Annotated in this window: 51 protein-coding genes; 25 read left to right on the forward strand and 26 right to left on the reverse strand. The window is 72.5% G+C overall.

Features of this window, described 5'->3' with window-relative positions; translation table 11 throughout:
* The 3 genes from ACZ3IJ_RS35145 to ACZ3IJ_RS35155 all read left to right on the forward strand — a co-directional run.
* A partial coding sequence (locus ACZ3IJ_RS35145) for an acyl-CoA dehydrogenase family protein (protein ID WP_132919430.1) occupies positions 1-95 on the forward strand: 95 nt, incomplete at its 5' end.
* A 44-nt stretch (positions 96-139) separates the two neighbouring features.
* Positions 140-925, forward strand: coding sequence for an electron transfer flavoprotein subunit beta/FixA family protein (locus ACZ3IJ_RS35150; protein WP_467475119.1), 786 nt, complete (start codon positions 140-142; stop codon positions 923-925).
* A gap of 33 nt (positions 926-958) precedes the next feature.
* Positions 959-1,915: an electron transfer flavoprotein subunit alpha/FixB family protein gene (locus tag ACZ3IJ_RS35155; RefSeq protein WP_467475121.1), complete on the forward strand. Its 957-nt coding sequence runs from the start codon at positions 959-961 to the stop codon at positions 1,913-1,915.
* Positions 1,916-1,987: 72 nt separating this feature from the next.
* Here ACZ3IJ_RS35155 and ACZ3IJ_RS35160 read toward each other — a convergent pair whose 3' ends face one another.
* From ACZ3IJ_RS35160 to ACZ3IJ_RS35175, 4 genes are all read right to left on the reverse strand, one after another.
* On the reverse strand, positions 1,988-2,380 hold the full coding sequence (locus ACZ3IJ_RS35160) for a PhlB family protein (protein WP_391802233.1): 393 nt from the start codon (positions 2,378-2,380) through the stop codon (positions 1,988-1,990).
* Positions 2,381-2,501: 121 nt separating this feature from the next.
* Positions 2,502-3,218: a TetR family transcriptional regulator gene (locus ACZ3IJ_RS35165; protein ID WP_467475123.1), complete on the reverse strand. Its 717-nt coding sequence runs from the start codon at positions 3,216-3,218 to the stop codon at positions 2,502-2,504.
* A gap of 95 nt (positions 3,219-3,313) precedes the next feature.
* Positions 3,314-4,075 carry an SDR family NAD(P)-dependent oxidoreductase gene (locus ACZ3IJ_RS35170; protein WP_383292710.1) on the reverse strand — a complete coding sequence of 254 codons (762 nt, stop codon included), beginning with the start codon at positions 4,073-4,075 and terminating at the stop codon, positions 3,314-3,316.
* Between the two features lie 42 nt (positions 4,076-4,117).
* Complete coding sequence (locus tag ACZ3IJ_RS35175; protein WP_391802231.1) at positions 4,118-5,272, reverse strand: acyl-CoA dehydrogenase family protein; 1,155 nt, start codon at positions 5,270-5,272, stop codon at positions 4,118-4,120.
* 130 nt (positions 5,273-5,402) lie between these two features.
* Between ACZ3IJ_RS35175 and ACZ3IJ_RS35180 the strand changes: the two genes are divergently transcribed.
* Positions 5,403-6,008: a TetR/AcrR family transcriptional regulator gene (locus tag ACZ3IJ_RS35180; protein WP_467475126.1), complete on the forward strand. Its 606-nt coding sequence runs from the start codon at positions 5,403-5,405 to the stop codon at positions 6,006-6,008.
* 249 nt (positions 6,009-6,257) lie between these two features.
* Here ACZ3IJ_RS35180 and ACZ3IJ_RS35185 read toward each other — a convergent pair whose 3' ends face one another.
* Together ACZ3IJ_RS35185 and ACZ3IJ_RS35190 are read right to left on the reverse strand one after the other, a co-directional pair.
* Entirely contained in the window at positions 6,258-7,472 is a 1,215-nt protein-coding gene (locus ACZ3IJ_RS35185; RefSeq protein WP_467475128.1) for a GNAT family N-acetyltransferase, read from the reverse strand.
* A 9-nt stretch (positions 7,473-7,481) separates the two neighbouring features.
* Positions 7,482-8,726, reverse strand: a complete 1,245-nt coding sequence (locus ACZ3IJ_RS35190) for an MFS transporter (RefSeq protein WP_467475130.1) — start codon at positions 8,724-8,726, stop codon at positions 7,482-7,484.
* A gap of 55 nt (positions 8,727-8,781) precedes the next feature.
* On the opposite strand from ACZ3IJ_RS35190, the gene ACZ3IJ_RS35195 reads away from it, so the two are divergent.
* Positions 8,782-9,756, forward strand: coding sequence for an ArsR/SmtB family transcription factor (locus tag ACZ3IJ_RS35195; RefSeq protein ID WP_467475132.1), 975 nt, complete (start codon positions 8,782-8,784; stop codon positions 9,754-9,756).
* 92 nt (positions 9,757-9,848) lie between these two features.
* Here the strand turns inward: ACZ3IJ_RS35195 and ACZ3IJ_RS35200 are convergent, their stop codons facing one another.
* From ACZ3IJ_RS35200 to ACZ3IJ_RS35220, 5 genes are all read right to left on the reverse strand, one after another.
* On the reverse strand, positions 9,849-10,985 hold the full coding sequence (locus ACZ3IJ_RS35200; protein ID WP_467475134.1) for an XdhC family protein: 1,137 nt from the start codon (positions 10,983-10,985) through the stop codon (positions 9,849-9,851).
* 43 nt (positions 10,986-11,028) lie between these two features.
* Complete coding sequence (locus ACZ3IJ_RS35205; protein ID WP_467475136.1) at positions 11,029-12,495, reverse strand: NCS2 family permease; 1,467 nt, start codon at positions 12,493-12,495, stop codon at positions 11,029-11,031.
* 328 nt (positions 12,496-12,823) lie between these two features.
* Positions 12,824-15,223, reverse strand: coding sequence for a xanthine dehydrogenase subunit D (gene pucD / locus ACZ3IJ_RS35210; protein ID WP_467475138.1), 2,400 nt, complete (start codon positions 15,221-15,223; stop codon positions 12,824-12,826).
* 2 nt (positions 15,224-15,225) lie between these two features.
* A complete protein-coding gene (locus ACZ3IJ_RS35215) occupies positions 15,226-15,831 on the reverse strand; it encodes a (2Fe-2S)-binding protein (RefSeq protein WP_391802223.1) in 606 nt (201 codons plus the stop codon).
* 2 nt (positions 15,832-15,833) lie between these two features.
* Positions 15,834-16,724: an FAD binding domain-containing protein gene (locus tag ACZ3IJ_RS35220; RefSeq protein WP_391802222.1), complete on the reverse strand. Its 891-nt coding sequence runs from the start codon at positions 16,722-16,724 to the stop codon at positions 15,834-15,836.
* A gap of 385 nt (positions 16,725-17,109) precedes the next feature.
* On the opposite strand from ACZ3IJ_RS35220, the gene ACZ3IJ_RS35225 reads away from it, so the two are divergent.
* Together ACZ3IJ_RS35225 and ACZ3IJ_RS35230 are read left to right on the forward strand one after the other, a co-directional pair.
* Positions 17,110-18,801, forward strand: coding sequence for a PucR family transcriptional regulator (locus tag ACZ3IJ_RS35225; protein ID WP_467475141.1), 1,692 nt, complete (start codon positions 17,110-17,112; stop codon positions 18,799-18,801).
* A gap of 373 nt (positions 18,802-19,174) precedes the next feature.
* On the forward strand, positions 19,175-19,963 hold the full coding sequence (locus ACZ3IJ_RS35230) for a hypothetical protein (protein ID WP_391802220.1): 789 nt from the start codon (positions 19,175-19,177) through the stop codon (positions 19,961-19,963).
* 119 nt (positions 19,964-20,082) lie between these two features.
* Here the strand turns inward: ACZ3IJ_RS35230 and ACZ3IJ_RS35235 are convergent, their stop codons facing one another.
* Together ACZ3IJ_RS35235 and ACZ3IJ_RS35240 are read right to left on the reverse strand one after the other, a co-directional pair.
* Positions 20,083-21,705, reverse strand: a complete 1,623-nt coding sequence (locus tag ACZ3IJ_RS35235; RefSeq protein ID WP_467475143.1) for a WD40 repeat domain-containing protein — start codon at positions 21,703-21,705, stop codon at positions 20,083-20,085.
* A 135-nt stretch (positions 21,706-21,840) separates the two neighbouring features.
* Positions 21,841-22,716, reverse strand: coding sequence for a GntR family transcriptional regulator (locus tag ACZ3IJ_RS35240; RefSeq protein WP_467475145.1), 876 nt, complete (start codon positions 22,714-22,716; stop codon positions 21,841-21,843).
* 148 nt (positions 22,717-22,864) lie between these two features.
* On the opposite strand from ACZ3IJ_RS35240, the gene ACZ3IJ_RS35245 reads away from it, so the two are divergent.
* Complete coding sequence (locus ACZ3IJ_RS35245) at positions 22,865-23,722, forward strand: (2Fe-2S)-binding protein (RefSeq protein WP_467475147.1); 858 nt, start codon at positions 22,865-22,867, stop codon at positions 23,720-23,722.
* 204 nt (positions 23,723-23,926) lie between these two features.
* Complete coding sequence (locus ACZ3IJ_RS35250) at positions 23,927-24,988, forward strand: DUF2637 domain-containing protein (RefSeq protein WP_391802216.1); 1,062 nt, start codon at positions 23,927-23,929, stop codon at positions 24,986-24,988.
* A gap of 36 nt (positions 24,989-25,024) precedes the next feature.
* Here the strand turns inward: ACZ3IJ_RS35250 and ACZ3IJ_RS35255 are convergent, their stop codons facing one another.
* The 4 genes from ACZ3IJ_RS35255 to ACZ3IJ_RS35270 form a co-directional block, all read right to left on the reverse strand.
* The gene (locus ACZ3IJ_RS35255; protein ID WP_467475203.1) at positions 25,025-25,429 is read right to left on the reverse strand and encodes an ATP-binding protein; all 405 of its coding nucleotides are present in this window, start codon (positions 25,427-25,429) and stop codon (positions 25,025-25,027) included.
* Positions 25,430-25,561: 132 nt separating this feature from the next.
* Positions 25,562-26,296, reverse strand: coding sequence for a translation initiation factor IF-2 (locus ACZ3IJ_RS35260; protein WP_467475150.1), 735 nt, complete (start codon positions 26,294-26,296; stop codon positions 25,562-25,564).
* 93 nt (positions 26,297-26,389) lie between these two features.
* Positions 26,390-26,617, reverse strand: coding sequence for a hypothetical protein (locus tag ACZ3IJ_RS35265; protein WP_467475152.1), 228 nt, complete (start codon positions 26,615-26,617; stop codon positions 26,390-26,392).
* Complete coding sequence (locus ACZ3IJ_RS35270; RefSeq protein ID WP_467475154.1) at positions 26,614-27,060, reverse strand: anthrone oxygenase family protein; 447 nt, start codon at positions 27,058-27,060, stop codon at positions 26,614-26,616. The genes ACZ3IJ_RS35265 and ACZ3IJ_RS35270 overlap by 4 nt, the downstream gene beginning before the upstream one ends.
* Before the next feature lie 92 nt (positions 27,061-27,152).
* On the opposite strand from ACZ3IJ_RS35270, the gene ACZ3IJ_RS35275 reads away from it, so the two are divergent.
* Positions 27,153-27,731 (forward strand): TetR/AcrR family transcriptional regulator, encoded by a 579-nt coding sequence (locus tag ACZ3IJ_RS35275; RefSeq protein WP_467475156.1) that lies wholly within the window; start codon positions 27,153-27,155, stop codon positions 27,729-27,731.
* Between the two features lie 28 nt (positions 27,732-27,759).
* Here ACZ3IJ_RS35275 and ACZ3IJ_RS35280 read toward each other — a convergent pair whose 3' ends face one another.
* From ACZ3IJ_RS35280 to ACZ3IJ_RS35290, 3 genes are all read right to left on the reverse strand, one after another.
* A complete protein-coding gene (locus tag ACZ3IJ_RS35280) occupies positions 27,760-29,502 on the reverse strand; it encodes a pyruvate dehydrogenase (protein WP_467475158.1) in 1,743 nt (580 codons plus the stop codon).
* Between the two features lie 27 nt (positions 29,503-29,529).
* A complete protein-coding gene (locus ACZ3IJ_RS35285; protein WP_467475160.1) occupies positions 29,530-31,008 on the reverse strand; it encodes a protein phosphatase 2C domain-containing protein in 1,479 nt (492 codons plus the stop codon).
* A gap of 108 nt (positions 31,009-31,116) precedes the next feature.
* Entirely contained in the window at positions 31,117-34,878 is a 3,762-nt protein-coding gene (locus ACZ3IJ_RS35290) for a S8 family peptidase (protein WP_467475162.1), read from the reverse strand.
* A gap of 233 nt (positions 34,879-35,111) precedes the next feature.
* Here ACZ3IJ_RS35290 and ACZ3IJ_RS35295 point away from each other — a divergent pair, with 233 nt between their 5' ends.
* The 3 genes from ACZ3IJ_RS35295 to ACZ3IJ_RS35305 all read left to right on the forward strand — a co-directional run bounded on the left by ACZ3IJ_RS35295 (position 35,112) and on the right by ACZ3IJ_RS35305 (position 37,217).
* The gene (locus ACZ3IJ_RS35295) at positions 35,112-36,095 is read left to right on the forward strand and encodes a helix-turn-helix domain-containing protein (protein WP_467475164.1); all 984 of its coding nucleotides are present in this window, start codon (positions 35,112-35,114) and stop codon (positions 36,093-36,095) included.
* Between the two features lie 113 nt (positions 36,096-36,208).
* Positions 36,209-36,691, forward strand: a complete 483-nt coding sequence (locus tag ACZ3IJ_RS35300) for a DUF456 domain-containing protein (protein ID WP_383228913.1) — start codon at positions 36,209-36,211, stop codon at positions 36,689-36,691.
* A 97-nt stretch (positions 36,692-36,788) separates the two neighbouring features.
* Positions 36,789-37,217, forward strand: a complete 429-nt coding sequence (locus ACZ3IJ_RS35305; RefSeq protein WP_467475167.1) for a PPOX class F420-dependent oxidoreductase — start codon at positions 36,789-36,791, stop codon at positions 37,215-37,217.
* On the opposite strand, the gene ACZ3IJ_RS35310 is transcribed toward ACZ3IJ_RS35305, so the two are convergent.
* The 4 genes from ACZ3IJ_RS35310 to ACZ3IJ_RS35325 form a co-directional block, all read right to left on the reverse strand.
* Positions 37,183-37,629 (reverse strand): GNAT family N-acetyltransferase, encoded by a 447-nt coding sequence (locus ACZ3IJ_RS35310; protein WP_467475169.1) that lies wholly within the window; start codon positions 37,627-37,629, stop codon positions 37,183-37,185. The genes ACZ3IJ_RS35305 and ACZ3IJ_RS35310 overlap by 35 nt on opposite strands.
* A 4-nt stretch (positions 37,630-37,633) precedes the next feature.
* Complete coding sequence (locus ACZ3IJ_RS35315; protein WP_467475171.1) at positions 37,634-39,073, reverse strand: DNA-3-methyladenine glycosylase 2 family protein; 1,440 nt, start codon at positions 39,071-39,073, stop codon at positions 37,634-37,636.
* Between the two features lie 189 nt (positions 39,074-39,262).
* Positions 39,263-40,408: a ribosome small subunit-dependent GTPase A gene (gene rsgA, locus ACZ3IJ_RS35320; protein ID WP_467475173.1), complete on the reverse strand. Its 1,146-nt coding sequence runs from the start codon at positions 40,406-40,408 to the stop codon at positions 39,263-39,265.
* Positions 40,409-40,916: 508 nt separating this feature from the next.
* Entirely contained in the window at positions 40,917-42,032 is a 1,116-nt protein-coding gene (locus ACZ3IJ_RS35325) for a sulfite oxidase (RefSeq protein WP_467475175.1), read from the reverse strand.
* Between the two features lie 157 nt (positions 42,033-42,189).
* Here ACZ3IJ_RS35325 and ACZ3IJ_RS35330 point away from each other — a divergent pair, with 157 nt between their 5' ends.
* On the forward strand, positions 42,190-42,588 hold the full coding sequence (locus ACZ3IJ_RS35330; protein ID WP_467475178.1) for a VOC family protein: 399 nt from the start codon (positions 42,190-42,192) through the stop codon (positions 42,586-42,588).
* On the opposite strand, the gene ACZ3IJ_RS35335 is transcribed toward ACZ3IJ_RS35330, so the two are convergent.
* Together ACZ3IJ_RS35335 and ACZ3IJ_RS35340 are read right to left on the reverse strand one after the other, a co-directional pair.
* The gene (locus ACZ3IJ_RS35335; RefSeq protein WP_467475180.1) at positions 42,525-43,262 is read right to left on the reverse strand and encodes a helix-turn-helix domain-containing protein; all 738 of its coding nucleotides are present in this window, start codon (positions 43,260-43,262) and stop codon (positions 42,525-42,527) included. The genes ACZ3IJ_RS35330 and ACZ3IJ_RS35335 overlap by 64 nt on opposite strands.
* A 36-nt stretch (positions 43,263-43,298) precedes the next feature.
* A complete protein-coding gene (locus ACZ3IJ_RS35340) occupies positions 43,299-44,414 on the reverse strand; it encodes a YihY/virulence factor BrkB family protein (protein WP_352190908.1) in 1,116 nt (371 codons plus the stop codon).
* 17 nt (positions 44,415-44,431) lie between these two features.
* On the opposite strand from ACZ3IJ_RS35340, the gene ACZ3IJ_RS35345 reads away from it, so the two are divergent.
* From ACZ3IJ_RS35345 to ACZ3IJ_RS35395, 11 genes are all read left to right on the forward strand, one after another.
* Positions 44,432-46,090, forward strand: coding sequence for an acyl-CoA dehydrogenase family protein (locus ACZ3IJ_RS35345; protein ID WP_467475182.1), 1,659 nt, complete (start codon positions 44,432-44,434; stop codon positions 46,088-46,090).
* A 272-nt stretch (positions 46,091-46,362) separates the two neighbouring features.
* Entirely contained in the window at positions 46,363-47,679 is a 1,317-nt protein-coding gene (locus tag ACZ3IJ_RS35350; protein WP_467475184.1) for a GAF domain-containing protein, read from the forward strand.
* Positions 47,680-47,899: 220 nt separating this feature from the next.
* The gene (locus tag ACZ3IJ_RS35355) at positions 47,900-48,469 is read left to right on the forward strand and encodes a GNAT family N-acetyltransferase (RefSeq protein WP_467475186.1); all 570 of its coding nucleotides are present in this window, start codon (positions 47,900-47,902) and stop codon (positions 48,467-48,469) included.
* Positions 48,470-48,684: 215 nt separating this feature from the next.
* A complete protein-coding gene (locus tag ACZ3IJ_RS35360; protein ID WP_352077884.1) occupies positions 48,685-48,768 on the forward strand; it encodes a putative leader peptide in 84 nt (27 codons plus the stop codon).
* A gap of 126 nt (positions 48,769-48,894) precedes the next feature.
* Positions 48,895-50,592 (forward strand): nitrite/sulfite reductase, encoded by a 1,698-nt coding sequence (locus ACZ3IJ_RS35365; RefSeq protein WP_467475188.1) that lies wholly within the window; start codon positions 48,895-48,897, stop codon positions 50,590-50,592.
* Complete coding sequence (locus tag ACZ3IJ_RS35370; protein WP_467475190.1) at positions 50,589-50,768, forward strand: hypothetical protein; 180 nt, start codon at positions 50,589-50,591, stop codon at positions 50,766-50,768. The genes ACZ3IJ_RS35365 and ACZ3IJ_RS35370 overlap by 4 nt, the downstream gene beginning before the upstream one ends.
* Positions 50,765-51,475 carry a phosphoadenylyl-sulfate reductase gene (locus tag ACZ3IJ_RS35375; protein ID WP_467475192.1) on the forward strand — a complete coding sequence of 237 codons (711 nt, stop codon included), beginning with the start codon at positions 50,765-50,767 and terminating at the stop codon, positions 51,473-51,475. Before ACZ3IJ_RS35370 ends, ACZ3IJ_RS35375 begins: the two co-directional genes overlap by 4 nt.
* Positions 51,475-52,041 (forward strand): adenylyl-sulfate kinase, encoded by a 567-nt coding sequence (gene cysC, locus ACZ3IJ_RS35380; protein ID WP_467475194.1) that lies wholly within the window; start codon positions 51,475-51,477, stop codon positions 52,039-52,041. The genes ACZ3IJ_RS35375 and cysC overlap by 1 nt, the downstream gene beginning before the upstream one ends.
* Complete coding sequence (gene cysD / locus ACZ3IJ_RS35385; protein WP_467475196.1) at positions 52,038-52,976, forward strand: sulfate adenylyltransferase subunit CysD; 939 nt, start codon at positions 52,038-52,040, stop codon at positions 52,974-52,976. The genes cysC and cysD overlap by 4 nt, the downstream gene beginning before the upstream one ends.
* A 2-nt stretch (positions 52,977-52,978) precedes the next feature.
* On the forward strand, positions 52,979-54,319 hold the full coding sequence (locus ACZ3IJ_RS35390) for a sulfate adenylyltransferase subunit 1 (protein WP_467475198.1): 1,341 nt from the start codon (positions 52,979-52,981) through the stop codon (positions 54,317-54,319).
* A 208-nt stretch (positions 54,320-54,527) separates the two neighbouring features.
* On the forward strand, positions 54,528-55,613 hold a 1,086-nt coding region (locus tag ACZ3IJ_RS35395; RefSeq protein WP_467475200.1), incomplete at its 3' end, for an ABC transporter substrate-binding protein.

Genomic DNA, 55,613 nt, shown 5'->3' on the forward strand with positions numbered 1-55,613 from the left:
CCGTCGAACGCATGATGCGCGACGCCAAGATCACCCAGATCTACGAAGGCACCAACCAGGTCCAGCGCATCGTCATGGCCCGCAACCTCCCGTAGTCGTCCGTCACCCGACCGTTTGACCGCTTGAAAGGAGCCAGGCCGTGACCCTGAGGATCGCTGTCTGTGTGAAGTACGTACCCGACGCGACCGGCGACCGCGGTTTCGCCGACGACCTGACGGTCGACCGCGACGAGGTCGACGGCCTGCTGTCGGAGCTCGACGAGTACGCCGTCGAGCAGGCCCTGCGCATCTCGGAGGAGTCCGACGACGCCGAGGTCACCGTCGTCACCGTCGGTCCGGACGACGCCAAGGACGCGCTGCGCAAGGCGCTGTCGATGGGCGCCGACAAGGCCGTCCACGTCAACGACGACGACATCCACGGCACCGACGTCATCGGCACCTCCGCGATCCTCGCCAAGGCCCTGGAGAAGACCGGTTTCGACCTCGTCATCTGCGGCATGGCGTCGACCGACGGCACCATGGGCGTGCTCCCCGCGCTGCTCGCCGAGCGGCTGAGCCTTCCGCAGGTCACCCTGCTGTCCGAGGTCTCGGTCGAGGACGGCCTGGTGAAGGGCCGCCGGGACGGCGACGCCGCCACCGAGCAGATCGAGGCTCCGCTGCCGGCCGTCGTGTCGGTCACCGACCAGTCCGGCGAGGCCCGTTACCCCTCCTTCAAGGGGATCATGGCCGCGAAGAAGAAGCCGGTCGAGGAGCTGGACCTGGACGACCTCGGCGTCGACGCCGACGAGGTCGGCCTCGCCGGGTCCTGGACCCTGGTCGAGTCGGCCACCGCGCGCCCGGCCCGTACCGCGGGCACGATCGTCACCGACGAGGGCGACGGCGGCAAGCAGCTCGCCGCGTTCCTCGCCACCCAGAAGTTCATCTGACCCACCGTCACTATCGTTCAGGAGCAAGGAATCATGGCTGAGATCCTGGTTCTCGTGGACCACGCCGACGGTGCGGTCCGCAAGCCGGCGCTCGAACTGCTCACGCTGGCCCGCCGGATCGGCGAGCCGACCGCCGTCGTGCTCGGCGCCGGTGAGGCCGCGGCGTCGATCGCCGCCACCGCCGGCGAGTACGGCGCGGCGACCGTGTACGTCGCGGACGGCGCCGAGTTCACCGACCAGCTCGTCGTGCCGAAGGTCGACGCGCTCACCCAGATCGCCAAGGACAAGGACGTCGCCGCCGTCCTGGTGACTTCCTCGGGCGAGGGCAAGGAGGTCGCGGCGCGCGTCGCGCTGCGCCTCGGCTCGGGTCTGATCACCGACGCCGTGGAGCTGGAGGCCGGTGACGAGGGTCCGGTCGCCACTCAGTCCGTCTTCGCCGCCTCGTACCAGGTGAAGTCGCGGGTCTCGCACGGCGTGCCGGTCATCACCGTCAAGCCGAACTCCGCCGCCCCGGAGGCCGCCCCGGCCGCCGGTACGGTCGAGAACGTCACCGTCGCCTTCACCGGCAACGCCGCCACCGTCGTCTCGCGCACCCCGCGCGTCTCGACGGGCCGCCCCGAGCTGACCGAGTCCGCGATCGTGGTCTCCGGCGGCCGTGGTGTCGGCGCGGCCGAGGGCTTCGAGGTCGTCGAGAAGCTCGCGGACTCCCTGGGCGCGGCGGTCGGCGCCTCGCGTGCCGCCGTCGACGCCGGCTGGTACCCGCACTCCAACCAGGTCGGCCAGACGGGCAAGCAGGTCTCGCCGCAGCTGTACATCGCGGCGGGCATCTCCGGCGCGATCCAGCACCGCGCGGGCATGCAGACCTCGAAGACCATCGTGGCCGTGAACAAGGACGCGGAGGCCCCGATCTTCGACCTGGTGGACTACGGCGTGGTCGGTGACCTCTTCGAGGTCCTGCCGCAGCTCACGGACGAGATCGGCGCCCGGTAGGGGTCGCTCTCCCGCCCTACGAAAACGGCCCGGTGGCACAGAGTGCCACCGGGCCGTTTCGTCGTGTCGCGGTCAGATCCAGCCGTCGAGGGGGACTTCCTCGCAGAGCCGGACGACGGGCTGCCCCACCGAGGCGGGGCGCGCGGAGAGCCTGACGCGGACGCCGGGGCGTACCGCGTGCGGGGGCCCGTCGACCCGGCACCGTACGACGAAGCCCTCGGTCATGTGCACCGGCCACAGGTCGTTGTCGGCCGCGGCGACCCCACGGCGTACGGAGATCACGCCCTCGCCCTCGCTGCGTTCGGGGGCGAGGTCGGTCGACCCGCAGGTCGGACAGAGCAGGCGCTGGAAGGTCGTGGTGTGGCACCAGCGACAGAGCTGGTAGTAGAGCTCGGCGTCGTCCGATTCCTCGGCGTGGACGACGGCGCTCCCGTTCCTCACTGCTACGGACCCGGTGTGGAACACGATGCGTTCTCCTTGCACTCGGCGGCTCGACCGTGCGTGGAGCAAAGATATGGCACTGAGTGCCATCAAATAAAGACCTGAGTTCCCTCAATTGAAGATACTGAGATCCCTCAGCTCTCCCTCAGCTCTCGCCGAGGCTCGACTCCACCTCGCGCACCACCCGCCACATCGGCGTGGAGCGCTTCGTGATCACCACCACGACGTCTTCGGCCTGCTCGCCCTGACCGGCGCCGCCACTCTCGCCGCGCTCCTCGCTCCAGGTGTCCCGGACGAACTCCAGAGCCCGGTCCACCTCGACCAGCGGATCGCCCTCGCCGCCCGAGCGCAGCCAGTGGCGGAGCGTGTGGTTGTGCGCGGCGACCACGGCTGCGGCCACCACGTTGGCCCGCAGGGTGCCGTCGCGCCGGTCGGCGTAGCGGGTCCGCAGATAGTCGCCGAGGGTCTTCTCGTACCGCCAGACGACCGACAGTTCGTACGTGCGCAGGCCCGTCACCTCGCGGGTGAGGCGGTAGCGCTGGACGGAGAAGGTGGGGTTCTCGGCGTACATCCGCATGACGAGGCGGGTGGCGTCGCAGACCCTGACCAGCGGGTCGTCGGTGTCCGCGCTCGCGGCGAGGAACGCGGTCATGTCGGCGAGGCTCTGTTCGTGGTCGGGGAAGACCACGTCCTCCTTGGACGGGAAGTACCGGAAGAAGGACCGCCGGCCGACCCCGGCGAGGGTGACGATGTCGTCGACGGTGGTCTGCTCGTACCCCCGCTCCAGGAAGAGCTGGAAGGCCGCGGCGATGAGGGAGTCCCGCATCGCGGGCTTCGCGGAGTTCGTCGAGGCTGTTCCCATGGCCAGAACCTAACATCCGTCCGGGGACAGCGCGGCACTTGGTGCCAGCTTTCACCGGCACCAAGTGCTCTCCGAGAGGCCGACGTACGGGTCGGTCAGCGGGCCGCCATCCGCAGCGCGCCGTCCATCCGGATCGTCTCGCCGTTCAGGTAGTCGTGCTCGGCGACCATCGTGACGAGCCTCGCGTACTCGTCCGGGCGAGCCAGGCGCTGCGGGAAGGTGACGCTCGCGCCGAGCCCGGCGCGGATCTCCTCGCTGAACCCGGCCATCATCGGGGTGTCGACGATCCCGGGCGCGATCGTGACGACCCGGATGCCGAACTGCGCGAGGTCACGGGCGGCGGTGACGGTCATCCCGGCGACACCCGCCTTGGAGGCGGCGTAGGCGATCTGCCCGACCTGGCCCTCGAAGGCCGCGATCGAGGCGGTGTTGACGACGAGTCCGCGCTGGCCGTGCTCGTCCGGCTCCTGACGGGCGATGACCTCGGCGGCCAGCCGCATCACGTTGAACGTCCCCAGCAGGTTGACGTTCAGGACCGCACGGAACAGGTCGAGGTCGTGCGGGCCCTTGCGGCCCAGGACACGGGCGGAGGGGGCGATGCCCGCGCAGTTGACGGCGAGCCGCAGCTCCGCGCCGTCGGCCTCGATCCGGGCGAGAGCCTCGCGGACCGGCGCCTCCTCCGTGACGTCGGCGGCGAGCAGGGTCACGCCCTCGGGCAGAGGGCCGGCCGCGGCGACGGCCTTGTCCAGGTCCAGGCCGTAGACGGTCGCGCCACGGGCGGCGAGTGCGGCGGCGGTGGCGGCACCGAGACCGGATGCGGCGCCGGTGACGAGCGCGGCGGAGCCGGCGATGTCCATGGAACTCCTCGAAACGTCGGGAAATCGGCGGTGGGGCGGGCGTCAGGCGGCGAGCCGGCGGCTGATGACCAGCCGCTGGATCTGGTTGGTGCCCTCGAAGATCTGCATGATCTTGGCCTCGCGCATGTAGCGCTCGACCGGGAAGTCACGGGTGTAGCCGTACCCGCCGAGGACCTGGACGGCGTCCGTGGTCACCTTCATGGCCGCGTCGGTGGCGATCAGCTTGGCCACGCTGGCCTGGCGGCCGAACGGGCGGCCGAGGTCGCGCCGGCGCGCGGCGTCGAGGTACGTGGCGCGGGCGGAGTCGACGGCGGCGGCCATGTCGGCGAGGAGGAAGCCGAGCCCCTGGTGGTCGACGATCTTCCGCCCGAAAGTGGTGCGCTCGTTGGCGTACGCGACGGCGGCGTCGAGCGCGGCCTGGGCGAGGCCCGTGGCGCACGCGGCGATGCCGAGGCGTCCGCCGTCGAGCGCGCTGAACGCGATCTGCAGGCCCTGGCCCTCGTCGCCGACGAGCCGGTCGGCGTCGAGCAGTGCGCCGTCCCAGTGGGCGGACGTCGTGGGGACCGCCTGCAGGCCCATCTTCCGCTCGGGCTTGCCGAAGGAGAGGCCCTCGGTCTCACCGGGGGCCAGGAAGCAGGAGATGCCGTGGCTGCCGGGGGCGGTGCGGGCGAAGAGGGAGTAGAAGCCGGCCTTGCCGCCGTGGGTGATCCAGGCCTTGGTGCCGGTGACGCGGTACGCGGCGCCGTTCGGGCCGTCGGTCACGCGCTCGGCCTTGCAGGCCAGGGCCGCGGCGTCGGAGCCCGCCTGGGGCTCGGAGAGGCTGTATCCGCCGATGGTCTCGCCGGCGAGCATCGCCGGGAGCCAGCGCTCCTTCTGCTCCGTGGTGCCGAAGTGGTGCAGCGGGTGGCAGGCCAGGGTGTGGACGCTGGTCGCGACGGCGACGGCCGCCCAGCGCGCCGCCAGCTCCTCCAGGACCTGCAGGTAGACCTCGTAGGGCTGGCCTCCGCCGCCGTACTCCTCGGGGTAGGCGAGGCCGAGGAGCCCGGCCTGCCCGAGCGTGGCGAACAGACCCTCGGGATACGTCTCGGCGGACTCGTGCTCGTCCACGCGGGAGGAGAGCTCCTTGTCGGCGATCTCCCGGGTGAGGGCGATGAGGTCCGCTGCCTCGGGGGTGGGAAGCAGGCGGTCGACAGCCATGGTGACTCCATTGACACTCAGCCACTCAGCACCGGGTAACGGTACTGCTGGCGGTACGGCAGTACCGCTTAGCGTAGCGCAGAAGGGTTCTGCCGTAACCCCCTGAAGGGGTGGACGGCATACTGTTCGGGTGATCGACACTCCAGCCGCCGGCGCCCCCAAGCTGACGGGCCGTGGCGCGGCCCGGCGGTCCGCGCTCTTCGAGGAACTGGTGGAGCTCCTCGTCGGCGAAGGCTTCGCCCAGCTGACCCTGGACGATCTCGCGGCCCGGCTGCGCTGTTCCAAGCGCACGCTGTACGGCCTCGCGGACAGCAAGGAACAGCTCGTCCGGGCGGCCGTCGTCCACTTCTTCCGGCGCGCGACCACCCGGGTCGAGGCGGTCCTCGCGGCGGAGCAGGATCCCGCCGAGCGGCTGGCCGCCTACCTCCGCGCGGTCGCGGCGGAGCTGGCTCCGGTATCGCCGCAGTTCTTCGACGACGTGGCGGCCTTCGAACCGGCCGCCGAGGTCTACGAGCGCAACACGCGCGCGGCGGCGGGGCGGGTCCAGCAGCTGATCGAGGAAGGCGTACGCGCCGGGGTCTTCCGCGAGGTCCATGTGACGTTCGCGGCCGATGTCATCGCCTCGGTGATGGTCCGTATCCAGCGGCGCCAGGTCGCGGCGGCGACCGGCCTGGCGGACGCGGAGGCCTACGGACAGCTGGCCGAGCTCCTGCTGAACGGCCTCCGCAAGAACTGACGACCTCCCGGCCGGGGGCGGACTGGCGCGGACGGCGCGGACGGCGCGGACGCGGACGGACGGGGCGGACGGACGGGGCGGACTGCGCGGACGGCGCGGACGGACGGCACCGGACTGGCGCGGACGGCGCGGACGCGGACGGACGGCGCGGACGGACGGCACCGGACGGCGCGGACTGGCGCGGACGGACGGCACGGACGGCGCGGACGGACGGCACGGACGACACGGACGGCGCGGGCGGACGGGCGGCTAGAAGCCGTCGTCGGTGTGCGGGAGCCTCCGCGTGCGCAGTGCCGCGTCGAACACGGCCGCCGCGCCGGGGGTGTGCTCCTCGACCAGCCCGGCGGCGACCAGGTCCACGACCTTCGTGCCGCCGAGGTAGCACGCGGCCAGGTCCCGTACGCCGAAGGAGAGGTCGACCGGGTCGCCGGTCGCCTCGTGGCGCGCGCCGTCCGGGCCCGTGGTCAGCCGGAAGCGGCCCGAGTTGGCCGGCATGCGGCTGTCGTGGACCTCCAGGACGAGGTCGGCCGCGGCGGCCCAGCTCCGGGCCGTGAGCGCCGCGCGCACGTCGACGAGCCGCACCCACAGCGCGGGGTACTGGCCCGTGACCCGCACCTGGTCGCGGTCGCCGGCGAAGAACAGCAGCGGGTCGTCGAGCGGCCTGCCCCAGGCGCGGACGGTGGAGGTCAGGTCGATCGAGACCAGATAGCGCCAGAGCGCGGCGGCGGCGGCCGGGGTGTCGGCCTCCAGTTCGTCGACCCGCACCAGGCCGGGGGTGTGGCTCTCCTCGTCCTCGCCCTTGGTGCGGTAGACGGCGTACCCGGCGACGGGATCGCCGAGCACGACGACCCGGGGCGGGGACAGTTCGTCGTCGTCCTCGTCCGGGTCGCGCAGCCACTCACCGGTCCAGCGCGCCTCGTCGCGCGGGTTCCGGCCCGCCCGGAGCGGGCGGGTGGACTCGAAGTACGGGCCGACGACGTCGGGCGCGTCGGCCGGGTCGACCAGCCGCACCGGGCGTTCGTCGGGGTCGATGCGCAGGGCGAGGGGGCGCCGGGAGTCGATCTCGACGGTGACGCCGTGGGTGGCGGCGCCGAAGCCGAAGCGGCCGTAGATGGCGTCCTCCGACGCCCAGAGCGCGGCGAGCGGCGCCCCTCGCTCCTCGTACCGCCGGAACGCCTCGGCCATGAGGGCGGAGAGCACACCGCGCCGCCGGTGGGTCGGCGCGACGGAGACGTACGTCAGTCCGGGACAGGGCAGATCGGCGCCGGGGACGGAGAGGGTGAAGGGGAAGGCCGCGAGAAGACCGACCAGCTGCTCGCCGTCGTAGGCGCCGATCCGCTCGCAGGGCAGCAGCAGCTCGCGCCGGTGCTTGCGCTCCTCCTCCTCGGGCCGCTCATGGAAGACGAGGTACGCGAGGTCGAGGGCACGGTCGAGATGCGCTTCGGGTACGTCACGAATGTCCATGTCGAGACCCTAGTCCCGGATCGCGCCGCTCTTCGGGGCGATCCGCCCGGGTCGGGCGGCGGGGACGTTCGCCGCCCCGATGCCGAGGAAGGCCGTGCCGAGGAGGAGCCAGCCGGCCACTCCCCCGTCGGTGACCAGCAGCGCGACGAGCAGCGGTCCACCGGCGCGGGCCAGGTCGGAGCCGAGGCTCCAGGCACCCAGGTACTCGCCCTGACGGGCGGGGTCGGCGAGTCCGTACGAGAGACCCCAGCCGCTTGCGGAGGAGAGCAGTTCGCCGGCGGTCAGCAGGGTCACGCCCACCGCGAGGACCACGACGGCGGCGACCGGCGGCAGGGCGGCCGTGCAGGCGAACGCGGCGCAGGCGCCGAGAAGCGCCCAGCCCGACCGGCGGCCGGCCTGTGCGGCCCCTTCGACGGTCTCGGAACCCCGGGCGGCCCGGACCTGGAGCAGGATCGCGAGCGCGGTGTTGAGGAGCATCAGGGCGGCGATGGACCAGCGCGGCGCCTGTGTGTGTTCCGAGACCCAGAGCGGGAGGCCGAGGTTGATGACGTCGGCCTGGATGTGGAGCAGACCGGAGAGGACGGCCAGGAGGAGGTACCGGCGGTCCCTGAGGGCCCCGGTCCGCGTACGGACGGCCGCCGGACCGGCCGCCGTCGGCGGCGTGCCGTCGGGCATCCGCAGCAGGAGTACGGCGACGACCGCGTACGAGAGGGAGTTGCCGAGCACGAGGGCGGCGTAGGCGGCCCGGGAGTCGGCGACGAGTGCGGCGCCGGCCCCCAGACTCCCCAGCGAGAAGCCGATGTTGAGCATGACGCGGCTGTAGGCGCTGGCCTTGATCAGGGCGTCGGGGTCGGCGATCCGGGCCAGGTAGGCGCTGCGGACGGGGCGGGAGGCGCTCTGCGCGAGGCCGATGGCGCAGACGACGGCGAGGAACGCGACGAACGAGTCCACGAGGAGGTAGCAGGCGAAGGCGGCCGCCTGGGCGATCGCGGTGAGGAGCCAGATCAGCCGGTGCCCGTAGCGGTCGCCGAGCCGCCCGGCGGGGACCGAGACCCAGGGCCCGAGGAGCGCGGAGACCGTGAGGCCGATGCCGGTCTCGGCCGGGCTCAGTCCGACGACACGGGTGAAGAAGAGGGCGGCGCCGGTGTGGAAGAGGCCGTTGCCGATCCAGTCGGCGAGGGTCGTGACGGCGTACGGGCGCAGGGGACCGCGGGGCGGCAGCACGGCTGCCGCCCCGGAGAGGATCGAGGGCATGCCCCCAGCCAACCCGCCCGCGCCGCCGGCGGACAGACATTTAGGCTGGACCTCAATGCTGAGCTACCGCCTCGGGGTCGACGACCTCGCCGACATGCGCTTCGCCTGTTCACCGCTGCTGGAGACGGCCACCAGCCTCTGGGCCCTGCGGCAACCGGAGAAGTACGTCCTGCACCTGCCGTGGGTGCGCCGGACCCGCGCCGTCGTCGACGCGTCGTCCGCCCTCGACCGCGCGCTGCTCGGGGAGTTGGTGGTGAACGGGAGCGGCTGGCTGCCGGACTTCATCACGCCCCGGCCCGACTCACCCCTGCCCGATGCGGGCGAGGAGCTGTCCCGGGTCCGCGCGACGACGCCGGAGAAGGCGCTCGCGGACGTCCGGGCGGCCTACGCACACCGCCCGTTGCCTCCTCGCCTCGCGGAACTGGCCGACGATCCGGTCAGGTTGCGGGACGCGATCGCGGAAACGGTCGAGAACTACTGGGAGTTGGCCGTCGCACCGCACTGGCCGCGCATGAGGGCCGTGCTGGAGGCCGACATGCTGCACCGCGCGCGGGCCCTCGCCCGCGACGGGGCGGCGGCGCTGCTCACCTCGCTGGATCCGACCGCGGTGTGGCGGGAGGGCGAGCTGAGCATGAACGTGCACCGGGATCTGCACCTCAGCACCGCCGTGGCGGGGCGAGGTCTGTGGCTGGTGCCGACGCTCTTCGCCCGGCACGCGATCAGCCCGGTCGGGCCGGACGAGCCGCCGACGATCTCGTATCCGGCGCGCGGGGTGGCGACCCTGTGGGAGACCGGCGCGCCGCGCCCGGAGGCGGCGCTGGCCTCGCTGGTCGGCCGGCGGAAGGCGGAGCTGCTGGCGCTCCTGGACGGCCCCGCCTCCACGACCGAACTGGCCCGCCGCACGGGTGTCACGGCGAGCGCGGTCTCCCACCATCTGGCGGTGCTGTTCACGACGGGTCTGGTGAGCCGGGCCAGGGTGGCACGTGCGGTGCTGTACGCGCGTACGGAGCTGGGCGACCGGCTCATGTGAGCTCCGCCGTCCGACTGCCGCGATGCGACCGCCGCCGCGTGTCCTGCGCCGTGGGCCCTGCTCCGTCCGACCTCCGCCGTCCGACCGCGCCGTCAGGCGACGGAGCCGATCCGGCCGGCCGGTGCGCGCGGGGCTTCGTGGTGGATCGGGGTGTGCGCGCCGGTGAGGGAGACGCCGGTGCCGCCGCGGCGGTTGGCCACGATCTCGGCGGCGATGGAGAGGGCCGTCTCCTCCGGGGTACGGGCGCCGAGGTCGAGGCCTATCGGGGAGCGCAGGCGGGCGAGTTCGAGCTCGGTGACGCCGACCTCGCGCAGGCGCTTGTTGCGGTCCTCGTGGGTGCGGCGGGAGCCCATCGCGCCGACATAGGCGACGGGCAGTTTCAGGGCCGCTTCGAGCAGCGGGACGTCGAACTTGGCGTCGTGGGTGAGCACGCAGAGGACGGTCCGCCCGTCGACCTCGGTCGACTCCAGGTAGCGGTGCGGCCATTCGACGACGATCTCGTCGGCCTCGGGGAAGCGCGCCGGCGTCGCGAAGACGGGCCGGGCGTCGCAGACGGTGACGTGGTAGCCGAGGAACTTGCCGACCCTGACGAGGGCGGAGGCGAAGTCGATGGCGCCGAAGACGATCATGCGCGGGGCCGGGACGGAGGACTCGACGAGGAGGGTGAGCGGCTGTCCGCAGCGGCTGCCGTCCTCGCCGATCTCGACGGTGCCGGTGCGGCCCGCGTCCAGCATGGCCAGGGCCTCGCCGGCCGCGGTGCGGTCCAGCTCGGGGTGGCCGCCGAGGCTGCCCTCGTACTCCCCGTCGGGACGGACCAGGAGTGCCCGGCCCATGAGGTCGGCGGGTCCGGAGACGATCCTGGCGAGGGCCGCCGCCTCCCCGGAGACGGCGGCGGCCAGGGCGGCGGGGTAGACCCCGCCGCGCACCGGGGTGACGAGGATGTCGATGATTCCGCCGCAGGTCAGACCCACCGCGAAGGCGTCCTCGTCGCTGTATCCGAAGCGCTCGACGACGGTTCTGCCGTCCTCGATCGCCTGCTGGCACAGTTCGTAGACCGCGCCCTCCACACATCCTCCGGAGACCGAGCCGATCGCCGTGCCGTCGCTGTCGACGGCGAGCGCGGCGCCCGGCTGCCGGGGCGCGCTCCCGCCGACCGCCACGACGGTGGCGACGGCGAAATCGCGTCCCTGCTCGACCCACCGGTGCAGCTCTTCGGCGATGTCCAGCATCTCGAACTCCTCGAAACGTGTGTGGAGGGCGACGTCACGGGCGTCAGCTGACGCCCAGCCAGCTCTCGATCGGATGGATGGCGAAGAACACGATGAAGATCGCGGTCAGGCCCCACATGAAGGCACCCACTTCGCGCGCCTTGCCCTGTGCCGTCTTGATCACGGCGTAGGAGATGACACCGGCCGCGACACCCGTGGTGATGGTGTACGTGAACGGCATCAGGACCACGGTGAGGAACACCGGGATGGCGACGGAGCGGTCGCTCCAGTCGACGTGCTTGGCGTTCTGCATCATCATCGCGCCGATGACGACCAGGGCCGCGGAGGCGACCTCGGCCGGCACGATCGCGGTGATCGGGGTGAAGAAGAGGCAGGCCGCGAAGAACGCGCCGGTGACCACGGAGGACAGACCCGTACGGGCACCCTCGCCGACACCGGTCGCCGACTCGACGAAGACGGTCTGGCCGGAGCCGCCGACGCCGCCGCCGATGACACCGCCGGCACCGTCGATGAAGAGGGCCTTGGACAGGCCGGGCATCCGGCCCTGGCTGTCGGCGAGCTTGGCCTCGGAGCCGACACCGATGATCGTGGCCATGGCGTCGAAGAAGCCGGCGAGCACCAAGGTGAAGATGATCATGGTGATCGTGATGTAGCCGACGTCGCCCCAGCCGCTGAACGACACCTCGCCGATGAGCGAGAAGTCCGGCGTGGAGACGGCGCTGCCGCTCAGCTCCGGCGGTCCGGCGAACCAGGACTTGGCCGGCAGGTCGCCGACGGCGTTGACGATCGCGGCGATGACCGTGCCCGCCACGATGCCGATCAGGATGGCGCCGGGCACGTTGCGGGCCTGGAGCGCGAAGATCAGCAGCAAGGTGAAGGCGAAGATCAGGACGGGCCATCCGGCCAGCTCACCGGCCGGGCCGAGGACGACCGGGCCGCCGCCGGGAGAAGGGTTCTCGTGGACGAAGCCGGCCTTGACGAAGCCGATCAGCGCGATGAAGAGACCGATGCCGATGGTGATCGCGTGCTTGATCGCCAGCGGGATCGCGTTCATGATCATCTCGCGGAGGCCGGTGACCACCAGGAGACAGATCACGAAGCCGTACGCCACACACATCGCCATCGCCTGCGGCCAGGTCATGACGGAGATGACCTGCGAGGAGAGGACGCCGGAGACGCTGAGCCCCGCTGCGAGGGCGAGCGGGACCTTGCCCCAGAAGCCCATCAGCAGGGTCGTCACCGCGGCGGCCAGGGCGGTCGCCGTGATGAGGGCGGGCTGGCTGAGGACGTTGCCGTCCACATCCTTGCCGCCGAGGATCAAGGGGTTGAGCAGGAGAATGTACGCCATCGCCATGAAGGTGGTGACGCCGCCGCGGATCTCCGTCGCGACGGTTGATCCTCTCTCCGAGATGTGAAAGTACCGGTCGAGCCAAGAGCGGCCGGCGGGGACGTTCGAGCCGGAGCCCGCGTCCTCCGAGGCGGTCTTGGGCTCCACTGACGACTGGGTCATGGGGCCTACTCCCAAGGTTCAAAGGGGCACCCGCTTAAGACTTTCCGAAGGTCAGACATGCTGCGGGATTTGGGATGCTGCGTGGGCTGCACGACCCGGGGGACGGCCCGAGACGAACTGGGGTGGATCGGGTCAATCTGGTGGTTCTCGATACTTCTAGTGCTGCTGGGTACCTCTGGTGGTGCTGGTGTTACTTGGTACCTCTGGTGATGCTGGTGTTACTGGGTGTTGCTGGTGGTATCGGTGAGCGGTGATACCGGGTTCTGCTCCGGGCGGTGCGGGCGGGGAAGTGTGACGTTCCTGGGAGGCACGCACCGCCCGGAGAGTCCTAGAGGGTGCCGGTGAGCGCCTCGGGGCGGACCGGCGTCTTGTTGAGCTCCAGGCCCGTCGCCGCCCGGATCGCCGCGAGGACGGCCGGGGTGGACGACAGGGTCGGGGCCTCGCCGATGCCCCGCACGCCGTACGGCGCGTTGGGGTCGGCCAGCTCGAGGTAGTCGACCGGGATGGTCGGCGTGTCGAGGATGGTCGGGATCAGGTAGTCCGTGAAGGAGGGGTTGCGCACCTTCGCGGTCTTCGGGTCGACGATGATCTCCTCCATCACCGCGACGCCCAGGCCCTGGGTGGTACCACCCTGGATCTGGCCGACCACGGAGAGCGGGTTGACCGCCTTGCCGACGTCCTGCGCACAGGCCAGCTCGATCACCTTCACGAGGCCGAGCTCGGTGTCCACCTCCACCACCGCGCGGTGCGCGGCGAAGGCGTACTGGACGTGGCCGTCGCCCTGACCGGTGACGAGGTCGAAGGCCTGGGTGGGGCGGTGCCGCCACTCCTCCTCCACCTCGACGGCCTGGTCCTCGAGGACGTCCGCGATGGACGCGAGGGCCTCGCCGCCGTCGGTGACGACCTTGCCGCCCTCCAGAAGGAGTTCGGCGTTGGCCCACGCCGGGTGGTACGAGCCGAACTTGCGCCGGCCGATCTCCAGGACCTTCTCGCGGACGATCTCGCAGGAGTTCTTGATGGCGCCGCCGGTCATGTACGTCTGGCGGCCCGCGGAGGTCGAACCGGCCGAGCCCACCTGCGTGTCGGCGGGGTGGATGGTGACCTGCTGGACACCGAGCTCGGTACGGGCGATCTGCGCGTGGATGGTGACGCCGCCCTGGCCGACCTCCGCCATGGCGGTGTGGACCGTGGCCACGGCCTCGCCGTTGATGACCTCGATGCGGATCTTGGCGGTCGAGTAGTCGTCGAAGCCCTCGGAGAAGCCGACGTTCTTGATGCCGACGGCGTAGCCGACGCCCCGCACGACACCCTCGCCGTGCGAGGTGTTGGACAGGCCGCCCGGCAGCGCGCGGACGTCCGCGCCCTCGCCGGCGGACTCCCACTGGCGCTCCGGCGGCATCGGGCGGGCCTTGACCCGGCGCAGCAGCTCGGCGACCGGGGCCGGCGAGTCCACGACCTGGCCGGTCGGCATGATCGTGCCCTGCTCCATGGCGTTGAGCTGGCGCAGCTCCACCGGGTCCATGCCCAGCTTGGCCGCGAGCTTGTCCATCTGCGCCTCGTAGGCGAAGCAGGCCTGAACCGCGCCGAAGCCGCGCATGGCGCCGCAGGGCGGGTTGTTGGTGTAGAGGCCGATCGCCTCGATCTCGACGTCCTCGATGACGTACGGGCCGACCGAGAGGGAGGAGGCGTTGCCGACGACCGAGGCCGTCGACGACGCGTACGCGCCGCCGTCGAGCACGATCTTGCACTTCATGTGCGTGAGCTTGCCGTCCTTGGTGGCGCCGTGCTCGTAGTAGAGCTTCGCCGGGTGCCGGTGGACGTGCCCGAAGAAGGACTCGTACCGGTTGTAGACCATCTTGACCGGCTTGCCGGTGCGCAGCGCCAGGATGGAGGCGAGGATCTGCATGGAGATGTCCTCGCGGCCGCCGAAGGCGCCGCCGACACCGGCCATGGTCATGCGGACCTTCTCCTCGGGCAGGCCGAGGCAGGGGGCGATCTGCTTGAGGTCCGAGTGCAGCCACTGGGTGGCGACGTACAGGTCGACGCCGCCGTCCTCGGCCGGTACGGCGAGGCCGGACTCGGGGCCGAGGAAGGCCTGGTCCTGCATGCCGAAGGTGTACTCGCCCTTGACGATGACGTCGGCGCGCTTGGCGGCCTCGTCGGCGTTGCCGCGGATGATCGGCTGGCGGTGCACGATGTTCGGGTGCGGGACGTGGCCGGAGTGGTGATCGTCGCGGTTCTCGTGGACCAGGATCGCGTCCGGGGCGAGCGCCGAGGCCTCGTCCGTGATGACCGGGAGCTCGCGGTACTCGATCTTGATCTTGGCGGCGGCGCGGCGGGCGGTCTCCGGGTGGTCGGCGGCCACGAGGGCGACCGGCTCACCGTGGTGACGGACCTTGCCGTAGGCGAGGACCGGGGTGTCCTGGAACTCCATGCCGTAGTTCTTCGCGGCCGGCAGGTCCTCGTGGGTCAGAACGGCGTAGACGCCGTCCATCGTGAGGGCCTCGGAGGTGTCGATGGACACGATCTCGGCGTGCGCGACGGTGGAGCGCAGGATCTGGCCCCACAGCATGTCCTCGTGCCACATGTCCGAGGAGTAGGCGAATTCGCCGGTGACCTTGAGGGTGCCGTCCGGGCGGAGCGTGGACTCGCCGATGCCGCCCTTGACGTGGTTCTGGGTGACGTCGGTGGGCGTGCCCACCGGAACGGTACGGGTGTTCTGAGCCATCGTCAGACCGCCTCTTCCTGACGCTCCTGGCGAGCGGCCGCGAGGCGGACCGCGTCGAGGATCTTCTCGTAACCGGTGCAGCGGCAGAGGTTGCCGGAGAGCGCCTCACGGATGTCCGCGTCCGAGGGGGACGGGTTGCGCTCCAGCATCTCGTCGGCCGCGACGAGCAGACCGGGGGTGCAGAAACCGCACTGGACCGCGCCGGCGTCGATGAACGCCTGCTGGATCGGGGAGAGTTCGACGCCCTCGCCGGTCTGCGAGTCCTGGCCGGGCTTGGCCTGCCAGTTCTTCGCGGAGTCGAGGCTGGTGCCGCAGCCGCCGGTGCCGCAGGCACCGCCCGGGTGGGCGTCCTCGCGGTGCTGGGCGTAGTCCGCCAGCCCCTCGACGGTGACGACCTCGCGGCCCTCGACCTGACCCGCGGCGACCAGGCAGGAACAGACCGGCACGCCGTCGAGACGGACGGTGCAGGAACCGCACTCGCCCTGCTCGCACGCGTTCTTGGAGCCGGGCAGCCCCATCCGCTCACGCAGCACGTAGAGAAGGGACTCGCCCTCCCAGACGTCGTCGGCTTCCTGCGGACGACCGTTGACCGTGAAATTGACGCGCATGGTTATGCAGCTCCCTCAAGCGTGCGGCCGGTGCCGCGGTACTGCTCCCAGGTCCAGCCCAGCTGGCGGCGGGCCATGATGCCCACGGCGTGGCGGCGGTACTTGGCGGTGCCACGGACGTCGTCGATCGGGTTCGCGGCGCCCGAGCAGAGCTCGGCGAACTGCTTCGCGATCGACGGGGTGATGATCTTGCCGCTCTCCCAGAAGCCGCCCTCCTCCAGAGCCGCGTTCAGGAAGGCCTCGGCCTCCTTGGCGCGGATCGGGGTCGGCGCGGCCGAACCGATGCCGGTGCGGACCGTGCGGGTCTCCGGGTGGAGCGCCAGGCCGAAGGCGCAGACCGCGATGACCATCGCGTTGCGCGTACCGACCTTGGAGTACTGCTGGGGGCCGTCCGCCTTCTTGATGTGGACGGTCTTGATGAGCTCGTCGGGCTCGAGCGCGTTGCGCTTCACACCCGTGTAGAACTCGTCGATCGGGATGAACCGGCTGCCGCGAACCGACTCGACCTCGACCTCGGCACCCGCGGCGAGCAGCGCGGGGTGCGCGTCACCGGCGGGGGACGCGGTGCCCAGGTTGCCGCCGACGCCGCCGCGGTTGCGGATCTGCGGGGAGGCCACGGTGTGCGAGGCGAGCGCGAGGCCCGGCAGCTCGGCCCGCAGGTTCTCCATGATCTGGGTGTACGGAACGGAGGCGCCGAGGCGGACGTTCTCCTCGCCCACCTCCCACTCGCGCAGCAGCTCGATACGGTTCAGGTCCAGGAGGTACTCGGGACGCCGGTGGTCGAAATTGATCTCGACCATGATGTCGGTACCACCCGCGATGGGCACGGCCGTGGGGTGCTCGGCCTTGGCGGCGAGCGCCTCCTCCCAGCTGGCGGGGCGAAGGAAGTCCATGGTGGCTCTCTTCTTGTGCTTCTAGTGATCGGGGGTCGGTCGGTCTTCAACGGGCCCGGGGGGACGGCCGGCCCTCGACTTCGAATTCATGTTCACGTGCTGTTAACGCGATGTGTGGCCTAGTACACAAGGCCCGCCCGCCGGGGTGCAGTCACCGAAAACATGAAGGAGTTGGCTGGTGACCTTGTTCGTCTTGTAGATTCGAACGAACGGCGGTACTCGGCAACCTCGCCGTTTCCCCCTGGAAACCGTGGCACCAGGCCACCGACCACATCGCGACAGTCTTCAGAACCGTCGGACGTGCCGTCGCTCCGGGGGAGCACGGCGGGCGAGTACCCGCGAAAGTGATGACGAGTGACGGACGAGAAGGAACGGCGGCAACGAGATGCGGCTGCGCGCACTGCTGGAAACCGACGCGCTGGGGCTGCGCCTGCTCGGTGGTGAGGACGAGCTGGACCGCACCGTCCGCGGCGTGATGACGACGGACCTCAAGGACCCCAGCCGGTATCTGTCCGGCGGCGAGCTGGTCCTCACCGGCCTGGCCTGGCTCCGGGACCCCGAGGACGCGGAGCCGTTCGTCCGGATCCTGGCCTCGGCCGGGGTGGCCGGGCTCGCGGCGGGCGAGGCGGAGCTCGGGGACATCCCCGACGATCTCGTACAGGCGTGTTCTCGCCATCGGCTGCCGCTCTTCGCAGTGAACGAGTCCGTTGCGTTCGCGACGATCACCGAACACGTTGTTCGACAGGTGTCCGGCGAACGTGCGGGCGACCTGGCGGCGGTCGTCGACCGCCACAGGCGGCTGATGACCTCCGGTCCGGCCGGCGGCGGGCCCGAGGTCGTCCTGGACCTCCTCGGCTCCGACCTGGACCTCCGGGCCTGGGTCCTCTCCCCCACCGGCCGCCAGATCGCGGGCGCGGGAGAGCCGCTGGACGCCTCGCTCGCGGCGACGCTGGCCGGTGAGCACCTGGCGGCGACGAGGACCGGCCGGCGCGGCCCGCACCGGCTCAGCGCGTCCGGAACCACCTTCTCCCTCTTCCCTATCCGCAACACCGGTCGGGGCGCGGCGCCCGCCGTACGCGACGTACGCGAGACCGTGCTCTCCGACTGGCTGCTGGCCGTCGAGGCCGACGCCGGGGAGTGGCCGGCCGCCCGGCTCGACCTGCTCCAGGGCGTCACCCAGCTGATCGCCGTCGAGCGGGACCGGCGGGACGCGGCCCGTACGGTACGGCGCAGGCTGGCGCAGGAGGTCCTGGAGCTGGTCCAGACGGGGGCCGCCCCTGCCGAGATCGCCGCGCGTCTGCGGGTCGCCGCCCCGGTGCTGCTGCCGGGCCTGGGGACCGCGCCGCACTGGCAGGTCGTGGTCGCCCGCGTCGAATGGGACCCGGAGGCAGGGCAGGGCCCGGTGGAGACCGGTCCGGTCGCCCAGGCGCTTCTGGAGGAGATCCTCGTCGACCCGGCGACCGTGGGTCCCGAGTCCACCGACCGGATCGCGGTCGCGCACCACGGGGACGAGGCCATCGCCCTGGTGCCGCTGCCGGCGGGCCCGCTGCCCGACAGCGAGGACGAGGGGACCACGAACATCGGGCTGCACGCGGACGCGCTGCTCGCGGCGGTGCGCGAGCCCCTCTCCGCCGGCCTCGACGGAGACGGCCGCCTCACCCTCGGTGTCAGCGCGGCCGTCCATTCGGCGGAGGGCCTGCGCGGCGCCCTCGAGGAAGCCAGACACGCCCGTCGGGTCGCCGCCGCCCGCCCGGGCCGCGTCTGCGCCGCCGGGCACCACGAGCTCGCCTCGCACGTGCTGCTGCTGCCGTTCGTCCCGGACGACGTCCGCCGCGCCTTCACGGCCCGGCTGCTCGACCCGCTGCGCGACTACGACCGCCGTCACCGTGCCGAGCTCATCCCCACGCTGGAGGCCTTCCTCGACTGCGACGGCTCCTGGACCCGCTGCGCGACCCGGCTGCACCTGCATGTGAACACCCTGCGGTACCGCGTGGGGCGGATCGAGCAGCTGACGGGCCGCGACCTGTCGCGCCTGGAGGACAAGCTCGACTTCTTCCTGGCGCTGCGCATGAGCTGACCGACCCGGCGGGTGGCTCCCGGCGGGTCACCCGCACGGCTCAGGCGGCCGCGGATTCCGCGGTCGTCACCCGAAGGGATCATGGCGGGATTCATCTCTTCGAGGGAACGCCGTTCCGAGCGGCAGGGCGGGCGCGGCGCCAACGCCGGCGGCCGCCGTGGCCCCCCGGCGACGCCCGGTGGCAGGCCGGAGGCGGATGGGATCGGGCCAACGGGCCGTGCCGAACGCACGCGTCCGCATAGCGGTCAAGGTCCAGCACTTGTGAAAAGTTTCACCTGACCCCTTGGCCAGCGCCACGCGTTCGTGCTGAGATGCGGGCCTGACTCAACAGCTCAATGGCGCGCTCGGGGAGGGCAATGTGGCGGACACCGCCATGTCTGGTTCCGAAACAACGGGTGGCGACGATCCGTCCCTTGGCTACGGCGGGGCGACCCCGATGGAGACGGCCATATGGCGTCTCCGCTCGCGCGGCTGCTGGACGGACGCCGCCGCACTGCTCGCGCCCCGCGCCGCGGAGCCCGCGGCGGCACTGGAACGGGCGGCCCTGCTGATCGAGCGGTGTCTGTACACCGAGAAGGGGTGGTCGGACGCCGAGGAGGCGCTCCGGGCGGCCGAGGCCGTGGCCCGGACGGACGAGGAGCGGGGGGCGGCCGCGTGCGAACGCGGCTATCTCGCCTACGCGTCGACGCTGCTCGGCGTACGCGACCGGGCCGACGAGGCGACCGCGGCGCTCGGGCGGGCGGCGGCGCTGATCAGCCCCGGGGGCGAGGGGCGTCCGCTGCTCGACTACCGGCGCGGGCTGATGGCCCAGAACCTCGGCGACTCGCCGCAGGCCGCGCGCGCCGCCTACCGGCGCGCCCACGCGGGCGCCGCCGCCCAGGGGGACGAGCTGCTGCTCTCCTCCACCTGGCGCCATCTCGCCGGACTCGCTTTACGGGAAGGCGAGTTGGCGGAGGCGCGGCACGGCTTCGCCGAGTCCCTCCGCATCCGTGAGGAGCTCGGCTATCTGGTCGGTACGGCCCCGGCCCTGACCGCCCTCGCGGACACGGAGACGGAGCCGGAGGCGGGCCGCCTCCGGGCCGAGGCGGCCCGGCTGTTCCGCCTTCTGGGCGGGGTGCCGACCTGGCTCGCGGCCCAACTGACACCCCGGCCCGCGATCTGACGGAAAGTCGGGCGGCATCAGCCGGGTGGGCGGAAGGGGCCGCCCACCCCGCACCGATCGCCGCTGGAGGGCCCGGTCGTCACGGGACCCACGGCGGCGTCGACAGCCGTGACGTACCGTCACCCGACCTGGTACGAAGGCCTGTCCAGGCAGAGCAGCACCTCGTCCATGCCCACCACCAGCGCCCCGTCCGGCGTCAGGGCCACCGCGCGGACCGGCGGGCCGGGGCGGAAGGTGCGACGGGACCGGGTGTCGAGGTCGTGGAGCTCGACGAGACCGTCCGCCCAGGCGATCGCGAGCGTCGGCCCCTCGGCCGTCTCCGCGGCGTGCAACGACACGACGGCGGCGCGGCGTTCGGCGATCGGGGCCGGGTCCGGGTCCTGGCCGGGGATCCAGCGGCGGACCGTGCCGTCGAGGCCGCCGCTGCAGAGGAAGGGCGTGGCGGTCTCGATCGCCGTCACGGCCGTGACGCGGCCGCTGTGCAGCGCGGCCTGGTGAATGCCCGTCAGACCGAAGGCGTGGACGGAGCCGAGCCGGTCGCCCACCACGACCGAGCCGCTGATCGCCGCGAGCGCACTGCCCGGGTGCCGGGTGAGGGTCGCCGCGACGGCCGTCGTGAGCCGCTCCAGGTAGGGCGGCCGGGGCGCGGGCCCGGGGACAGGTTGCAGCCGGCCCCGCTCGTCCAGGAGCAGCACCGTCCCGTCCGGCGCGGGCGCCAGCGCCTTGATCCGACCGCCCGAGGGGGTCCGCAGGGACTCGCCGGCGGGCGTGGCGTCGGCCGCGCCGAGCAGCCGCACCTCGTCCGTCGTGCCCGCGACGAGGAGGCGGTCGCCGATGGCGCCCAGGGCCGTGACCGGGCCCGGCCAGGGCGGGGTCAGGTCGCCGCGTACCCGGGTCCACCGCACCCGCCAGGAGGCGTCGGAGGCGAGGGCACGCAGCGCGGGACGGAGCCGGGGGTCCGCCTCGTCGCCGAGGGCGCCGAGCAGGACGACGGCCCGGTCCGCCGGGCTCTGGTCACGGCAGAGGGACTGTCCCGCGCGCAGCCAGGCGGACCGCAGGCCGCCGCGGTCGTCACCGGGGCCGGTCGCGTAGGCGGTGGTGACGCGCAGCGGATCGGCCGTGCACACCGCGACGGGGTCGGCCAGATCGACGGCGTGCCGTGCCTCGTACGGCACGGAGGCCTCATCCGGTCCCGACTCCCCACGCCCGGCGGCCTCCTGGGCCGTGTCGGCGGACTCGACGTCCCCGTCGAGGTCCACGATGGCGACGCGGCGGTCGGAGAGGAGGGCGTACGACGGCGTGCCCGTACAGGTCTCCACGACGAGCCGGACGCGGCCCGACGCGGCGAGTTCTCCGACGAGTCCGGCGATCGCCTCCGGCTCGGCGGCGGCGTGCAGGTCCGGCAGGACGAGGGCGGCGCGCCGCGTCTCGCTGGTGGCGACGGCCCGGACGAGTTCACCGGGCGTCCTGGCCACCACACCGAGCCGGTTCGCGATCGTCCAGGCCGCGCCGAGCACGCACTGCCCGGCGAGCGGGACCAGCTCGCGTGCCGCGCGCCGACGGCGCGCGCCGGGGCGGGTGCCGTGCGCGGCCAGCCAGGAGAGCAGGGCGGTCTTGCCCCGGCGGGGGCCGCCGACGACCAGGCAGAGGCGCGGGGCCTCCGGGTCGGTGAGCCAGCCGAGCAGGGCCGCCGCCTCGGCCTCCGTACCGGCGGGGCGGTCTCCACGGACGGATCCGGTCACAGGCACCTTCCCCGTGCCGGGGACGGAGACACGGACGGCATGCGACACCTCACGGACGGCGCTGTACGGGCGGGACGACGGCAACAGCCAGCGGCGGCAAGGGCCAAGGGCACCGGCCGACGGCAACCTTAGTCGTCACTCCGCCGATCCGGTGAAATGCTCTCTGACAAGTGACTGTACGACGGTGACATCCTGGGCGATCAGGGCGTCGAGCAGGGCGGTGTGTTCCGCGGCGTCGGCCACGAGGTCGCCGTGCCGGGTCACGGGGCCGCTCACCAGGGGCCACTGGGAGCGGCGGTGCAGGTCGTCGGCGACGGTGAGGAGCTGCTCGTTCCCGGCGAGCGAGAGGACGGCGCGGTGGAAGGCCCGGTCGGCCTCGGCGTAGTGGGCGCGGTCGCCGCGGGCGGCGGCTGCTCCGGTGGCCTCGGCGAGCGGCCGGAGCTCGGCCCAGCGGGCGGCGGGGACGGTGCGGGCGAGTCGGAGCATGATCGGGATCTCGATGAGCGCGCGGACCTCGGCCAGCTCGGCCAGCTCGCGGGGGGTGCGCTCGGTGACCCGGAAGCCGCGGTTCGGCACGACCTCGACGGCGCCTTCGACGGCGAGCTGCTGCATGGCCTCGCGCACGGGGGTCGCGGAGACGCCGAAGCGCTCGGCGAGGACGGGGGCGGAGTACACCTCGCCGGGGACCAGCTCGCCGCCGACGAGGGCCGTGCGCAGGGCCTGGAGGATCTGGCCGCGTACGGAGTGGCGCTGAACGGTGCGGGGGGCGGCGAGGCCGGACACGGGCATTTCGCAGGTCTCGCGGTCGGCGGGCGCGCCCAGGGCGGGCGTACGGCCGACCGGCGCACCGTGGACCTGGGCACCGTGCACCGGCGACCTGTGGAGGGGCTCGCTGTGGGTGTGCTCGCCGCGCGCCGGCTCCCCGCGGCCCTGCTCCGGGACCCGCGCCGCGCCGTCGTGCGGCGGGAGCGGACGGTCGGCCGCCCGCTCGCGCGCTCTGCCCTGCTCCACCCGGGTCCTCCTGCGGGGTCGTGCCGGGCCTGGCTCGCGATACCGAGGCCCCCTGTGCACCATAGGCGGACAGGGCCGCAGTTCAAACATCGATCGCGTCGGGTAAGGTAAGGCTAACCTGCTAACGATCGCGATTCGGTGGTCCCGTATGGCCCTCCCCGCTCTGCTCCCCGCCCCGTTCACCTCACCCGTCGCGGCCTCGTACGCCCGCCTCGGCGAGGTGTTCCCCGGCCTGCGGATAGAGGAGCTCGGTGATGGCGAGGACTCGCCACGCGGGGCCGGCTGGGTGGCCGCGGACGAGCTGGCGGCCGGCGGCGCCGCTCTCGACGCCTTCCTCGCCTGGGACAACGCGCAGGTGCTGCGGGACTACGGGCAGCAGGCCCGCCCCGACGTGGTGGCCGGCTTCGGACTGCACCGGTACGCCTGGCCCGCCTGCCTCCTCGTCACGGTCCCCTGGTTCCTGCACCGCCGCGTCCCTCGGCTGCCCGCCCGGAACGTGGCCTTCCAGCGGGCCCTCGGGCGGATGACCGTCCGGATCGAGGAGTTCGCCTGCCTGCCGGACGACCCCGCCGCGACCCTTCCCGGCGCCCGGGTCGTCCCGGACGAGGAGGCCCTGCGCGCCGAGGTCAGGAGCGCGCTCGCCGAGCACTTCGAGTCCGTCCTGGCCGGCTTCGGCCCGCGCATGCGGCGCGGGAAGCGGGCGCTGTGGGGCATGGCGACGGACGAGATCGTCGAAGGCCTCTGGTACATCGGGGCACTGTTCGGCGAGGAACAGCGCGCGATGGCCGAGCTGGAGCTGCTGCTGCCGGGCACGGCCAAGCCGTACGCGGGATCCGCGGGCTTCCGCGAGCTGCCCGGTGCCGAGGCGCCCGACGGAACGCCCCGCACCACCCGGGACCGCGCCGCGTGCTGCTTCTTCTACACCCTGCGCCCCGAGGACACCTGCCTGACGTGTCCGCGTACGTGTGACGCCGAGCGGGTCCGCCGGCTCACCGAGGCCGCCTGACCGTCCGACGGATTACGCCACTCGTACGGGTGACGTGAATCGAACGCAACTCCCTTGCTCCGCGTGGTCGTTCGACCAGATCGCACCTATTCGTATGCCGTCCGGCCCCATTGGCGTGCTCTTGCCGCGAAACCCCGTGAGCGGCCTCCGGGGTCGGCCAGTATGGGCGGCCGAAACGCCCTACTGCGATGCAAGGGACACCGCATGAGACTGACCGACATATCACTGGACTGGCTGCTTCCGGGTGGCGTCATGGTGGCCGGAGTCCTGACGGCGGTGGCGGTGCTCGCGCGCGGCAAGCGCGCCGGTGACCAGGCCGCGGCGGAGGACTCCTGGGAGCGCAGTGAGGAACGCCGCCGACGCAAGGAGGCCATCTACGGGACCGCCTCCTACGTCCTTCTCTTCTGCTGCGCGGCCGTGGCCGCCGCGCTCTCCTTCCACGGTCTGGTCGGCTTCGGCCGCCAGAACCTGAACCTCACCGGGGGCTGGGAGTACCTCGTCCCCTTCGGCCTCGACGGCGCGGCGATGTTCTGCTCGGTCCTCGCGGTGCGCGAGGCGAGCCACGGTGACGCGGCCCTCGGCTCGCGGCTCCTGGTGTGGACGTTCGCGGGCGCGGCCGCCTGGTTCAACTGGGTCCACGCTCCCCGGGGGCTCGGCCACGCGGGTGCCCCGCAGTTCTTCGCGGGCATGTCGCTCTCGGCGGCCGTCCTCTTCGACCGGGCCCTCAAGCAGACCCGCCGGGCGGCGCTGCGCGAGCAGGGTCTGGTGCCCCGGCCGCTGCCGCAGATCCGGATCGTACGGTGGCTGAGGGCGCCCAGGGAGACCTTCGCGGCCTGGTCGCTGATGCTCCTCGAGGGTGTGCGGACCCTGGACGAGGCGGTCGACGAGGTCCGTGAGGACCGGCGCGAGAAGGAGCAGAACCGGCTACGCAGGCGCGAGCGGGAGAAGCTCGACCGAGCGAGGATCAAGGCGATCAACCGTCAGCACCGGGCCTTCGGTCTGGGACGCGGCGGAGGACGTCAGGTCGAGGTGCCGGCCCTGAACTCCGGCGCGGGCTCCGCGACTCCGTCCGTGGGGACGGCCGTCGCGGAGCCCGCCATAGCGGACCCCGGACAGCTGCCGCTTCGACACCGGCCCTCCCTCCAGGCCGTGAAGGGTACTGAGCCCCGGACGGTGGACCTCACCGCCGAGGACGACACCCAGACGCTGCCCCGGCTCGACTCGCTGGAGCGCAAACTGAAGGACCTGGAGCAGCAGTTCGGCTGAGCAGGCCGACACGGACGGCGGGGCGGCGTGGAGGACTCACGCCGCCCCGCCGTTCAGCTCGAACCACACCACCTTGCCCACGCCGTGGGCCTCCACGCCCCAGGAGTCGGCCAGCTCCTGGACCAGAACCAGGCCCCTGCCGTTCGTACCGTCGTCGGCGATCGGTACGCGCGGCTCGGGGATCTTGGAGACGAAGTCCCGCACCTCGACCCGGAGGCTGTCCGGCACGACGGTCGCGGTGACCACGGCGCCGTGATCGGTGTGGATCAGCGCGTTGGTGACGAGTTCGCTCGTGAGCAGCTCCGCGACGTCGGAGGCGCCCGGTCCGCCCCAGGTCCGCAGCAGCCTGCGCAACGCGTGACGCACCTCCGGCACCGCCGTGAGATCCTCGCATCCCACCTTTCTCAGCAGTTGAGTCGGCTGTCGCGCCTCCCCGGCCATAACCCCCACCCACATGTCGGTACACATCTCCTCGAACAGGTTCACGGAGATGCATGCCCCACCCACCGGGCGGCATTCATACGCCGCCCGACTACGAGGGTCGTCCGCCCCCGTGGCCCCGCCGGGGCCCGTTCAGTGCGGGGGTGGCATGGGGTGCAGGGCGTTGGCTGTGGAGCACCCGCCTTCGCCGGGCATGCGCTGGATCCGGGACGGCGACCACACCTCGGTGGCGCCGGGGCCCACCCGGGCGAGCAGGCAGTCCTGTGCGTCGAAGCCGTTGCCCTTGACCGACAGGAGAACGCCCACCTGGTCGCCCTCGGCCTTCACCTCCGTACGAATCGCCGGGTCCATGTCCAGGGCGGCGAGCGCGCGGCGCACCTCGGCCTCGTCCGCCCGGCCGTTCGCCGGTACCCGGGGAAGCTTCGCGCGCAGCTGCTCGTACGGCAGCCTCGGCGGTTCGGGTGCCGGGGCGAAGGTCAGCGGAGGCCCTTCGGGGCAGTCCACGCCGTCCGGCTCCGCACGCCACTCCGACCGGGGAGACACCCGTATCGAGAAGCAGCGGACCACGGTGATCCGGTCCAGGTCGAACCGCGCGTTGTACGCCGTGCCGGAGGTGCGGACGACGACGTCGACACCGTCCCCGTCGTGGGTCGAGGTACCGGTCAGCTTCAGCACCTCCACGCCGTCGAGGCCGGAGGCGGAGCGCCCGACCTCCTCCGCCGTCCGTGGACGCTGACTGTAGAGGCGATCGCTCGCCTTCTGCGCCACCTCCTGGGCGGCGTCCTCCGCTTCGTCATCCGAGTTCTGCATCAGTCCACAGCCCGTGACGAACAGCAACATCGGTGCGAGCAGCAGCAGTCGGCGCATGCGTCCACCTTTCCGGTGCCGCCCTCCGACGGCCATCCGCTCAACTACTCATATCCACGTGGGCGATTGTAAGGAGGTGCGGCGATCTCGCCGTCATGTCCCGTCCAGCAGGCAGGCCAGCCCCGCCTCGGGTCGTCCGGCCACGACCACCTGTGGTCCGCCGACGAGCGAGGCGGCGATGGCCGGCTCCAGGGCGTCGGCCGCCGCCGCGCCGGAGACCGGCGGATGACTGCAACCGAGCGCACGGAAGGCCCCCTGGGCGGTGCGCCGCCCAGGGGGGCCTCGGACCCGCCCGCGCGCGGCGGGACGGGGCGGGCTCACGCGAGGGCGGCGGCCAGCAGGGCGAAGGCGGCGACGATGACGGCCACGCGGACGTAGTGGAGACGGTCCCAGCGCCTCATCTGCTCCTTCCAGTCGGCGGGCCGGGTGTCGGGGGTCCAGTTCTTGCCCCGGTTGTTGATGGGGACGAGCAGCAGGATCGACATGATCACGCTGACGATCAGCAGGGCGCCGGCGGTGACGATCAGGCCGGTGCCGGGGGCGCTCCACGCCGCGGCGGCCCAGGCCGCGACCAGGACGAGCGAGGTGATGTACCAGACCGGCATCACGGCGCCCAGCATCCGGCCCCCGTGGGAGCGGCCGAGCTGGCCGCTGTCCTCCGGGAGCGCGCTCAGGATCGGGTTGATGACGAAGGCGACGGAGAACTCCACCCCCACCATCACGCCGACGACCACGGTGGTGACGACCTCGAGTGCGTTGAGCATGACGACCCCTCCTGGGATCTAGCGCCGCTAGATGACGTTAGCAACGCTAGCGCTGCTAACGCTCGATTGTCTAGCGGTGCTAGAATCTGAGCATGTCGGTACAGGAACGCAAGGAACGTGAACGCGCGGTCCGCGAGCGCCTCATCGTGGCCACGGCCCGCGAACTCGCCGAGGAGCAGGGCTGGGACGCGGTCACCACCCGCCTGCTCGCCGAGCGCATCGAGTACAGCCAGCCCGTTCTCTACAGCCACTTCCGCGGCAAGCGCGAGATCATCGGCGCCGTCGCCCTGGAGGGCGCCGCCGAGATGGCCGCGGCACTGCGGGCCGCGACCTCGGCGGCGGACGGTCCGCGCGCCCGGGTCGCCGCGCTCGCCCGTGCCTACCTCGCCTTCTCCGAACGCAACCCGGCGGTCTACGACGCCATGTTCCAGCTCGACGGCGGGCTGGCGTTCGCGAAGGAGGACACCCCGGAGCCCCTGAAGGACGCGTTCGCCGCCCTCGTGGAGAGCCTCGGCGAGGTCGCCGGTGACGGCGTCCGTCCGGCGATGTTCACCGAGGTGTTCTGGGCCGCCCTCCACGGGCTGGCGACCCTGACCCAGGCCGGCCGTCTGCCGCCGGAGGACGCCGACCGCAGGGTGGAGCTGCTGGTGGCCCGGCTCCCCGTGCTCTGACGCACCGCGGTCGCCGGGAACACACGCGCTAGGGGCGCGGGACGTTCCGCAGGTTGGAGCGGGCCATCTGGAGCATGCGGCCCACTCCGCCGTCCAGGACGATCTTGCTGGCCGAGAGGGCGAAGCCGGAGACCATCTCGCGGCTGATCTTCGGGGGGATCGAGAGCGCGTTGGGGTCGGTCACGATGTCGACGAGCGCGGGGCCCTTGTGCCGGAAGGCGTCCCTGAGGGCGCCCGCGAGGTGCTTGGGCTTCTCCACGCGCACTCCGTAGGCGCCCGCCGCGCGGGCCACGGCGGCGAAGTCGGGGTTGTGGTTGGTCGTGCCGTACGACGGAAGGCCCGCGACCAGCATCTCCAACTCGACCATGGAGAGCGCGGAGTTGTCGAAGAGCACGATCTTCACCGGCAGGTCGTACTGGACCAGGGTGAGGAAGTCGCCCATCAGCATCGAGAACCCGCCGTCGCCGGACATCGAGATCACCTGACGGCCCCGGTCCGTGAACTGCGCGCCGATGGCCTGCGGCAGGGCGTTCGCCATCGAGCCGTGCGAGAAGGAGCCGATGATCCGGCGGCGACCGTTGGGCGAGACGTAGCGCGCGGCCCAGACGTTGCACATGCCCGTGTCGACCGTGAACACCGCGTCGTCGTCGGCCAGTTCGTCGAGGACCGAGGCGACGTACTCCGGGTGGATCGGGACGTGCTTCTCCACCTTGCGGGTGTACGCCTTGACGACGCCTTCGAGCGCGTCGGCGTGCTTCTTGAGCATCTTGTCCAGGAAGCGGCGGTCCGACTTCGCCCGTACCCGCGGGGTGAGGCAGCTCAGCGTCTCCCGGACATCGCCCCAGACCGCCAGGTCGAGCTTGGAGCGGCGGCCGAGCCGCTCGGGCCGGACGTCCACCTGGACGATTCTGACGTCGTCCGGCAGGAAGGCGTTGTACGGGAAGTCCGTGCCGAGCAGGATCAGCAGATCGCACTCGTGGGTGGCCTCGTAGGCCGCGCCGTAACCCAGCAGCCCGCTCATCCCGACGTCGAACGGGTTGTCGTACTGGATCCACTCCTTGCCTCGCAGCGCGTGCCCGACGGGCGCCTTCACCCGCTCGGCGAACTGCATCACCTCGGCGTGCGCCCCTGCCGTACCGCTGCCGCAGAACAGCGTCACCCGTTCGGCCTCGTCGATCATCCGGGCCAGGGCGGTGATCTCGGCGTCGCTCGGACGGACGGTGGGCCGGGAGGTGACGAGCGCGGTCTCCCACGTCTTGTCCGGGGCCGGTTCGGAGGCGATGTCGCCCGGCAGCGAGACGACGCTGACCCCGCCCTGCCCGATGGCGTGCTGGATGGCCGTCTGGAGCAGCCGGGGCATCTGGCGGGGGTTGGAGATCAGCTCGCTGTAGTGGCTGCACTCGGAGAAGAGCCGGTCCGGGTGGGTCTCCTGGAAGTAGCCGAGGCCGATCTCGCTGGAAGGGATGTGCGAGGCGAGCGCCAGGACCGGGGCCATCGAGCGGTGCGCGTCGTACAGGCCGTTGATCAGGTGCAGGTTGCCCGGGCCGCAGGAGCCCGCGCACGCCGCGAGGCGACCGGTGATCTGCGCCTCGGCTCCCGCGGCGAAGGCGGCGGTCTCCTCGTGCCGGACCTGGATCCAGTCGATGTCGGGCGTACGGCGGATGGCGTCGACGACGGGGTTCAGGCTGTCGCCGACGACTCCGTACAGCCGCCGGACGCCCGCCCGGACGAGGATGTCGACGAACTGTTCTGCCACGTTCTGCTTGGCCATGGATCCATCAACCCATGGGGCGGACCGTTACGCCTCCCAGACGGCCACGCCCGTACGGTCGTCGGCGTATCCCTTCACCCGGAGCTGGGTGTCGGCCAGAAAGGCCGCGAGCCCGGGCGGCTCGGGGGCCGCCCAGCGCTCCGCGAGCTCCTTGGCGAGGGCGGGCTCGCCGCGCATCGGCTCGGCGAGGCCGTTCGAGGCGAGGAGGAGGGTGTCACCGGGGCGGGCGACGGAGGCCCGGAAGCGGAACGGTTCGGCGGGCGGCGCGGGCGCGCCGGGGCCCGAGTCCCCCCAGGAGGGGGCCGGCGGCGCCCCCTCGGCCGAGGGGGCGCCCGGCGGGCCGGTGACGTGGAGTCTCATGGTCGCGCGATCGCCCTCCGCCGTCTCCGCGGGAGGTGAGCCGAAGCCGACCACGGGCGCGCCGACGAGCGTGGCGGGCTCCGGGAGCAGGGGCTCGATGTCCTGCCAGGCGCCGTCGCGGAGGCGGAAGAGACCGCCCGCGCCGATACCGAAGAAGACCCGCGTGCGGCAGGCGGGGTCGGCGGAGAGCAGCAGGCAGCGCAGTCCTGCCGTGTACTCCTCGGTACCCACGCCCAGTTCGGCGGCGCGGGCCCGCAACTTGCCGTAGGTGCGGTCGGTGAGCCGGTGGAGCCCCGACTTCAGGTCGCCGCGCCGGCCGGAGCGGATGTCCTCGGAGAGCCGGACGTGGCTGCGGCCGACGGCCTCGCCGATCCAGCGGCAGGTGTCGGCCGCGGCGAGGTGGGCGGCCTCGGCGGTGCGGGCGCCGCTCGCCACGGCGACGAGGACGAGCGCCGCCTCCTCCTGACCGAACCGAGCGGTGAGCAGGGCGTCCTTGCGGGGTTCGCCGCGGTAGCGGGCGGAGTCGCCACGCTGCGAGGCGGCGCGCAGGGTGTACGAGCCGTAGCGCGCGCCGTCGAGGACGGTGTCGGCGACCAGTTCGCCCAGCTCGCCGGGCCGGGCCGGGGGGAGAGCGGTGGGTTCGGCCTCGTAGGTGGGCGGGCGGTTGCCGATGTGGGCGGTACGGGGGCGGGGCACGGGCACGGCGTCCGCCTGGGGCGGGGCGGGCGGCTGCACGTCCGGCGTCGCGTCCGGCGTCTGGTCCGGCGTCTGGTCCGTCCGGGGAGCCGTCCTCGGGTCCGGCGCCGCCGCTCGGGGCGGGGGCGCCGCGAAGGAGCGTGGTTCAGGAGTGGCGCCGGGGTCGTCGAGCGGCTCCCAGGGGGCCCGGGGCGGCAGCGGCGCCGGGCTCGGCGCTCCGTCCGCCGTCCGGGGGGCCGAGGGCGGGGCCTGCGTCGTGGGCGGGAACTCCGGGGCCGGTGCCGTGACCGGGAACTCCGGGGCCGGAGGCGCCGGGGTCGGGAGCTCCGTCGTCGCCTGCGAGGCGGAGTCGAAGCGGTCGTCGAGCGTGTCGCCCGTCGTGGTCGGCGCCGTGTCCGGCGCCGACTCGTCGTAGAGCTTGTCCCACCAGTTGTCCCCCTGCTGAGTCATGCCCTTATTGTCCACCGCGCGGGCCGCCAGAAAACGGGACATGACGAAAAAGGGGTCCGCCGGGCGACCCCACCCCCCACGGGAAGGACGCCCGGCGGACCGGCGTGATCAGCGCACGTCGTAAGCGCGGACCACGGTCTGGGTGACGGAGTTGCCGTTGGCGTCCGTCAGTTCGGACTTCAGGGTGACCGGCTTGCCGGCCGCGCCCGCGTGGTTCACGGTCGCGGTCCAGGCGCCGTCCTGCCGCGAGACCTGCGCCTCCGTCCAGGTCGCGCCTCCGTCGTAGGAGTACGAGAGCCTGGCCGAGGTGAGCGCGGCTGCCTGGTAGCCCGCGTGACCCGTCGCGCTGAGGCCGATCTTCTGGCCGTCGGTCGCGGCGAGGGTCTTGAGTCCGTCCTCCGGAAGGGTGTACCGGGGGAAGAGAATCGGGATGCCTTGAGAGTAGACGCTCTCGTCGGCCTGGGAGGTGAATTCCCACACCGAGTTGACGGATGTGGAGCGGTCCCACACCTTGCTGCCGATCTTCATGGTGTTCTGTTCGAGCGTGTACGCACCGCGCTCGGACGGAACTTCGAAGACCCCGAACGGCCATCCGGTCTCGCCGAGCAACTCCCCGTCCCTGCTCAACCGGAGGTTGCCGATGTCCCCGAAGGACCCGGGCTGGGAGTAGTGGGTGCCGTCGCCCCACAGGGAGTCCGCGAAGCCCATCAGGTCGCCCTGGCGTTCGGCGACGAGGACGGGCTCACCGGACGCGTCCTGCGGCGCGGTCGGCGCGACGACACCGTCGTACCAGCGCTCGGTACGCCTCTCCCCCGCCGTGTAGGCGCGCTGGGCCCCGATCATGAACTCGCCGAAGGGGAAGCTGGAGGAGAGCATCTGGTCCCACCGGGTGTCCCCGGGCGTGTAGTACTCCGTCCGGGTGCCGGGGGCCGGGACCGGCTCGATGGCGCCGAAGTAGACGGCCGTGCCGTTGGGGCGGTAGGCGGCCGCGTTGTCGATGAAGTCGGTGGCCACGCCCATCGAGCCGTAGGTGGACTCGGTGCGGCCCAGCCGGCCGTCGCGGACCCGGTAGGTCCTGTCGTCGCGGATCGAACCGGTCTCGGGGAAGGCGAGGTTGTAGAGGTACGGACTCTTCGCCGTGGCCTTCCAGGAGAGGGTGACCTCGCCGGCGGAGAGCTTCCCGAGCAGCGCGGCGGCCTCCGCGGAGTCGACGGCGAGGACCGGGAACCCCGCTCCGGTGAAGCCTGCGGTCGGGTACCAGCGGGCGGTCGAGGTGCGGTGGGCGAGGACCGCGACGGCTCCCTCGGCCTTGGCGTTCCGGGCGACCGTGCTCGCGTTGGTGGAGGTGTCGGGGAAGCGGACCAGGGCCACGCGGCCGCGGACGCCGGCCGCCTTCAGCTCCTCCGGGGTTCCGTCGCCCGCGTCGACGAGCCGGGCGGAGCCGGTCCCGTCGAGGTTGTCGGAACCGAGGGAGCCGGTGACCGGGTGCAGGACGGTGCCGTCGCCCGTCTTCAGCTCGGCGATCTGCGGGGCGACGGTGCGCCAGTAGCTGCCGAACTCGAAGTCGCCCTCGTCGGCGCGGCCTTCGACCGAGGCGTAGTAGCCGCGGATCGAGCGCACACCGGCGGCCGAGCCGGAGTGCAGCCAGGTGTCGTCCCAGGATCGGGCGAACGCCAGGGTGGTGCCGCGCTGTTCACCGGGCTTGTCGGTCGTCACCGAGAGCCGGTGGGCCTTGCGCGCGTCGAGGACGACGGTGGTGTCCTTCGTGACCTCGATCTGCGGGCGGGCCAGGTAGCTGAGCGAGTCGTTCAGCGTGGCGCCCTCGCCGGCGTCGGGGGTGGTGACGAAGGAGGTGAGGAAGTAGCTGCCGGGACGGACCTGGAAGACCTGGTCGGTGGCGCCCTCGTTGAAGCGGCGCTCGCCGCTCGCGGTGTCGGTGCCGATGAGGTCGAGGGACGAGGCGCCGCCGGCGGGGCTGCCCTGACGGTCTATCAGCTTGACCCGCAGGGTGACGGTCTCGGGCTGGACGTAGAGCGAGAACGGCGTCGAGACGTGGACGCCGCCGGGGGCTGTGGCGACCACCCTGCCGGTGACGTCCCCGTACTGGGCGCGCTCCAGGTGGGCGGCCGGGTCCAGGTGGAGCGGGGCCTCGACGGTCGCGCCGGCCGGGACGGTGACGGTGCGCCTGGCGAGCCGGGCGACGGAGGACCGTACGCGCGATCCGTCGTTGCCGGTGACCCTCTCGACGTCGAGCGTCAGGGTGACGGCCTTCGTGGAGGTGTTCGTGTACGGGACGGAGACCGAGGTGCGGTCGCTGCCGTCCTGGGGCCAGTTGAAGGTGCCGCCCTGGACGGCGTCGGCGCCGAGGACCGTCTGGTCGACGGCGGCCTTGACGTCGAGCCGGCCGCCGCCGACCTCGCGTACGTCACCGGGGACGGAGCTCTCGGCGGAGGAGACGAGAGCGGCCTTGATCTGCTGGGCGGTCCAGTCGGGGTGGCGCTGCTTGACGATGGCGGCGGCGCCCGCGACGTGCGGGGTGGCCATCGACGTACCGGACATGGCCTGGTAGGCGTAGACGCCCCGGCCGCCCGCCGCCGCGGCGGAAATGCCGACGCCGGGGGCCGCGATCTCCGGCTTGAGGGTGTGACCGAGCGTCGTCGGGCCGCGGCTGGAGAAGTACGCGGTGGAGTCGTCCCGGTCGGTCGCGCCGACGGTGAGGACGCTCGGCGCGCAGCCCGGCGAGGAGACCGTGTTGAGGGAGGGGCCGGTGTTCCCGGCGGCCACGACGAACAACGTGCCCTCGTTCTGGGCGAGTTTTTCGGCAGCGATGCTCATGGGGTCGGTGCAGTCGGTCTCGGCGGGGTTGCCGAGGCTCATGGAGACGACGTCGGCGCCCTGGGCGACGGCCCACTCCATGCCGGCGATGATCCAGGAGGTGGCGCCGGAGCCGGAGTCGTTCAGGACCTTGCCGTTGAGGAGGTCCGCGCCGGGCGCCACACCCTTCTTCTTTCCGCCGCTCGCCGCGCCGGAGCCGCCGACGGTGGAGATCGTGTGGGTGCCGTGGCCCTGGCGGTCGCCGGCGGTGTCGGAGTCGGTGAAGTTCTCCGAGGCGACGACCCGGCCCTTGAGGTCGGGGTGCTCGACGTCGGCGCCGGTGTCCAGGACCGCGACCCTGGTCCCCTTGCCGTCGAAGCCGGCGGCCCAGGCCTCGGGCGCGTGGACCTGCTTCGTCGAGCGCTCCAGGGTGGCCTGGACCTTGCGGTCGAGCCAGAGCTTCTTCAGACCGGAGGCGGACCGGGCGGCGGGGGTGTTCACGTCCGCCCAGAAGGCGGAGGCCTGCCTCTTGTCCGCCGTGAGCGCGACGCCGTCGACGGTCTCGAGGACCTGGCCGCGCCGCGCGCCGCGCGGGGCGGCCGGGACGGAGCGGGCGAGGTCGGAGCCGTAGACGGCGATCAGGGGGAGCCAGGTGGTGCCGGCGTCGTCGTACCCCTGCCGGATCAGGCCCGTGACGTTGAAGAGCTCCTCGTCGACGCGGCCCGCGGCGAGGGCGCCGGTGGCGCCCTCGGGGTAGACGTACAGGTCCGGGCCCGAGCGGCGCGTCTGGACGAAGGGCACCGTCCCGTCCTCGCGGGGCAGCGCGGCGGCGGCCGGGTTCCCGGCGGCGTCACGGGTGACGACGACCCGGTCGCCCGTGACCAGCGTGACGGTGGCGGCCCGCCCCCCGGCGCGGGCCTGGGCCTCGCTGCCGACGAGCGGACGCTTGCCGGTCGTGTCGTCCTGCGGCGCGGCCGCCGTGGACGGCGCGACCGCGGTGACGGCCAGGACGGCGGCGGTCGCCGCCCCCAGGGCCGTACGCGAAATCGGGCGCATCACTCTCCCCATCTGAATCCGGACCAAGGCAGGCAAAATCCCCCGACCCGGAGGCTGTTGGTGCTGCGGTGACGCCACATTGGCAGAGGTGAGGGTGGTGCAGGGATGATGTGCGCGGCGGGAATACGTCGTGGCCGATTTCCGCCAGAGCACCAACGGAACGAATGCGTCCGGTGAACGTCCCGGGAATGTCCGGGACGCCCCAGGACGTCCCGGGCGAGGGGTGGGCAGCGATGCTGGGAGCGATAGGTCTCGACGAACGGCAGGAGTCGGCGTACCGCGCGCTCGTCGCGCTGGGGGCCGCGGAGGTCGCGGACCTGGCGCACCGCCTCGCCCTGCCCGAGACGGACACCGAGCGGGCGCTGCGGCGCCTGGAGTCCCAGGGCCTGGCCGCGCAGTCCTCGGCACGGACCGGGCGGTGGGTCGCGGCCCCGCCGGGGGTGGCCCTGGGCGCGCTGCTGACGCAGCAGCGGCACGAGCTGGAACAGGCCGAGCTGGCGGCGGCGCTCCTCGCGGAGGAGTACCGGGCGGAGGCGGCGGAGCCGGCCGTCCACGACCTGGTGGAGGTGGTGACCGGCGCGAGCGCCGTCACCCACCGCTTCCTCCAGCTCCAGCTGGGCGCGACCGACGAGGTCTGCGCGCTGGTGACCGGCAAGCCCATCGCGGTCTCCGGGATGGAGAACGACGCGGAGGAGCTGGCGGCGGGGCGGGGCGTCTCCTACCGGGTCGTCATCGAGCGGGAGGTGCTGAGCCTGCCGTCGGGGATCGTCGAGCTGTCGGCCGCGCTCGGCCGTGAGGAGCAGATCCGGGTGGTCGACCGGGTCCCGACCAAGCTGGTGGTCGCGGACCGCGCGCTGGCGATGGTCCCGCTGACCGGCCGCGGCGCGGAGCCCGCGGCGCTCGTGGTGCACGCGAGCGGGCTCCTGGAGTCGCTGATGGGCCTCTTCGAGGCGGTCTGGCGCGACGCGCTGCCGCTTCGGCTGGGGGCGGGCGCGCAGATCACTCAGGCGGAGGTGCCGGGCCCCGACGTGACGGATCTGGAGATCCTCTCGCTGCTCCTGGCCGGCATGACGGACGCGAGCGTGGCCAAGCAGCTGGACCTGGGCCTGCGGACGGTTCAGCGCCGGGTGAAGGGCCTGATGGAGCTGTCGGGTGTGACGACCCGGCTGCAGCTGGGCTGGCACGCCTACGAGAAGGGGTGGGTGGCCCGCAGATAGGACGGGGGGCGCCGAGCGGGGCGGGGGCCGAGCGGGGCGTGCGCACGGGCGCCGCGCCCCCCGTACGTACCCTGCGACCTGCGCGGAGATCATGGGTCCTGCACGCTGGGCAGATGGGTGTGTGGCAGCTGTTGCTCGTCGCGATGGTGATGCTGCTCGGCCTGTTCGGGGTACTGGCTCCCGGCGTGCCGGGGCCGTGGCTGGTGTGGGCGGCCATGCTCTGGTGGGCGCTGCACGAGCAGAGCGGACTCGCCTGGATCCTGCTCGTCGCCTCGACCGCGCTGCTCCTGCTCACCCAGGTGGTGGTGTGGCTCCTGCCGCAGCGCCGGATCCGGGGCGTCGGCATCACCCGGCGGATGGTGACGTACGCCGGGGTCGGCGCGTTCCTCGGCTTCTTCCTGATCCCCGTGATCGGCGCCGTCCCCGGTTTCATCGGCGGGATCTACCTCTGCGAACGGCTCCGCCTGGGCGGGCACGGCCAGGCCAGGGCGTCCACGAGGACCGTCATGCGGGCGGCCGGGACGAGCATCCTCGTGGAGATGTTCGCCTGTCTGCTGATCGTCGGCGCGTGGGCAGGCGCGGTGATCTGGGGCTGAACGCGGGACCGGGGCCTCGGACCTAGGTCCGCGGACCCGTGCGCGGTCGGCCGGATCGCCGATGCGCCGCCCGGAGTCCGGGCTCGATGCTGGCCGTATGAGGGATTTCGAGGGATTCAGCGTCGCCGAGCTCGCCTACCTCCGCACGCAGCGCCTCGGCCGCATGGCCACGGTCGACCCCACGGGTCAGCCGCAGGCCAATCCGGTCGGCTTCTTCCCCCAGGAGGACGGCACGGTCCTGGTCGGCGGACTCGCGATGGGCCGCTCGAAGAAGTGGCGCAACCTCCGCGCCAACCCCAAGGTGGCGCTGGTCGTCGACGACCTCGCGAGCGTCCGGCCGTGGCGGGTGCGCGGGGTGGAGATCCGGGGCGTGGCCGAGCTGCGGGTGGGGCCGCACGAGCTCGGCCCGCACTTCAGCGAGGAGGTGATCCGGATTCACCCGCACCGGATCCACAGCTGGGGCCTTCCGGAGGTCACGGACCCTTCGGAGGTCACGGACCCTTCGGAAGATCGATCTGGTACTTGATGAAGCCGGTGTCGCGGGCGACCTTGTCGTAGAGCCGCCGGGCGGTGGTGTTGGACGCCTGGGTGTTCCAGTAGACCCGGTCGCAGCCCTGCTCCTTCGCCCACTCGGTCACCGCCGCGATCAGGGCGCGCGCCACGCCCCGGCCGCGCGCGTCGGGGTCGGTGAACAGGTCCTGGAGGTAGCAGACGTCCGGACCTGAGGTGCTGGGGTGGACGAGGAAGTGGGTGAAACCGACGAGGCGCCCGTCGAGCCGTGCCGCCCGCGCGTGGACCCGCGCGCCCTCCCGGAAGGCGTTCCACGCCCGCTCGTACAGGGCGTCGGGCTCCGTACGGCCGTAGAAGTCGATGTAGGCGCGGAAGAGACGCTCCCAGGCGTCGCGGTCGTCGGGTCCGAGCAGGTCTGTTTCGATCATGCGTTCATTGTGGCGGAACGGGCGCGAGCCTCCGGTAGTGGTGTGCGTACGACCGCCAGGGCCGCCAGGCGTCGGACCCGGACCGGGCGTCCGGGTCCGTCTCCGGGCACATGTCGGGGTGCGCGTCGGGGTCCGCTTCGGGGGCCGCCTCCGGGTCGACGTCGGGGTCGCCGAGGGCCCGCGCACGGATCACGGCCGCGTGGGTGGGGGTCACCCCGGGGACGGCGCGCAGAGCGCGCTCGGACTCGTCGCGGTCGGCGCCCGGATCGAGGCGTACGGTCCCGGTGGCGAGTGCGGTGGCCAGCGGGCCGGCCTGGGGGTGGCCGGTGAGCGCGGCGGGCTCGGGGAAGAGGTGCGTGAGGGCGCCGCAGGCGTTCTCCAGGGGGGTGCCCAGGGCCGGGACCAGCCGCGCCGCCTCGTCGGGGCCGACGACGGTCCGGAGCGCGAACTCGTCCGGGTCGGCCGCGCCCGGCGACCGCAGTCCGGGGCGGGCGGCGACCCGCTCGGCGAGGACCGGATCGGCGCCGAGGCGCTCCGCGACGGCGTAGGGGTCGGCGTCCAGGTCGAGGAGCCGGCGCAGCCGCTGGACGGCGGTGGTCAGGTCGCGGAGGTCGGAGAGGTGGATCCGGGCCTCCAGCCAGGGCCCGGCGGAGCGCTCGTCGACGGAGACGATGCCGGTGCCGTACGGGAGGCGGAGCGTACGGCGGTAGGTGCGGGCTCCGGGGGCGCCGAGCACCTCCTCGACGCCCGGGAGGGCCTCGGCGGCGAGCAGGTCGAAGACCTCGCGGGCGGCGTACGGGCCCCGGTGCGCGAGCCGCAGCGGCACGCCGGCGGCCAGCGCGGTACGGGGTCCGGCGCCGGTACCGGACTCGGCGCGCAGCTCGGTGGGGGTACGGGCGTAGATGCGGCGGATCGTGTCGTTGAACTGACGCACGCTGGCGAAGCCGGACGCGAAGGCGATCTCGGTGACGGGCAGCCCGGTGGTCTGCAGGAGCAGCCGGGCGGTGTGGGCGCGCTGGGCGCGGGCGAGGGCGACGGGGCCCGCGCCGAGTTCGGCGGTGAGCTGGCGCTGCACCTGGCGGGGGCTGTAGCCGAGGCGTCCGGCGAGGCCTGGGACGCCTTCGCGGTCGACGACGCCGTCTCCGATCAGCCGCATGGCGCGCCCGACGACGTCGGCGCGGACGTTCCACTCGGCGGAACCGGGCACGGCGTCCGGCCGGCAGCGCCGACAGGCCCGGAATCCGTGGCCCTGGGCGGCGGCGGCGGTGGGGAAGAACGTGACGTTCTTACGCTTGGGGGTGACGGCGGGGCAGCTGGGCCGGCAGTAGATCCCGGTGGTCTCGACGGCGAAGAAGAACGCCCCGTCGAACCGCGCGTCCCGGCTGCTGACCGCCTCGTACCGCGTGTCCTCTGCCGCGGCGGTCCCGGTTTCCTGATGCCTCACACCACCCAGTGTGCGGGACCACGTCGCCCGGGTCTGGCGGCTTTCGGACACCACGCTGGGTCCCGGGGCAGCCCAGCGGCAGGCAAGCGCACCGCGAGCTCGCGGGGGTGCGGCCGCCGGGCCGGGTGGCCGCCCAGGGGGCTTGCCCCCTGGGCGGCCCCCCGGCTCCAGGCGCTTCGCACGTGGTGGCTAACGGGACGTGTTCCGGTGGCCGGTGCCGCGCTTCGCTTCCATGGCCGCGCGGCCCTCCGCGCCCTTGCGCTTCCAGTCCTTGAGCATCTCGGCGCGCACGCGGGCGTCCGTCTTGGCGACGATGCGCTGGTTCTCGCGCAGGAGCTTGCGGTAGCTCTCCAGGCGGCGCACGGGCAGGGTGCCGTCGTCCACCGCCGCCGTCACGGCGCAGCCCGGCTCCGCCTCGTGGGCGCAGTCGTGGAACCGGCACTCCTCGGCCAGGGCCTCGATCTCCGAGAAGACCTGGCCGACGCCGGTCTCGGCGTCCCAGAGCCCGACTCCGCGCAGCCCGGGGGTGTCGATGAGCACACCGCCCTCGGGCAGCACGAGCAGGTTGCGCGTGGTCGTGGTGTGGCGGCCCTTGCCGTCCACGTCACGAGCCGCCTGGACCGTCATCACGTCCTCGCCGAGGAGCGTGTTGGCGAGCGTGGACTTCCCGGCGCCGGAGGCCCCGAGCAGCACGCTCGTCCCGCCCGACACCAGCTCGCGGAGCACGTCGAGCCCCTCGCCGGTCGCCGAGCTGACGGGAATCACCTGGACGCCCGGCGCCACGGTCTCCACGTCCTCGACGAGGTACGAGAGCCCGACCGGGTCGGGTACGAGATCGGCCTTGCTGAGCACCACGAGCGGCTGGGCGCCCGACTCCCACGCCAGGGCGAGGAAGCGCTCGACGCGACCGAGGTCCAGTTCGACGGCGAGCGAGACCGTGATGATCGCGTGGTCGACGTTGGCCGCGAGGATCTGGCCCTCGGACCGCTTGGACGACGTGGACCGCGCGAACGCCGTGCGGCGCGGCATGAGCGTCCGTACGTAACGCGGGTCGCCGTCCGGGTCGACGGCCGCCCAGTCACCCGTGCAGACGACCTTCAGCGGGTCGCGCGGCACGACGAACTCGGTGTCGGCCCGCACGGTGCCGATCGGGGTGACGAGGTCGCACTGACCACGGTCGACCCGGAGCACCCGGCCGGGCAGGAGCCCCTGCTCGGCGTACGGGGCGAACGCGGCCTCCCAGCCCTCGTCCCAGCCGTACGGGGCGAGCGGGTGCGCGGGAGAGGAAGAGGAGGAGAGCGAAGAGGAGGAACGGACAAGAGAGGAGAAAGACAAGGGGAACCCTTCGAGGGGTGGCCCCGGCACGCGCCGAACGGCGCGGAAGAAAGGAGGAGTCAGCCGGCGGCCACGGAGGTGACGTGGAGGTCGTACGCGAAGCGGGCAGCGCCCGACGTGACAGCAGCCATCGGTCACACCTCCTGAAGAGAACACACTCGACTGACACCGGCGGCCGTCAGTCGGCCGCCGAGGAACACGAGGATCGTAACTACGGCCCCTCGAGGCGCGCCACCTCTTTCCGCCCAAGGAGCGCGGTCTACATGACTCCCCATCAGGAACCGCATGACGCGTCGCGGGACGCGATCGCGCGGGGCTTCAAGGACGAGCTGTACGAGCGTTCGGCACGGACGAGGCCGAACGCTTCTCCGGCCGGGAGGCACTGATCCACCGGATCATGGAGCGGCTGGAGCTCGGCCGAGCCGCTCACGGCGCTCGCCTCGGCTCTGGCCGGGCTCACGGGGGTGGGACCGGCCCGGGTCGGTCCCCGGCAGGCGGCCGGGAGGGCTCAGACCACGACCACCTCGACCGTGGACACCGGGTTGCAGCCGTAACCCTGGGCGTTCCACGGGGCGCGGTCGGGCTGGGTGGCGCCGTGGGAGTCGGTCGCGCGGGCCAGCAGGCGGTACCGGCCGGGGCGGCGCGGCGTCCACCGGTACGACCAGGCCGTCCAGGCGTACGGGCCGGTGGGCGGCTCGAGTTCGGCGTCGTGCCACTCGGCGTCCGGGACGCCCTCCCCCGGGCCGGTGCCGTCCTCGTCCTCGGCCCGGACCTCGACCCGGCCCACGGACCGGCCGGCGCCCGACCAGGCCCGGCCGCGTACGACGGTCTGCGTGCCGCGGCGCAGGTCCTCGTCCGGTTCGGGCGCGGTGATGAGCGACTTGACGCGGATGGCGGTGACGGGCCCGTCGGGGGTGCCGTCCGAGGCGATGTAGACGTACTCCTCGGTCTGGAAGACGCCGGTGAAGGGTTCGGTGACGGCCCGCGCCCCGACCAGCCACTTCACGTCGGCGACCGCGTACCGGCCGGGGACCACGAGCCGGACGGGGGCGCCGTGCCCGGGCGTGAGCGGTTCGCCGTTCAGGTGCGTGGCGAGGAGGGTGTCGGGGTGGAGCGCCTCGGCGAGCGGGAGGGCGCGCTCGAAGGCCGTGGGGCGCCCGTGGACGGTGCCGGTGTCGGCTCCCGCGAAGACGAACTCGACGGTCGCCGGGTCGAGGCCGGCCCGCTCGGCGACCCGGCGGAACGGCACGCCCGCGAACCGGGCGCAGCCGACGGCGCCGCGACCCCACGGCAGCCCCGGCGGGCGCGGGTTCATCAGGGCGCGTCCGTTGCCCGCGCACTCCAGGACGACGTCGAACTCGCGCCGGCCGGGGCGGCCGAGGGCGATGAGTTCCTCGTAGTCGAGGGTGAGCGGTGTGGTCACGGCGCCGTCGACGCGGAGCCGCCAGTCGGCGGTCCCGGTGGGCGGGACGCCGAAGTGGTCCCGTACGAAGAGGGCGTCGGCGGGCGTCACCGGACCGGCCAGCGCGGCCAGCGGCGTCTGGGCGTTGTACGGCTCGGTGGTCACCGTCTCGGGGGCCCAGGCGGTCGCGCCCTGCCCTCGCGGAACGGCCGATGCGGTCATGACGCCGACACCTCCGTGGGCGCGGTCCCGGTGGGCGCCGCGCCGGTGGGGCGCGGTCCCGCTCTCAGCGTACGTCGAGCACGACGGGGCCACCCGACGGGCGGCGGCGTCCGATTCGTCCAAGACCCCGCCTCCCCCGCCCGCCTAGCCTCGTCCCATGAACACACCACGACTGGACGTCATCGGCCTCGTCGTCTCCGACATGGCCGCCTCGCTCGCCTTCTACCGGCGGCTCGGTCTCGACATCCCGGCCGACGCCGACTCCGCGCCGCACGTGGAGGCAGCCCTGCCCGGGGGGATGCGGATCGCGTGGGACACGGAGGAGGTCATCGCCTCCTTCGACGCCGGCTGGACCCCTCCCGAGGGCGGCGACCGGATGGGGCTCGCGTTCCTCTGCGGCTCGCCCGGGGAGGTGGACGCCACGTACGAGTCGCTCGTCGCCGCCGGGTACCGCGGGCATCTGAAGCCCTGGGACGCCGTGTGGGGGCAGCGCTACGCCGTGGTGCTCGACCCTGACGGCTGCGCGGTCTCCCTCTTCGCCCAGGCCGACGCGTAGGCGGTCAGGGTCGTTCCGGCCAGCGCCCTGGTCTCGCGTGCCAGGTGGGCCTGGTCGGCGCAGCCCGCGCCGAGCGCCGCGTCGGCGAACGGAACCCCTGCCCTGACCAGGGCGAGGGCACGCTGGAGCCGGAGGACGCGGGCCAGGGTCTTGGGGCCGTAGCCGAACGCGTCCAGGGACCGCCGGTGGAGCCGGCGCGCGCCGAGACCCACGGCGTCGGCGGTCTCCGCCACAGGGCGTCCGGCGGCGAGGCGCCGGACGACGGCGCGGAGCAGGGGGTCGGGGTCCGGGGCGTCGGCGGCGCGGCGGACGGCGAGGTCCTCCAGGGCGGCGGCGGGGTCGGGCGCGGCGGAGATCCGCTCGCCGAGCCGCCGGGCACGTGCCTCACCCCACAGCGCGCCCAGCCCGACCCGCCGGTCGCGCAGGGCGCTCGCCGGTACGCCGAGCAGTGCGGGCGCGTCACCGGGGGCGAAGCGGATCCCGGCGTACGGCCCGGGGCCGGCCTCGGGGAGGTGCGCGACGGTGTCGGGGCCGGCGACGAGCAGCCGGCCGTCGCACCACAGCAGGTCCATGCAGCCGTCGGGCAGCACCGGCACCGGGCCCTCGTCCGCGGTCCGTGGCGTCAGGGTCCAGACGACCGCGCCGTCCAGGCGCGCCGGGCGTTCGTCGTACACCCTTCCGAGGGTAGACGGCCCTGCGGGGGGGACCTTCTAGTCCTTCTCCCAGCCCGAGTGGAGGCGTGACTTCACGTCGTCCGGAGGCAGGAAGCGGGACCAGCGTTCGGGGAACTCCGACGGCATGTCCGGGTCGTCCTCGTCCACCTCCTCCGCCTCCGCGCGCAGCCGGGCGACGAGGTCGGCGGCCTGGGCGGCGCGGGCGCGGTCGCTGGCCTCGCGGGCGGCGGCGGTGGCGACCGAGGGCCAGACCCGGTCGATCGCCGCGTTCACCGCCGCGCCGACGAGCACGGCGAAGGCCGAGATGCCGATCCAGAGCAGGACGGCGATGGGGGCGGCGAGGGAACCGTAGATGGTCGGGCCCTCGACCTGGCTGGTGAGGTAGATCCGGAGCAGGAAGCTGCCGAGCACCCACATCCCGAGGGCGACGAGCGCACCCGGGATGTCCTCGATCCACGGCGATCTGACGGGCACGGAGACGTGGTAGAGCGTGGTGAGGAAGGCGACGGAGAGCAGGATGACGACCGGCCAGTACAGGACGGAGACGACTTCCGTGCCCCAGGGGATCAGCTCCACCACCCGGTCGGGACCGACCACGGCGAGCGGCAGCACGACCGCACCGATGAGCAGGGCCACGATGTAGAGCAGGAAGGCGAGGAGCCGGGTCTTCACGATGCCGCGGTGGCCGTCGAGTCCGTACATCACGGTGATGGTGTCGATGAAGACGTTGACGGCGCGCGAGCCGGACCACAGGGCGATGGCGAAGCCGAGCGAGACGAGTTCGGGGCGGGTGCCCTGGGTGACGTCGTCCAGGAGCGGTTTGGCGATCTCGCGTACGCCCCGGTCGGAGAGGACCGTCCGGGCGGCGTTGAGGATGTTCTCCTCGATGCTGGCGACCGTGTCGGTGTTGGTCCAGTCGTCGGCGTAGCCGAGGAGGGCGATCATGCCGAGCAGCAGCGGGGGGAGGGACAGCAGGGTGAAGAACGCGGCTTCGGCGGCGAGACCGAGGATGCGGTACTCGATGCACGAGTTGACGGTGTCCTTCAGGAGCAGCCAGACCATCTTCCGCTTGGATACGTTGCGGTAGAGGACGCGCGCCCGGTGGAGTCTGTTCCCGGGCCGCCGCTCGGGTGTTTCGTTTGCTGCCTGCACCTCCTTACCGTATCGGCATGGCACCCACCACCCACACCGTGACCAACCAGCCTCCGCCCCTGGTCGGATACGACGTGTTCACCGCGGACCGGGCACTCGCGGAGGCCGTGGAGCGGCATGTGCCGCCGGAGGTCTTCGCGGACGCACGGGAGGAACTGGCGGACTTCGGCCGCTCCGCCGGGTCGGCCCAGGCGGCGGAGTGGGGGGCGCTGGCGAACGAGTACCCGCCGCGGCTGCGGACGCACGACCGGTACGGCAACCGGCTCGACGAGGTCGAGTTCCATCCGGCCTGGCACCGGCTGCTGGGCCGGGCCGTGGGCGCCGGGCTCACGGACGCGTGGGGCCGCCCGGGGGGCCATGTGCGACGGGCGGCCGGCTTCGTGCTGACGACCCAGATCGAGGCGGGGCACGGCTGCCCGCTGTCGATGACGCATGCCGCGGTGCCCGCGCTGCGTGCGGATCCGGCGCTGGCCGCGGTGTGGGAGCCGCTGCTGACCTCGCGCCTGTACGACCAGGGGCTGCGGCCCCCGGAGGAGAAGGGCGGGGTGCTCCTCGGGATGGGGATGACGGAGAAGCAGGGCGGCAGTGACGTCCGGTCGAACACGACCCGGGCGCGGGCGCTCCCGGGGGCGGACGGGGACGCGTACGTGCTGACGGGGCACAAGTGGTTCTGTTCGGCGCCCATGTCGGACGGCTTCCTGGTGCTCGCGCAGGTGTCCCCCTCGGCCGGACAGGGTGGTCTCACCTGTTTCCTGGTGCCGCGGGTCCTGCCGGACGGGACGCGGAACGCGTTCGCGATCCAGCGGCTCAAGGACAAGCTCGGCAACCGGTCCAACGCCTCCGCCGAGGTCGAGTTCGACGGGACGACGTGGGCGCGCCGGGTCGGGGAGGAAGGACGCGGGGTCCGCACGATCATCGAGATGGTGGCGGCGACGCGACTGGACTGCGTGCTGGGCTCGGCGGCGCTGATGCGGCAGGCGGTCGCCCAGGCCGTGCACCACACGGCGTACCGCCGCGCGTTCGGGGGCGAGCTGATCGACAAGCCGCTGATGCGCAACGTGCTGGCCGATCTCGCCCTGGAGTCGGAGGCGGCGACGGTCCTGGGGATGCGGCTGGCGGCGGCGTACGACGCCGGCTCGGAGGCGGAGCGGGCGTTCGCCCGGATCGCGGTGCCGGTGGCCAAGTACTGGGTGACGAAGCGGTGCACGCCGGTGGTGGCGGAGGCGCTGGAGTGCCTGGGCGGCAACGGCTATGTGGAGGAGTCGGGGATGCCGCGGCTGCTGCGCGAGTCTCCGCTCAACTCGATCTGGGAGGGCTCGGGCAACGTCCAGGCCCTGGACGTGCTGCGGGTCCTGCGGCAGGAGCCGATGGCGCTGAACGCCCTCCTGACGGAGGTCGGGAAGGCGCGGGGCGCGGATCACCGGCTCGACCGGGCGATCAAGGGGATGCTGACCGAACTGGCCGACCTGGACGGGATCGAGGGGCGGGCGCGGCGCCTCGTGGAACGGATGGCGCTCGTCCTGCAGGGGTCGCTGCTGGTGCGGTGGGCGCCGTCGGAGGTGGCGGACGCTTTCTGCGCCTCGCGGCTGGGCGGCGACTGGGGCGCGGCGTTCGGGACGCTGCCTTCGACGCTGGATCTGGCCTCGGTGGTGGAGCGGGCGCGCGCGGAGGTCTGATCAGGTACGTCGCCGGGCGGACGGGCGCCTGCCACCGTGTTCCGCGGGGCGCCGGGCACGCGAAAAGCGGTGGGTGGTGCTGCGCCGACACGGCACCACCCGCCGCTCGCACCACCCTCATGCACGACAGCGGTTGCTTCCAGAGTTGCAAAGGGTTGCAGGATTACCCGAACCGCCCTTCGCGGGGCAGTCCGGGACGGCACGATGGGCACCAGCACTGCGCAGTGCAGCAGAACCGATACAGCGCCTCGGTTGGTGGCTGGGAGAGACCGATGACGAACACTCGGCTGAACAACACGCGTCTCGACATGAAGCGGCTGGCCGCGATGGACGCGGCCCAGGCGACCCGGCTGCTGCATCGCGTACGGGAGGAGACACTGGCCGGCCGGACGCCGCCGATCGCTCCCAGACCGGTCATCGACGCCTCGTGGCAGCGGATGTTCCGGCTCGGTCTCGACCCCGACCAGGGCACGAGCACGGTGCTGCTCCAGCGGGACGAGCTGGAGGAGCGCCGGCGCACGACGGTCCTCGGCGAGGTGATGCGCACGCTGAGCACGATGCTCGCCGGGATCGCCGAGGCCTCCATGCAGATCATGGTGGTGACCGACGAGCAGGGCCGGGTGCTCTGGCGCGAGGGCAACCTCGCGGTGATGCGGCAGGCCAACGGCATCTGTCTCGAGGAGGGCGCGGCCTGGACCGAGCACACCACCGGGACGAACGCCGTGGGGACGGCGCTCGCGATGCGGCGGGCGGTCCAGGTCCACTCGGCCGAGCACTACGTCCACACGCTGCACAACTGGACGTGCGCGGCGGCCCCGGTCCACGATCCGCGCGACCAGCGGCTGTTGGGGATCGTGGACGTGAGCGGTCCGGCGTCCAGCTTCCATCCGTCGACGCTCGCGCTGGTCGGTTCGGTCGCCCAGCTCGCGGAGGCGGAGATGCGCGACCGTCATCTGCGGTCGATCGAGCGGCTGCGCTCGGTGGCCGCGCCCATCCTGTGCCGGGTGGGCGGTCGGGCGGTCGCGGTGGACGCGCACGGCTGGACGGCGGCGGTCACGGGGATGGCGCCGGTGGACCGGATCGTGCTGCCCAAGTCCTTCCGGGCGGGTCGGGTGTGGCTGCCGTCGCTGGGGATGTGCGCCGTCGAGCCGCTGCCGGGGGGCTGGCTGCTGCGCATCGAGGACGAGGACCGGGCGGGCGCGGCTCCGGCCGGGGAGGCGGCGAGCCGCGTGGTGCTCGACCTGAGCCGGCCGCGCCGGTGGTCGGTCGCGGTGTCGGGGGCGGCGGGGAGCTGGTCGCAGGAGCTGAGCCCGCGCCACGCCGAGCTGCTGTACGTCCTGGCGCTGTACCGCGACGGCCGTACGGCGGCGGAGCTGGCCGAGGACGTGTTCGGGGACCGGACGAGGACGGTGACGGTACGGGCGGAGATGTCACGGATCCGCCGGAACCTGGCGAGCGTGCTGGCCCACCGTCCGTACCGCTTCAGCGAGGAGGTGGAGGTGGCGATCCTGACCCCGGACCACCCGGCGGACCTCCTCCCCCACTCGACGGCCCCGGCGGTCCGCTCCGCCCGGCTGGGGCGGGCCTAGGGCGTGCCCCCCCGGGCCGGGCCAGAGGGTCTCTCCCCGGCGCCGGCGGCTCGGGTTCGCGGGCCGCTCCGTGAGCGGCCTGCCCACATGCTGGACAGCCCGCTCACGGCGCCCGCCGCCGCGCCCGCCGGGTCGAGCTCGCCCCGGGGCCCGCCACCGGGCTCGCCCCCGGGCCTGCCCCCGGGAGCGGTTCCGTGCGCGGGCATGATGCGATGGAGCGATGAGCACCATCACTCTCACCACCTGGTCCCTCGAGCAGACCTCGCCGTCCGATCTGCGTCCCGCGACGCCGCCGGAGGGGGACGACGTCACGATCCGGCGCGCCGAGGTGCCCTCGCCCGAGTACAGCCGCTTCCTCTATACGGCGGTCGGCGGCGACATCCGCTGGAACGACCGGCTGTCGCTGACGTACAAGCAGTGGCAGGAGATCGTCGAGAAGCCCGGGGCCGAGATCTGGGTGGCGTACGAGAAGGGGACGCCTGCCGGATACGTGGAGCTGGACCCGCAGGAGGACGGAGTGGTGGAGATCGTCTACTTCGGGCTGATCCCCTCCTTCCGGGGCCGCCGGATCGGCGGACACCTGCTCTCGTACGGTGTCCAGCGCGCCTGGGACCTGGCCGAGCGCTGGCCGGAGCGGGAGGCGACCCGGCGGGTGTGGCTGCACACGTGCTCGCTGGACGGACCGCACGCGATGGACAACTACCGGCGCCGCGGCTTCCGGCTCTTCGACACCAAGGTGGAAGAGGTCGAGGAGTCCGAGACGCCCGGCCCCTGGCCCGGCGCGCACTGACCGGCCGCTGACCGGCCGCCGACCGGCCGCCGACCGGCCACTGACGTCCTCGGCACGCAGTTCGAGACGTATCCGGCAGTTTCCCGGCACAGACCCCGGGCCCGCGGGAGGGCCCGGGCGTGACCCACACCACACTGTCTCGCGATGCGGGACACTCGTGTCCACATTGCGGACGAAGCTGGACTGAGTCCAAAGCCCCGTGACACGCTTCCGTCATGTCTGGAACTGGAATTGCCTTGGTGAGTCGGCGGCACGTCGACCTCGGCCGCATGTCCAGCGCCATGTGTTCGGCGCGCTGAGAGAACCAGCACCTCCCCGAGCACCTTTCAGACCGACCCTGCTGCGCACCGTTGCGCCATCTCCTGACCCACGTACGAGTGTGCAGGTCAGAGCCGCCCTCCCGCAGTCCCGAAGGACATATCGCCATGGCCGCCACCCCGGAAAACCCCGCACCCGCCACGCCCCGCCGCAAGGTGAGCCGTCACCGTGGCGAGGGCCAGTGGGCCGTGGGGCACTTCACCCCGCTGAACGGCAATGAGCAGTTCAAGAAGGACGACGACGGTCTCAATGTGCGGACACGCATTGAGACGATCTACTCCAAGCGCGGATTCGACTCGATCGACCCCAACGACCTGCGGGGGCGCATGCGCTGGTGGGGTCTCTACACCCAGCGCAAGGAGGGCCTCGACGGCACCAAGACCGGCGTTCTGGAGCCGGAGGAGCTGGACGCGGAGTACTTCATGCTCCGGGTCCGCATCGACGGCGGCCGGCTGACGACCGAGCAGTTGCGCGTCGTCGGCGAGATCTCGCAGGAGTTCGCGCGCGGCACGGCCGACATCACGGACCGGCAGAACGTGCAGTACCACTGGATCCGGATCGAGGACGTCCCCGAGATCTGGAACCGGCTGGAGGCCGTCGGCCTGTCGACCACCGAGGCCTGCGGCGACACCCCGCGCGTCATCCTCGGCTCCCCGGTCGCCGGCATCGCCGAGGACGAGATCATCGACGGCACCCCCGCCATCGACGAGATCTACCGCCGGATCGTGGGCAACAAGGACTTCTCCAACCTGCCCCGCAAGTTCAAGTCGGCCGTCTCCGGCTCGCCGCTGCTCGACGTGGCGCACGAGATCAACGACATCGCCTTCGTCGGCGTGGACCACCCGGAGCACGGCCCCGGCTTCGACGTCTGGGTCGGCGGCGGGCTCTCCACCAACCCCAAGCTGGGCGTCCGCCTGGGCACCTGGGTCTCCCTCGACGAGGTCCCGGACGTCTACGAGGGCGTCATCTCGATCTTCCGTGACTACGGCTACCGCCGGCTGCGCACCCGCGCCCGGCTGAAGTTCCTCGTCGCCGACTGGGGTCCGGAGAAGTTCCGCCAGGTCCTGGAGGACGAGTACCTGAAGCGCAAGCTGACCGACGGCCCCGCCCCCGAGCAGCCGGCCGGACAGTGGCGCGACCACGTGGGCGTCCACCGGCAGAAGGACGGCCGCTTCTACGTCGGCTTCGCTCCGCGCGTCGGCCGCGTCGACGGCACCACGCTCACCAAGATCGCGGACATCGCCGAGGCGCACGGCTCGGGCCGGGTCCGTACCACCGCCGAGCAGAAGATGATCGTCCTGGACATCGAGGAGGCGCAGGTCGAGTCGATCGTCTCCGCCCTCGAGTCCCTGGACCTGCGGGTCAACCCCTCGCCGTTCCGGCGCGGGACGATGGCCTGCACCGGCATCGAGTTCTGCAAGCTGGCGATCGTCGAGACCAAGGCGCGCGGCGCCTCCCTGATCGACGAACTCGAGCGCCGGATCCCCGAGTTCGACGAGCCGATCACCATCAACATCAACGGCTGCCCCAACGCCTGCGCCCGCATCCAGGTCGCGGACATCGGCCTCAAGGGCCAGCTGGTCCTGGACGACGACGGCAACCGCGTCGAGGGCTACCAGGTCCACCTGGGCGGCGCCCTCGGCCTCGAGGCCGGCTTCGGCCGCAAGGTCCGCGGCCTGAAGGTCACCTCGGCCGAGCTGCCGGACTACGTCGAGCGGGTCCTCACGCGCTTCCAGGAGCAGCGCGAGGACGGCGAGCGCTTCGCCGCCTGGGCGGCGCGCGCCTCCGAGGAGGCACTGTCGTGAGCGAGCGCGCGGCCCCGTTCTACTGCCCGTACTGCGGCGACGAGGACCTGTTCCCGCACGAGAGCGGTCACGGCGCCTGGGAATGCCGGGCGTGCAGTCGAGCCTTCCAGTTGAAGTTCCTGGGGCTCCTCGCCCCTGGAACTTCGAGCGACTCCACTGGAGGGGAACCGATATGACGACCACTCAGGTGATCACCGAGGACACCGACCTGAAGGCGCTCGCCGAGCGGGCCGGCCGCGAGCTCGAGGACGCCTCCGCGCTGGAGATCCTCCGGTGGGCGGCGGAGACCTTCGGCAGGCAGTTCTGCGTCACCTCCTCCATGGAGGACGCGGTCGTCGCCCACCTCGCCTCCCGCGCCATGCCCGGGGTGGACGTGGTCTTCCTCGACACCGGCTACCACTTCCCCGAGACCATCGGCACCCGGGACGCGGTCGACGCGGTGATGGACGTCAACGTCATCACCCTGACCCCGCGTCGGTCCGTCGCCGAGCAGGACGCCGAGCACGGCCCGAAGCTGCACGACCGCGACCCCGACCTGTGCTGCGCGCTGCGCAAGGTCAAGCCCCTGGAAGAGGGCCTGACCGCGTACCGCGCCTGGGCGACCGGCCTGCGCCGCGACGAGTCCCCGACCCGGGCGAACACCCCGGTCGTCGGCTGGGACGAGAAGCGCCGGAAGGTGAAGGTCTCCCCCATCGCCCGCTGGACCCAGGACGACGTCGACGCCTATGTCGCCCAGCACGGCGTCCTCACCAACCCGCTCCTCATGGACGGCTACACCTCCGTCGGCTGCGCACCCTGCACCCGCCGCGTCGCGGAGGGCGAGGACGTCAGGGCCGGCCGCTGGGCCGGCCGGGGCAAGACGGAATGCGGACTGCACGGCTGATGACGACACTTGAGAACTCCCAGGAGAACGACGTGACCGGTGCCACCATCTGGCTCACGGGCCTGCCCAGCGCCGGCAAGACCACGATCGCGTACGAGCTCGCCGCCACGCTGCGCGGCGAAGGCCACCGGGTCGAGGTGCTCGACGGCGACGAGATCCGCGAGTTCCTCTCCGCGGGTCTCGGCTTCAGCCGCGAGGACCGGCACACCAACGTGCAGCGGATCGGCTTCGTCGCCGAACTGCTCGCCTCGAACGGCGTGAAGGTCCTGGTCCCGGTCATCGCCCCTTACGCGGACAGCCGAGAGGCCGTCCGCAAGCGCCACGAGTCCGAGGGCACCCCCTACGTCGAGGTGCACGTCGCCACTCCGGTGGACGTGTGCTCCGTGCGTGATGTGAAGGGGCTGTACGCCAAGCAGGCCGCGGGCGAGCTCAGCGGCCTGACCGGGGTCGACGACCCGTACGACGAGCCGGCCGACCCCGATCTGCGGATCGAGTCCCAGAACCAGACCGTGCAGGAGTCCGCGGCGCAGCTCCACGCGCTGCTCACCGAGAGGGGCCTGACGTGAGCACCACCGTTGCCCATGTTCATGAGGAGACCGACAGCCCGTTCGCGCTGTCGCACCTGGACTCGCTCGAGTCCGAGGCCGTCCACATCTTCCGCGAGGTGGCGGGCGAGTTCGAGCGGCCGGTGATCCTCTTCTCCGGCGGCAAGGACTCCATCGTCATGCTGCACCTGGCGCTCAAGGCGTTCGCGCCGGCGCCGGTCCCCTTCACGCTGCTGCACGTCGACACCGGGCACAACTTCCCCGAGGTCATCGAGTACCGCGACCGGGTCGTGGCCGAGCACGGGCTGCGCCTGCACGTCGCCTCCGTCCAGGAGTACATCGACGCCGGGAAGCTGCGCGAGCGTCCCGACGGGACGCGCAACCCGCTCCAGACGGTGCCGCTGACCGAGGCGATCCAGCAGCACCGCTTCGACGCCGTCTTCGGCGGCGGCCGGCGCGACGAGGAGAAGGCCCGCGCGAAGGAGCGGGTGTTCTCCCTGCGTGACGAGTTCTCGCAGTGGGACCCGCGGCGCCAGCGCCCGGAGCTGTGGCAGCTCTACAACGGCCGCCACGCGCCCGGCGAGCACGTCCGCGTCTTCCCGCTCTCCAACTGGACCGAGCTGGACGTCTGGCAGTACATCGCCCGCGAGTCCATCGAGCTGCCGGAGATCTACTTCGCCCACGAGCGCGAGGTCTTCGCCCGCAACGGCATGTGGCTGACGGCCGGCGAGTGGGGCGGCCCCAAGGACACCGAGACGGTGGAGAAGCGGCTGATCCGCTACCGCACCGTCGGCGACATGTCCTGCACGGGCGCCGTCGACTCCGACGCCTCCACCCTGGAGGCCGTCATCGCCGAGATCGCCGCCTCCCGCCTCACCGAGCGGGGTGCGACCCGCGCCGACGACAAGATGTCCGAGGCCGCGATGGAAGACCGCAAGCGCGAAGGGTACTTCTAGCCATGACGAGCACGACCGAGCAGTTCGCCGACGTCTCGGCGACCACCCTGCTGCGTTTCGCGACCGCCGGATCCGTCGACGACGGCAAGTCCACGCTGGTGGGCCGGCTCCTGCACGACTCCAAGTCGGTCCTGACCGACCAGCTGGAGGCCGTGGAGGCCGCGTCCCTCAAGCGCGGCCAGGAGGCCCCGGACCTGGCGCTGCTCACCGACGGTCTGCGGGCCGAGCGGGAGCAGGGCATCACCATCGACGTGGCGTACCGCTACTTCGCGACCCCGCGGCGCCGGTTCATCCTCGCCGACACCCCCGGGCACGTGCAGTACACCCGGAACATGGTCACCGGCGCCTCCACCGCCGAGCTGGCCGTGGTCCTGGTCGACGCGCGCAACGGCGTGGTCGAGCAGACCCGCCGCCACGCGGCCGTCGCGGCGCTGCTGCGCGTGCCGCACGTCGTCCTGGCCGTCAACAAGATGGACCTCGTCGACTACGCGGAGCCCGTCTTCGCGGCGATCGCCGAGGAGTTCACGACGTACGCCTCCGAGCTGGGCGTCCCGGAGATCACCGCGATCCCGATCTCCGCGCTGGCCGGCGACAACGTGGTGGAGCCCTCCGCCAACATGGACTGGTACGGCGGCCCGACGGTCCTGGAGCACCTGGAGACCGTGCCGGTCAGCCACGACCTGACGGCCTGCCACGCGCGTTTCCCCGTGCAGTACGTGATCCGTCCGCAGACCGCCGAGCACCCGGACTACCGCGGCTACGCCGGTCAGATCGCGGCCGGCGCCTTCCGGGTCGGCGAGCAGATCACCGTACTGCCGTCGGGCAAGACCTCCACGATCACGGCGATCGACGCGCTGGGCGAGTCGGTGGACATCGCGTGGGCGCCGCAGTCGGTCACGATCCGGCTGGCGGACGACATCGACATCTCGCGTGGCGACCTGCTCGCTCCGAGCGGCGACGCCCCGGCCACCAGCCAGGACGTCGAGGCGACGGTCTGCCATGTGGCGGACCAGCCGCTGACCGTGGGCCAGCGGGTGCTGCTCAAGCACACCACCCGCACGGTCAAGGCGATCGTCAAGGAGATCCCGTCCCGGCTGACGCTGGACGACCTCTCCCAGCACCCGGAGCCGGGCCAGCTGGTCGCCAACGACATCGGCCGGGTGAAGGTCCGTACCGCCGAGCCGCTCGCGCTCGACTCGTACGCCGACTCGCGTCGCACCGGTTCGTTCCTGCTGATCGACCCCGCGGACGGCACCACGCTCGCGGCGGGCATGGCGGGCACGTCCTTCGCCGACGCCAAGGCCGTGGCCGCGGTCGCGGACGACGAGGGCTGGGACTTCTGACATGACGTACGACGCCTACGGCACCTTCGCCAAGGAGGGCGGCCGCGTGGGTTCCGGCGCCCTCGGCGCAGGCAGCGGAGGGGTCGCGCGATGTGCGTGCTGATGCCGGCGCGCCGCGTACGCGGCGCCGCCCCGCTCCGCCCGTTCCAGGCGTTCCACGAACGACACAGCCGAACAAGCCTTCGAAGACCCTGAGGGGACCACCTCCGTGCCTGCCTTCCGTACGACTCCGCGCCGCACACTCGTCGCCGCCGCGGCCCTGCCGCTGCTGATCGGCGTGCTGGCCTCCTGTGGCTACGGGTCGCAGGCGAAGAGCGACGAGAAGAAGGTGGCCGCCGAGGGCGCGAAGCTCTCGGCCGACACGGTCCGGCTCGGCTACTTCCCGAACCTGACCCACGCCACGGCCCTGGTGGGCGACGAGGAAGGCATCATCCAGAAGGAGCTGGGCGGAACCCAGCTGAAGGTCGCCACCTTCAACGCCGGCCCCTCCGCGATCGAGGCGCTGAACGCCGACTCGGTCGACATCGCGTACGTCGGTCCCTCCCCCGCGATCAACGGCTACACCAAGTCGAAGGGGAAGAACCTCCGCATCATCTCCGGATCCGCCTCCGGCGGCGTGAAGCTCGTCGTGAACCCGGAGAAGATCAAGACCCTCGACGACGTCAAGGGCAAGCGGATCGCCACCCCGCAGCTCGGCAACACCCAGGACGTCGCCTTCCTCAACTGGATCTCCGAAAAGGGCTGGAAGGTCGACGCCCAGAGCGGCAAGGGCGACGTCTCCGTCCTCCGCACCGACAACAAGATCACCCCGGACGCCTACAAGACAGGCTCCATCGACGGCGCCTGGGTCCCCGAACCCACCGCCTCCAAGCTCGTCGCCGAGGGCGGCAAGGTCCTCCTCGACGAGTCCACGCTCTGGCCGGACGACAAGTTCGTCATCACGAACATCATCGTGTCGCAGAAGTTCCTCGAGCAGCACCCGGACGTCGTCGAAGCCGTCCTGCGCGGCTCCGTCACCACCAACAAGTGGATCAACGCCAACCCCGACAAGGCCAAGGCCTCCGCCAACGCCAAGCTCGAGGAACTCACCGGCAAGCCGCTCGGCGCGAAGGTCATCGACGGCGCCTGGCCCTCCATCCGCTTCACCGACGACCCGCTCGCCGCCACGCTCCGGGCCCAGGCGGGACACGCCGTGGAGACCGGACTCCTCAAGCAGCCCGACCTCGCCGGCATCTACGACCTGAAGCCCCTCAACAAGGTGCTGAAGGCCGCGGGCAGCCCCGAGGTCTCCGAC

The organism is Streptomyces sp. NPDC013317 (assembly GCF_055563155.1).

What these genes read in the sequence shown, in the direction of transcription:
- ACZ3IJ_RS35155 (WP_467475121.1), top strand. Translation starts at nt 959, where the DNA reads ATGGCTGAGATCCTGGTTCTCGTGGACCACGCCGACGGTGCGGTCCGC.
- ACZ3IJ_RS35165 (WP_467475123.1), bottom strand. Translation starts at nt 3,218, where the DNA reads ATGGGAACAGCCTCGACGAACTCCGCGAAGCCCGCGATGCGGGACTCC.
- ACZ3IJ_RS35170 (WP_383292710.1), bottom strand. Translation starts at nt 4,075, where the DNA reads ATGGACATCGCCGGCTCCGCCGCGCTCGTCACCGGCGCCGCATCCGGT.
- ACZ3IJ_RS35175 (WP_391802231.1), bottom strand. Translation starts at nt 5,272, where the DNA reads ATGGCTGTCGACCGCCTGCTTCCCACCCCCGAGGCAGCGGACCTCATC.
- ACZ3IJ_RS35185 (WP_467475128.1), bottom strand. Translation starts at nt 7,472, where the DNA reads ATGGACATTCGTGACGTACCCGAAGCGCATCTCGACCGTGCCCTCGAC.
- ACZ3IJ_RS35190 (WP_467475130.1), bottom strand. Translation starts at nt 8,726, where the DNA reads ATGCCCTCGATCCTCTCCGGGGCGGCAGCCGTGCTGCCGCCCCGCGGT.
- ACZ3IJ_RS35195 (WP_467475132.1), top strand. Translation starts at nt 8,782, where the DNA reads ATGCTGAGCTACCGCCTCGGGGTCGACGACCTCGCCGACATGCGCTTC.
- ACZ3IJ_RS35200 (WP_467475134.1), bottom strand. Translation starts at nt 10,985, where the DNA reads ATGCTGGACATCGCCGAAGAGCTGCACCGGTGGGTCGAGCAGGGACGC.
- ACZ3IJ_RS35205 (WP_467475136.1), bottom strand. Translation starts at nt 12,495, where the DNA reads ATGACCCAGTCGTCAGTGGAGCCCAAGACCGCCTCGGAGGACGCGGGC.
- pucD (WP_467475138.1), bottom strand. Translation starts at nt 15,223, where the DNA reads ATGGCTCAGAACACCCGTACCGTTCCGGTGGGCACGCCCACCGACGTC.
- ACZ3IJ_RS35215 (WP_391802223.1), bottom strand. Translation starts at nt 15,831, where the DNA reads ATGCGCGTCAATTTCACGGTCAACGGTCGTCCGCAGGAAGCCGACGAC.
- ACZ3IJ_RS35220 (WP_391802222.1), bottom strand. Translation starts at nt 16,724, where the DNA reads ATGGACTTCCTTCGCCCCGCCAGCTGGGAGGAGGCGCTCGCCGCCAAG.
- ACZ3IJ_RS35225 (WP_467475141.1), top strand. Translation starts at nt 17,110, where the DNA reads ATGCGGCTGCGCGCACTGCTGGAAACCGACGCGCTGGGGCTGCGCCTG.
- ACZ3IJ_RS35230 (WP_391802220.1), top strand. Translation starts at nt 19,175, where the DNA reads ATGTCTGGTTCCGAAACAACGGGTGGCGACGATCCGTCCCTTGGCTAC.
- ACZ3IJ_RS35245 (WP_467475147.1), top strand. Translation starts at nt 22,865, where the DNA reads ATGGCCCTCCCCGCTCTGCTCCCCGCCCCGTTCACCTCACCCGTCGCG.
- ACZ3IJ_RS35250 (WP_391802216.1), top strand. Translation starts at nt 23,927, where the DNA reads ATGAGACTGACCGACATATCACTGGACTGGCTGCTTCCGGGTGGCGTC.
- ACZ3IJ_RS35255 (WP_467475203.1), bottom strand. Translation starts at nt 25,429, where the DNA reads ATGGCCGGGGAGGCGCGACAGCCGACTCAACTGCTGAGAAAGGTGGGA.
- ACZ3IJ_RS35260 (WP_467475150.1), bottom strand. Translation starts at nt 26,296, where the DNA reads ATGCGCCGACTGCTGCTGCTCGCACCGATGTTGCTGTTCGTCACGGGC.
- ACZ3IJ_RS35270 (WP_467475154.1), bottom strand. Translation starts at nt 27,060, where the DNA reads ATGCTCAACGCACTCGAGGTCGTCACCACCGTGGTCGTCGGCGTGATG.
- ACZ3IJ_RS35275 (WP_467475156.1), top strand. Translation starts at nt 27,153, where the DNA reads ATGTCGGTACAGGAACGCAAGGAACGTGAACGCGCGGTCCGCGAGCGC.
- ACZ3IJ_RS35280 (WP_467475158.1), bottom strand. Translation starts at nt 29,502, where the DNA reads ATGGCCAAGCAGAACGTGGCAGAACAGTTCGTCGACATCCTCGTCCGG.
- ACZ3IJ_RS35285 (WP_467475160.1), bottom strand. Translation starts at nt 31,008, where the DNA reads ATGACTCAGCAGGGGGACAACTGGTGGGACAAGCTCTACGACGAGTCG.
- ACZ3IJ_RS35290 (WP_467475162.1), bottom strand. Translation starts at nt 34,878, where the DNA reads ATGCGCCCGATTTCGCGTACGGCCCTGGGGGCGGCGACCGCCGCCGTC.
- ACZ3IJ_RS35295 (WP_467475164.1), top strand. Translation starts at nt 35,112, where the DNA reads ATGCTGGGAGCGATAGGTCTCGACGAACGGCAGGAGTCGGCGTACCGC.
- ACZ3IJ_RS35300 (WP_383228913.1), top strand. Translation starts at nt 36,209, where the DNA reads ATGGGTGTGTGGCAGCTGTTGCTCGTCGCGATGGTGATGCTGCTCGGC.
- ACZ3IJ_RS35305 (WP_467475167.1), top strand. Translation starts at nt 36,789, where the DNA reads ATGAGGGATTTCGAGGGATTCAGCGTCGCCGAGCTCGCCTACCTCCGC.
- ACZ3IJ_RS35310 (WP_467475169.1), bottom strand. Translation starts at nt 37,629, where the DNA reads ATGATCGAAACAGACCTGCTCGGACCCGACGACCGCGACGCCTGGGAG.
- ACZ3IJ_RS35325 (WP_467475175.1), bottom strand. Translation starts at nt 42,032, where the DNA reads ATGACCGCATCGGCCGTTCCGCGAGGGCAGGGCGCGACCGCCTGGGCC.
- ACZ3IJ_RS35330 (WP_467475178.1), top strand. Translation starts at nt 42,190, where the DNA reads ATGAACACACCACGACTGGACGTCATCGGCCTCGTCGTCTCCGACATG.
- ACZ3IJ_RS35345 (WP_467475182.1), top strand. Translation starts at nt 44,432, where the DNA reads ATGGCACCCACCACCCACACCGTGACCAACCAGCCTCCGCCCCTGGTC.
- ACZ3IJ_RS35350 (WP_467475184.1), top strand. Translation starts at nt 46,363, where the DNA reads ATGACGAACACTCGGCTGAACAACACGCGTCTCGACATGAAGCGGCTG.
- ACZ3IJ_RS35355 (WP_467475186.1), top strand. Translation starts at nt 47,900, where the DNA reads ATGAGCACCATCACTCTCACCACCTGGTCCCTCGAGCAGACCTCGCCG.
- ACZ3IJ_RS35360 (WP_352077884.1), top strand. Translation starts at nt 48,685, where the DNA reads ATGTCTGGAACTGGAATTGCCTTGGTGAGTCGGCGGCACGTCGACCTC.
- ACZ3IJ_RS35365 (WP_467475188.1), top strand. Translation starts at nt 48,895, where the DNA reads ATGGCCGCCACCCCGGAAAACCCCGCACCCGCCACGCCCCGCCGCAAG.
- ACZ3IJ_RS35375 (WP_467475192.1), top strand. Translation starts at nt 50,765, where the DNA reads ATGACGACCACTCAGGTGATCACCGAGGACACCGACCTGAAGGCGCTC.
- cysC (WP_467475194.1), top strand. Translation starts at nt 51,475, where the DNA reads ATGACGACACTTGAGAACTCCCAGGAGAACGACGTGACCGGTGCCACC.
- ACZ3IJ_RS35390 (WP_467475198.1), top strand. Translation starts at nt 52,979, where the DNA reads ATGACGAGCACGACCGAGCAGTTCGCCGACGTCTCGGCGACCACCCTG.